The sequence below is a fragment of the Pseudomonas sp. B21-047 genome, assembly GCF_024748775.1.
In the GTDB taxonomy this organism is placed as follows: Bacteria; Pseudomonadota; Gammaproteobacteria; order Pseudomonadales; family Pseudomonadaceae; genus Aquipseudomonas; species Aquipseudomonas capeferrum.
The window spans coordinates 2,790,909-2,848,579 of record NZ_CP087169.1; the positions used below are offsets into that span (position 1 = coordinate 2,790,909).

The window sequence follows — 57,671 nt, forward strand, 5'->3', positions numbered from 1 at the left end:
GGCTGTGGTAGCCACTGCCCAGGGCTTGCGGGGTGAACACGAAGTCCTCTTCGGCGAAGTCGCGCAGGTCGACCAGGGGCTGCTGCGCTTTGGCGTGGCTGGCCGGCAGGGCCATGATGATCTGCTCGTTCAGCAACAGCCGCGATGCGATGATGTCGGGCGGCATCGGCAGTTTACGCATGAAGCCGATGTCGGCTTCGCCGGCCAACAAGGCCTTGGCCTGGGAGGCCGAGGGCATCTCCCGGATGGTCAGGCGCACATTCGGGTAGACCTCGCGGAACCTGCGCAAGGTGGTGAGCAGCGACTCGTAGTACGCGATGGAAATGGCCGTGATGGTCAGCTTGCCGCAGATGCCTTCGGAAACATTGCGCGCGTACTCGATGCCTTGCTCCAGTTCCTTGAGCGTGCGGTAGGCGGTTTCCAGGAAGGCCATGCCGGCGGCGGTCAGCTTGACCCCACGCTTGTTGCGCAGGAACAGGCTGAAGCCGAGCTTTTCTTCAAGGCGGTTGATTGCTTGGCTCAGGGGCGGCTGCGCCATGTGCAGGCGGATGGCAGCCTTGTGGAAGTGCAGTTCCTCGGCCACGGCAATGAACTGCCTGAGCAAACGTGTTTCGATCATTCTACGTTCCTTCATCGACATGCAGGGTGCCCGGAAGGCGGCCGGCCCGCCCCTGCAAGGCGGCCATGATAGTGCGTGGCACCCGAGTGACAAAGCCCGGTGATATCCCTGAGATATCAAAGTTGCATGCTTTTAATATTAAGTCATTGATTTTTTTATTGTTATCGTAAAAAAGGAGAATCTGAAGGTGCCCCGCAATGCCCATGACAGACCCTTTCAATAATAAAGTTGCCATCATCACCGGTGCCGCCCAAGGGCTGGGCCTGGCCTATGCCATGGCGCTGGCCGAGCGTGGCGCCCGGGTGGTGATCAGCGACCTGGGGACTGACCGCGCTGGCCAAGGGCAAGACCCGTCAGCACTGGACCAGGCGCTCGCGGCCCTGCAGGCCAAGGGCTGCAACGTGGTCGCCCATGCCGGGCAACTGGAAGACGAACGTGAATGCCAGCAGTTGATCGAGTTGGCCATCGAGCATTTCGGTGCGCTGGACATCCTCATTCACAATGCCGGCTGGGTCGATTACCAGGGGATCGAGGCGCAGGAAGAGGGCTTTCTTCAGCGTGCGCTGGGCATCAGCGTGCACGCCCCGGTGTGGCTGGCCAAGCATGCCTGGAAGTACCTCAAGCACTCGGCGGCGCCGCGTGTGGTGCTGACCACCTCGGACCGCGCCATGTACCAGCGCTATTCGCAGCCCGGCCTGGTGGCCTACTCGGCCGGCAAGATGGCCCAGGTCGGCATCATGAACGCGTTGAGCATGGAAGGGCAGGCGCACGGCATTCTGGTCAATGCCATCTCGCCCGTGGCCAAGACCCGCATGTGGGGCGTGACCGACGCACCGGAAGAGCTCAAGCCCGAATGGGTCACGCCGGGGGTGTTGTACCTGGCCAGTTCACTGTGCCGTGACACGGGGTACATCCTGCGTGCCAGCAACGGGCAGTTCACCGCCACCCGTTTCACCGAGAACAGCGGCGTCAGCTACCCGCGCGACCTGGCGCGGGTGCAGGCGGGCAACCTCAAGGAAGTGGCCGAACGCTGGAGCCGCATCAAGGAATGCCACTATGTGCCGGTCAAGGTCGCCAACACCCGTGCCGACCTGGGCGAAAGCCCGGTCTGGGACGCGCACAGCGGCGCGCTGTACTTCGTCGACATCTCCGGTGGGCGCATCAATCGGCTGAACCCGGATGGTGAGGTCGAGAGCCTGTATGAATCGGCGGCGCGCATTGGTGCCCTGGCGTTGACCGACAAGGGCAACCTGATCTTCACCGAAGACTCCAGCGTCGCCATTCTTGACGTGAACGCGCGCAAGGTGCGGCAGTGTTCCGTGCCGGTCCATCCGCGTTCAACCTACCGCTTCAACGATGGCGCCTGCGACCCCCAGGGGCGTTTTGTCAGCGGCCTGATGGACGAAGCGCCGAGCGGCAATACCGGTGCCTTGTTCCGTTTCGATGCACAGCTGAGCGACGAAGTGATCCACGACGGCATGGCACTGCCCAATGGCCTTGCCTGGTCGGAAGATGGGCACACCGTGTACTTCGTCGACTCGGTCGCCCGTTCCATCTACCGCGCCGAATACCTGCCGGAAGGCCGCCTGGCCGAAGTCGTGCTGTTCGCCGAAACCCCCGCCGAGCTGGGCCGCCCGGATGGCATTGCGCTGGACCGTGAGGGCGGGCTGTGGGTTTGCCAGTTCAATGGCAGTTGCCTGTTGCGTTACGACCGTAACGGCCACCTGACCGACCAGGTGGTGATGCCGGTGCCACGCCCGACCAGTTGCTGCTTTGGCGGCGAAGGCATGGCCACCTTGTACATCACCACGGCGCGTTTCGGCATGAACGCGGTTGAACTGCGGCACTATCCGGATGCCGGCGACCTCTACGCCATTCGCCCGGAAATCGCCGGTATTCACCGCCACGCCTTCAAGGAGTGAGCTGATGCACCCGGCTGGCCGGTAACACGGCCAGTTCGCCAAAGCGCTGCGCTGCATCGATGTAGCGCAGCGCCGACTTGGCGTCTTTCCAGCCTACGTAGCTCATCAACGCCTTCAGCTCCCAACCATTGGCCGTGGCCCAGGTGGCGAAACCGCGGCGCAGGGAGTGGCCGGTGTACAACGCTGCCGGCACCCCGGCACGCTCCAGCATGCGCCTGAGCAGGCCGACCAGGCTGTTGCTGTTGAGCGGCGCGTCGCCGAGATTGCCCCAGCGGTCGAGTTTGCGAAACACCGGGCCATGGGCGATGCCGGCCACTTCCAGCCATTGCAGGTAGGCGGTGACCGGGCACAGCGCCTTGAGTGCCGGGGTGCGGTGCTGCACGCCAAGCGCTTCCCGGTCGCCCTTGCTGCGCGGCAGGAACAGCGTGATGCCGACACCCGCCTCGGCCTGGATATGTTCGATGCGCAGCCGGGCCAGCTCATCACCGCGAAACCCTCGCCAGAACCCCAGCAACAGCAACGCGGCATCGCGACGTGCGCGGCGCAGCGCGGTCAGGTCATGGTTTTCGTGTGCCTGGCGAGCTTCGTCCTCGAAGCACTGCACCGCCGTTTGCAGGTGCTGCAGCAACAGCGGTGCGGCCTGCTTCGGAGGGGTCGGGTGCAGGGTGCGGATACCGCGTAGCACCTGGCGCACCAGCGGTGCCTTGGTCGGGTCGGGGAAGCCCTGGCTGATATGCCATTGGCTAAGGGCCGCAAGGCGTTGGCGCAGGGTGCTCACGGCGTGCTGTCCGGCGTGGTCGGCCAGGTAGCGGGCTACCGCCTCGGCAGTGGCCGGCAGAAAGCCGCCCCAATGGGTTTCGAAATGGTCGATGGCAGCCTGGTAGCTGCGCCGCGTGTTGTCGCGGGTGGCGGCGCGGACGTAGCGCTCGATGTCGGTCATGGTGCGGTAGCCGGTATTCAGTGGTGACACGATAAACCGAATCGGCGGGTATGTCCTGGCACACTTAGCCGCTGTGGCCCATGGCACTGGTTTCGAGTGTATACGCGGGTGAACCCGCTGCCACCAAGTCCTCGATGCCGTTGAAGGGCGGGTAGTCGAGCAGTTGCGCCGGCGACAGCGGGCGGCTGAAGTGATACCCCTGAGCGATGTCGCAACCGGCGAGCTTCAGGCAGACCACTTGCTCGCGGGTTTCCACGCCCTCGGCGACCACCTCCAGGCCCAGGCGCTTGGCCAGGATGATGGTGGAGGAGACGATCGGGCTGTCGTCGTGGCTGTTGGACAGCGGCGCAATCAGCGAGCGGTCGATCTTCAACTTGCTCAACGGCAGCGAATGCAGGTGGGCAAAGCCCGCATAACCGCGCCCGAAATCGTCCAGGCTGATGCCCAGGCCCGCGTCGCGCAGGCGGTGCAAGTGGCCGACTGCAGTGCCCTCGGGGTCGAGGATGGTGGTTTCGGTGATCTCCAGCTCCAGCCGTTGCGCGGCAATTCCGTACCCCTGCAACTGGCTTAACAGCCGCGTGCTGAAGTCTGCCTGGCGCAGTTGCAGCGCCGAGACGTTGACCGCCAGGCGTGCTTCACGGCCCTGGGCGTGCCAGCGCGCCAGTGCTTCGCAGGCCAGGCGCAGCACCTCCCAGCCGAGCTCGATGATGAAGCCGCTGCGTTCGGCCAGGTCGATGAAGCGGTCCGGGTAGAGCAGGCCGAATTCAGGGTGGTCCCAACGCACCAGAGCCTCGTAGCCCAGCACCTGGTGGGTATCGAGGCGGATCTGCGGCTGGTAGTGCAGGACGAACTCGTGCTCGGCCAGGGCTGCGCCAAAGGCCTGTTCGAGGGTGAAGGCATGGATATCGATCAGGTTCAGCGAGGGGTCGAAGAAGCGGTACTGGGCACGCCCGGCCTGCTTGGCCGAGTACATGGCGGCATCGGCGCAGCGGATCAGGCTGTCGATCTCCTGGCCATCGCGTGGGCAGATGCTGACACCGACACTGGGGCTGGTGTTGACCTCCTGGCCATCCAGGGCATAGGTGGCCGAGAGCTTCTGCACCAGTTCGCGTACCCAGGCGTTGATCTGCTCTTCGCTGCGCTGCCCGGCCAGCAGCACCACGAACTCGTCACCGCCAAAGCGCGAGGCCTCGTCGCCGGGCTCCAGCAGGCGCTGAATACGCCCGGCCACGGCTTGCAGCAGCAGGTCGCCGATCTTGTGACCGAGTGAATCGTTGATCGACTTGAAACGGTCCATGTCGATGAACAGGATCGCCATCAGCCGGCGCTGGCCCCGTTGTCGGGTCAGCGCAAACCCCGCCACCTCGACGAACTGGCGGCGGTTGTGCAGGCCGCTGAGGTGATCGGTGGCGGCGGCATGGCTGCTGCGCCGGTGGGCCTCCTCGAGCCGCTCGATCAGTTGCTGGTTGACCTGTTGCGCATGCTCCAGGGCACTGAACGCTTCCTGGCGTTTGCGCAGCAGGCGCAAGGTCCAGGCCAGGCTGGCGAGAATCATCAGGGTCATGCTGAGGTTCAGCCAGAACTGGCGGGCGTAGGCCTGCGTCGAGGGCGCAAGAATCGCTTCGTAGCGCTGGCTGACCACCACGCTGAAGCCGCGTTCGGCAACCCGCCGGTACAGGCTCTGGTAGGCGCCACCGGGTGAGTACTGGGTCAGCGCTCCGGCGTCTGGCCCCGCTTGTGGCAGCCCGGGCTCGAAGTTGTCTGCGGCCATCCGCACGCCACTGGCGTCGATGCGCAGGCGTTCCTGGCCATCGTCCTGCAGCAGGCGTATCAGGCCCGTGCTGCCCAGGTCGATGTGCTGGAACAGAACCGCCAGGTAGCCGATGTCCAGTTGCACCACGAGGATGCTGTCGATTTCACGGCCAGGCAGGTCGGTCAGCGGCATTATGAACGGCAGGCGCCAGCTAGGCATGGCGTTGATGCCGGGTGCTTCGGCGCTGGGCAGGAAGGGTTTGAAACCATAGCGGGCTACGTGCAACTGCAACTGGCGCAGCCAGTCTTCAGGCAGTGTCGCGGCCTCGTCGGCATGGCTGGCCGACACCAGCCGACCCTGCCGGTCATACAGGCTCATGCGTTTGAACACCGGGTCTTCGGCGAGCAGCCGCGCCAGGCTGGCGTTGCCCTGGCGCAGCGCCTTCATGTCGCCCTGGGTGACGCGGCCCACGGCCTGGGCCCGGTCGACCAGCTGGCGCAGGCTCTGCGCGACGATGCTGGCCAGGTTCAGGTGTTCGGCAGCCTTGGCCGACAGTGCATCCTGGCGTGCGGCGGCCTTCTGCGAAACGTGCAGCCCCCACAGAAAGGCCAGGGTGGCTGCACACAGCATCAGGACCAACAGGCGCAGAAGGCTTGCAGAAGAGAGCGAGCGGCGAATCACGGCGGAGGGTCCCGACCCAGGGTGATGCCGGCAAAATACGACAGCAAGATGACAGGCTAATGACTGATGGCCAATTGCCTCTAAGGTTTTGCCGTATCCGCCAAAGGCGTCTGCAGGCGCGTGGTTTCTTCTTCCATATAGGCCATCAACGCGCTGACCTCGGCATCGCCCAGGCGCAGGTTGGGCATCGCCAGGCGGTTGTACTGCTCATACAGCAGCATGGCCAGCGGGTCTTTCTGTGCAAGCATCTGGTCAGGCGCTTTCAGCCAACGGCTCAACCAGCTGGCATCGCGTTGGCGGGTTACCCCCAGCAAGTCGGGGCCGATGCCCTGTTGCATACCGGGCTCGGTGCTGCCCAAGGTGTGGCAGGAGGAGCAGCGGGTACGGAAGATCTGCTCGCCACTGCTGGGCGAGCGCACTTCCGGCGCCTGGGCATAGTCGTTGGCCATGGCGCTGGCTTGTTTCCAGTTGTGCAGGCTGTTGCCCAGGCGGTCGGCGAGGATATAGGGGCTTTCGAAGGGCGAGGCTTTCATCCAGCGGCCGGTGGCCTGGTTGCCGATGATCAGGCTCAGGTTGTGGTCTTTGGAGCGGCCGTTTTCCAGGCCCTCTATGTACAGGCCCAGGCTTCTGCGCAATTGCTCGATGTCGTCGGGCTCGCCGGTGAGCAAGGTCCAGCCGGGGCCGATGGCGAATTTTTCGGCGTAGCGTTTGAGGGTGGCGGGGGTGTCGTTGTAGGGGTCGATGCTGATGGAGTAGAGGAATATATCCTTGCCTACGCGGTCGCCGAGGATCTTCTGCACCTGGCGCAGGCGGGCGGTTTCAACCGGGCAGGAATCGGAGCAGCCGGTGAAGATGAAGTTGATGGCGACGACCCTGTCCTTGATCAGGTCGTCGAAGAAGCGGACCTTTTCGCCATCCTGAGTGAGCAGGGGGGTATTGGGGAAGTAGTCGGCGCCCCAGGGCGTAGCAGCTTCGTTGGTAGGGGCTTGCTGGGGCTGCACGGGCCAGAACGGGACACTGGCAGCGAACAGCGACAGCACGAGCAGAACACGCCATGAGCCGGTCATGATGCACGCCTCGAGAGGTGAGCCAGTGGGGCTGCGCAGCAGCCCCGTTTCGCCAAGCGATTACTTGTAACTGATCGGCACCGTCACGCTTTGCCCCAGTTTCGATTTCACGGTCGCCGTTGCGGGCGTTGCCGGGCCGTAGCCGGAGGTGGTGACCGACACCCGCCAACGGGCACCGGTGGTGGCTGCGGTCAGCGTGGCCGCGCCCAGGTTCAGCGGGCCGTTGGTGGTTGCCACCGACACGTTGATGCTGTTACCGGTGGCGATCGAGGTAGTCCCTATCAGATCCCAGGTGTAACGGTTGCCGCTGCGCAATTGCACCGAGGCACTGCTGACCTGGATAACGTCGACGGGTGCCGCGGGGCTCACTGCAACGCTGACCGTGGCCGGGACCACCGACTCGGCACCTTTGGTATCACGTGCCGAGTAGGTGAAGCTGGCAGTGAAAGGCGTGGCGACAGTGGCCGGCGGGGTGTAAGTCACCGTGGTGCCATTGGTACTGGTGGTACCCTGGCCAGAGTCCGGCTGGCTCAAGCCAATGATGGTCAAGGGCAGATTGCGCTCGGGGTCGGTGTCGTTGGCCAGCACACTCAGCGTAAGTGCCTTGCCTGCTGTGGTAGCTGCGCTGTCGCTGACCGCGACCGGTGGCTTGTTGACATCGTCATCATCGTCATGGGCAGCCGTGCGGAAGGTCGGCAGGCCAACGGAGGCGACGTATTCTACGCCGTCCCAGCCCGGTAACGGGGTTGGCATCACCTGGAATTGGCCAGGGTGTTCCAGGTCCCACCGCAGCAGCATGGACGAATCCTCATGCTGGGTGTTGTGGCAGTGCTCCATGTAGGTCCCGGCGAACTCACGGAAGCGGATGGCCACATCCAGTTCTTCCGAGGAGTCGGTTTCCGAGCCGATGCGGTAGACGTCCTTGCGTGCCCATTTCTCCCATTCTGGCGGTGCCTTGCCGTCGCGGCTGAGCACGATGCCTTCCTCGAAGTGAACGTGGACTGGGTGGCTCCAACCATTACCGCCATTCTTGATCTTCCAAACCTCAAGGGTGCCATCGCCGCTGAAACCGGCGGGTGTGGCTTGGTTGGCCAACTGAGGGGCGGCATTGATGCGCCGTGGGTCCATGCTGTAGCCGAAGCCACCATCGGTCTTGATGGTCCAGGGCTGAGTGTCAGTACCATCCGAACGGCCAAAAAGGAATTCGCGGTGGCGAGCATCCTTGAGTTTGGCCTGGTCGGCAACGGCGTTGCGGTCGAGGGTCAACGGAACCATTTTCAGGCCTGCAGCCTTGCCCGGCTTGGCCGGTTCATAGGCAACTGGGTCCATACTCAGGTCCTGGCCACTGTAGGGCTGTACCAGCAACTGCAGGAACTTGCCCACCACCGGGTCGCCATTGTCCCATTGCGGGCCCTTGCTGGTCTGCTTGATGACAGCCTTGTATTTCTCCGACAGCACGTCCGCCAGCGCGATGGCCATGTTCGGGCCCTTGCCGGACTGGTGCTCCATCAGGTTGATGAAGTACAGCTTGTCGCCGGCCTTGATGCCGTTCTTGGCGAAGTTGATGATGATGTCGTAACGCTCGGCGATGGCTTGCACCGGCAGGATGCCGTTGTTGTCCTTGAGGTCGCCGTCGCCATTGAGGTCCAGGGTGCCGTCGAACGGCACGGCGTGTTCCATGATGTTGCCGTCGTTGGCGATCATGTGGAACGGCACGCGGGCATACGACAGGTTGGAGCCGGTCGGCCCCTTGAACTCGCCGCTGGTGCCGGCGATTTCACGCACCACAGCGAACTTGAAGTAGCGCGATACCGAGCCGTTGAGCAGGCGGAAACGGTAGCTGCGCGCCCGCACTTTGAGCTTTGGCTGGTACTGCCAGTTGACCAGGATCTGGTCGCCGAGGAAGCCGTCGGTGTTGAACGGGTTGAACCACAACTGGCCGTTGGCATCCCAGGCCTTGTCGGCGATCACCAGGTTGACGTCGTAGTCGCGGTTGCCCCACGGCATGCCCGAACCACTGGGCAAGCGCAGGTTGACGCCGTCCTGCAGGGCCTCGTTGCCGCGGTCCAGGGCGCTGTAATAGTTCATCATCGCGGCGTTGCCTTTGTAGACGTTCTGCGCCGTGAAATCCATCATGTGGTCGTGGAACCAGTGGCTACTCATGGTTTCGCGCCAGTCGCCACGAATCTTGATGCTGCCGTTTTCGCAGGTCTTCAGGCCAGGCGACGCATCATTCACAAACAAGGTTTCGCCAGGTGAGCAAGGGAACGCTGCACGCGGGTCCTGGGCACGGGTATTGATCGTGTCGTAGCCAGCCAACTGGACCGGCCAACGGTAGTCGTAGTACTGGCCGGGGAAAAAGTAGGCATTGGCAAAGCCATCGCTCTCGGCCGGTGAGTGGCCGTTATGCTCGTGGGTCGAGAGGGTGTGCAGGCCAAAGCCACCGTTGGCCGAAGGGTCGATCGGCAGGGCGTTGTAGTGGCGCATCAGGATCGGCTGGCCATACCGCACCATCAGCAGCTTGGGCGGGAAGGTGCCATCGAACGACCACAGCGATTTGTGGTTTTGCAGGGGCATGCTTGGGTGAAAACGGGTGTCGATGCCCTTGGTGGTGCCCAGCGTGGTAGGGATGTCCGAGGTCTGGTAGTACAGCCCGCCCGGCGCGAACTCGCCGGCCGCATAGTTGTGCAATTGCTTGCGGTCTCGCAGCCCGAGGTTGATGCGTGCACCGGCTTGGGCGGTCTTGAATGCAGCCTGGGGGTAGAACTCGTTCCAGCGCTGATGGGACCAGCCTTTTCCTGGTGGCCGGCCCTCAGCCGGCGAACCGACCGGTTGGCGGTTGAGGAACATTTCGATCTGCGCCTTCCAGGGGTTGCGGTCGAGCACGTTGGCGTATTGGGTCGGGAAAGGGTACAGGCCAGGTTGTTTTAGAAACGCCTCCAGCGCCGTGCCACTGGGGCCGCTGCGGGCGACGATGTTGGGGTCTTGCGCAGGCGCGGCGCCGAGGGTCGGCACCGGGAACGTCAGGCTAGGTACCGGGATGCTTGGGTCGAGCTTCTCGGGGCCGAACTCTTCGAACAGCAGCAGTTGCTGGGTGAACGGCTGCGCACCGAACAGCGGGCTCGGTTTACCGTTGGTGGGGTATTTTTCGGAGGTTTGCAGGGCGGGCGGCAGCACGTTGTCCTTGCGAACGGTGGTGCGGTCGCCGTAGCCACCGTCGGTAAGTTCCAGTGAGCCTTCGTTGGCTTCCGGCAGGGTATACAAATTGAGTAACGCCGGGTTCGGGTCGGCCGGCTGATTGGAGTAAGCCGACGGGTCGGTCGGCGGGGGCTGGCTGACGTCATCGAGGGAGGAGGCCATGGCCGGGATCAGCCCGAGGCTGAACATCAATGCAGTGACGGAAGACAATTTGAATGCATGCCTTGTGGGTTGGGTCTTGGCCGATGTTTTCATTGCCTTGTGCCTCGCTCGCGGCTCTATGGCTTGGAGCCATCAATGGCGTTTTGCCTGGTTAATGGACCTGAGCAACGGCTGTGCCAACTGATAATTCAGTAATGCTTTGTTAAACAAAACCTTGCGAGGCCTGAATGAGGTGCGGTAGGGAGGCGTCAAAAAACGGGTGTAAGTACCCACAAACGGGTCATGCTTCACCCACTGTTTGGGTAGTGACAGCACCTTCGTACCTGCTGTATACCTGTGCGCCACCAAGGGGAGCCCCGGCAACGGGCTGAGAAACCGCTGAATGCTTTAGCGCGGTGACCCTTCGAACCTGATCCGGATCATGCCGGCGAAGGGATGGGACTTGCGACCTGCCTTTTTGCCGGCCTCACTGCGAGGCCAGTCCATGCCAGCTGCAACGGTCTCGCTGTCACCCCCTGCAGAGGACAGCATCATGACCGAACGCTTCACGCAAACCCTGCGCCGCCAAAGCGAGCCGACCTGGTCGGCGGCCGTGGGGCACCGTTTCGTTACCCAACTGTGCGACGGCAGCCTGCCGGACCCGATCATGGTCCGCTACCTGGTGCAGGATCACCGTTTTCTCGACAGCTTCCTGACCCTGCTCGGCGCTGCCATCGCGACCGCCGACACCTTCGAGGCGCGCCTGCGCTTCGGCCAGTTCGCCGGGATGATCTCGAGTGATGAAAACACCTATTTCCTGCGTGCTTTCGAGGCGCTGGACGTAAGCCCGGCACAGCGCGTAGACGCCGAGGACACTGCCCCAACTGCAGGTTTCAAGGCCATCATGCGCGAAGCAGCGGCCACCCGTTCGTATGCCGCCGCGCTGGCTGTGCTGAACGTTGCCGAAGGCTTGTACCTGGACTGGGCAATCAAAGCCCCCAAGCCCTTGCCCGAGCACTTCGTGCATGCCGAATGGATCACCCTGCACGACAACCCGGCGTTCCAGGCCTTCGTTGACTTTCTGCAAGCCGAGCTGGACCGCGTGGGGCCGCAGGAGGCTGAGCTGAGCACCGACTTCTACCTGCGTACCGTGGCCCTGGAACTGGCTTTCTTCGATGCTGTGTATGAGGGGGCGGCTTGAGCATGGATATTTTCGATCGCCTCAAAGCCGCCCGCGCCGGCCAGTGGAATCGCTATGTCGATCACGATTTCGTGCGGCAGATGGGCGAAGGCACGCTGAGCGAAGCTGCGTTTCGGACTTACCTGGTGCAGGACTACCTGTTCCTGATCCAGTTCGCCCGCGCCTGGGCGCTGGCCGCCTACAAAAGCCGCCTGCCCGCTGACATTCGTGCCGCCCAGGCAGGCCTGGCGGCGATTCTCGACGAAACCGAACTGCACCTGCGCCTGTGCGCCCGCTGGGGGCTGACCGAGGCCGATATCCAGGCTGCGCCGGAGCATCAGGCCACGGTGGCCTATACCCGCTATGTGCTCGATTGCGGCGCTGCTGGCGATCTGCTTGAGCTGCACGTGGCGTTGGCCCCCTGTGTGATCGGCTATGCCGAAATCGGGCGCACGTTGGCGCAGCGTATTGGCGACCTGAGCCAGCACCCTTACCGTGAGTGGATTGGTGAGTACGCCGGGGAGGGCTATCAGGCCGTGGCGGCCAATGCGCGCAAGCACCTGGATGAACTGGCGGCGCGCAGCATGACCGAGCAACGATTCGTCGAACTGGCAGGCATCTTCGGCCAGGCCTCGAGCCTTGAAGCCGACTTCTGGCAGATGGGGCTCGATGGCGCTGCCTAGCAGACTGCCCCCGTAAGCTGCGTATCCTGTGGGAGCGGGCTTGCCCCGCGAATGGGGCACACGGTGCGTGGCACCGGCTTCGCCGGTGTTCGCGGGGCAAGCCCGCTCCCACACGCCCCCCATTACCTCGATTGGATCAATGCCCCCCCTTCATGCGACGGGCCACCAGGTAAATCCCCAAACCGACCAATGCCGTAGCCGCACCGATGTAACCCGTACTGGTCCAGCCCAGCCCCGCGGTGATGGCCATGCCACCCAACCACGGCCCAAGCGCGTTGGCCAGGTTGAACGCCGCATGGTTCGAAGCCGCCGCCAGGCTTGGCGCTTCATGGGCAATATCCATCAGGCGAATCTGCAACGGCGCGGCCAGGGCAATCATGGTGCCGACCAGGCCGACGCCCAGCAGCAGCGTCCAAAGCGATTGTGCCGCAAAGGTGAAAAACAGCAGCACAGCAATCGACCAGACCAACACCAGGCCCACGGCGCGGAACTGCAGGCGATCGAACAGCTTGCCACCGGCGATGTTGCCAACGATGCCACCCACGCCAAAGGCGGCCAGGCCAAAGGGGATCCAGTGCGGCGACACCTGGGTCACGTGCAGCATGGTCGGTGCCAGGTAGCTGAACACACAGAACATGCCGGCAAACCCGATCGAGGCAATGGCCAGTGCCATCCACACCTGGGGCAGGGCGAACGCCTGCAGTTCCTTGCGCGGGTCGCTGCGCACCTCATCGTGCGGTTGCGGCACGAAGCGCCAGACCAGGGCGATGGTGCACAGGGCAATCAGCCCGACCAACACAAACGCAGAGCGCCAGCCAAAGTACTGCCCCAGGAAGGTCGCAACCGGGTTGCCCAGCAGCATGGCCAACGTCAGGCCCATCATCACCCGCGCGACGGCTCCCGCCCGCTGGTTGTTTGCCACCATGCTCGATGCCACCACCGCCGCAATGCCGAAGTACGCGCCATGGGGCAGGCCGCTGATGAAGCGAAAGGCCACCAGGCCGCCGAAGGAGGGGGCAAATGCCGTGGCCAGGTTGCCCAAGGCATACAGCGCCATCAACAGCAGCAGCATGTGCTTGCGCAGCAGCTTGGCGCCGAGGATCGCCAGCGTCGGGGCACCGACCATCACGCCCAGCGCATAGGCACTGATGGCATGGCCCACCTCAGGCTCGCTCAGTTGCAGGTTGCTGGCGATGTCCGGCATCAACCCCATGATGGCGAATTCGCCGGTGCCGATGGCAAAGCTGCCCAGCGCCATGGCGGCTTCCATCTTGGCGACAGTGCGTTTCGGGAGGGGGAGCGGTGGTGGTTCTTGGACAGACATTTGAATCCTTATTGAAACATGCTGAAACGTTCAAGGCGGAATCATAGTCAATCCGGGAGAGGCACGTCGAGGCTGCAGGGGGCTTGCGATGTGCTTGTCGCAAGTTCTTTGGCGCCTATGAGATCGAGCGCCGCGTGGGCGGCGCTCGATCTCATAGGCGCTGAACCTCCCAAGCCCTACACCAAGGCCTACTTGAACCCGGTAACCGCATGCGGCACATAAGGCGCTTCCAGCCGCATGACCTCTTCATCACTCAACTCAAGCCCCAACGCCGCAATGGCATCGTCAAGGTGCGCAGGCTTCGATGCACCAATAATCGGTGCAGACACGCCGCGTTGCCCGAGCACCCAGGCCAACGCCACCTGCGCCATGGGTACGCCACGTTCAGCGGCAATCTGCTCGACCACATCAATCACCCGCCCATCCTCGGCTTCGGTCCGCTCATAGAACGACTTGCCGGAAACATCGCTCAGCGTGCGCGCCGTTTCCTGCCCCTTGGGCCGGGTCAGCCGTCCGCGTGCCAGCGGGCTCCAGGGCATCAGCCCGACGCCTTGGTCCTGGCACAAGGGGATCATTTCCCGCTCTTCTTCCCGATACACCAGGTTGAGGTAGTTCTGCATCGAGACGAACCGGCTCCAGCCATTGGCCGCGGCAACGTGCTGGGCTTTGGCGAACTGCCAGGCGTACATCGACGAGGCACCGATGTAGCGGGCCTTGCCGGCCTTGACCACATCGTGCAGCGCTTCCATGGTTTCTTCGATGGGGGTGTGATAGTCCCAGCGATGCACTTGGTACAGGTCGACGTAATCCACCCCCAGGCGGCTCAGGCTCGCGTCGATACTGCTGAAGATGGCTTTGCGCGAAAGGCCTTGCTCATTGGGCTTGCTGGCGCCTTCCCACATGTTCGCGGGGTAGAAGACCTTGGTCGCGATCACCGTGTCCTCACGGCGCGTAAACGCCTTGAGCAGTTGGCCCAGGATGACCTCCGAGGTGCCGGCCGAATAGCTGTTGGCCGTGTCGAAGAAGTTGATGCCCTGTTCCACCGCGTGGCGGATGATCGGGCGGCTCTGGTCCACATCCAGGGTCCAGGGATGGGTACCGGCATCGGGGTCACCGAATGTCATGCACCCCAGGCACAGCCGGGAGACATCCAGGCCGGTGTTTCCGAGTTTGACGTACTGCATCTGCGTGCCCTCTCTGGCGGCATTGCCCGGCGCAGGTTGCCGAGCGATGGCACAAGGTTAACGGCGATGCGGCACTGCGCAAATTCCCGGAATGTGCAGGCGATGTTTGCAAAAATTCACAAGCGAAGCAGGGGCTTCACCTGTTCGATCAAAAAGTCGGTCACGGCTTTGATGCGGGGTGTATTGCGCACGTCTTCATGAACCGCCAGCCAGATTTCGATGCTCATCGAACTGTTGTCGTTGGCTGGCTTGAGCCCGTATTCCTCAGCCATGAAGGCGGGCAGGCAGGCAATGCCCACGCCCCCGGCTGCTGCCTGGGCCTGGATGCGCAAGTCGTTGCTTTGCAGGGCGAAAGGGCGGCCTGTGGCGTGCTTGAGCAGCCACAGTTGCTGTGGGGATTTGGCCTGGGATTCGTCGTAGCCGATATACACCTGCGGTTCGCGTTGGCGTAGGTAGGCCGCCGAGGCGTACAGCGTGTATTCCAGATGGCCGAGCAAGCTGGCCACCAAGGTGGGTTCGGTGGGCCTGGCCAAGGCAATGGCCACGTCTGCTTCGCGACGCGCCAACGAGGCGCGCGACTTGCTGCCGACCAGTTTTAACTGCAAATGGGGGTAGCGTTGATACAGTGCCCCCAGCCTGCGTGCCACCATGCTGCCCAGCAGCGCAGGGGGGGCAGCAATCACCACTTCGCCTTCAACGGTATGTTGGTCGGCACTGGCAAAGTGCTCCAGTGCAAACGAAGAGGCCAGCATCTGCTCGGCGAACTCGCCGACCCGCAAGCCTTGTTCGGTGAGGGCGTAGGCCCGTGGCCGGCGGTCCACCAGTTTGAGCTGCAAGGACGCTTCGAGCGAGCTGATGCGCCGGGCCACGGTGGCGTGGTCAACGCCCAGGCGCTTGGCGGCGGCCGAGAGCGAGCCGGCGCTGATGAAAGCAGAAAAGTGACGCAGGTCTTCCCAATCGAACATGACAGGCCTCGGCTGTGAGGCCTGATGATACGCGGATTCAAGCGGTGCCCGTCAGCCGGGTTGTACCGCCATATGCTCAGCCCGTGCCTGCAGGCGCGCCACGCCGGGCACGCACAGCATGGCCAGCAGGGCTACGCCCGCCGCCACATAACCGAGCGACGATACACCGAACGCGGGGATGACCAACCCACCCAGCAGCGCGCCCAGGCCGATCCCGGCATTGGCGGCGGATACGTTGGTAGTGCCGGCCAACGCCTGGGAATGCGACACCGCGTTCATCACCCGGACTTGGCAGATGGGGTACAGCGCCGTGTTGGCGATGCCCCACAGGGCCAGCGCCGCCCAGAGCGTAATCGGTGCCGAAGCCAGCGGGCTGAATGCCGCCATGCCCACCCCTAGCAAAGCCAGGAACAGCGCAGTGGCCTTGATCGGCGATTGCCTGACCGCGCGACCACCCAGCCAGTTGCCCAGCAAACCGATGGCACCGAAGCCCATCAGCCACCAGCCGACATCCGCTGTTGCCACACCTGCGGTGCGCTCAAGCATGTCTGCGAGGTAGGTGTAGGCAATGAACATGGCGGTGAACACCAAGACCGAGAGGGCCACGTTGGCCAGGAAGATAGGTTCACGGAAAATTCGCGCCTGCTGGCTGAAGTCGACTTTAGGCTGGCGGGCAACCGCTGGCATCCAGGCCAGCACGGCAAAGGCCATCAGCGCTGATGCGGCGGCCAATACCCAGAAGGCGCCGCGCCAGCCGATGGCATTGGCCGCCAAGGTACCCAGCGGGATACCGAGCAGCAGGGCCGCTGAGATGCCCAGGTACACCTGCGCGACGGCCTGCCCCTGGCGATCTGCGCTGACCATCCTGGCCGCCGTCTCGCTGGCCGTCCCCCAGAAAACCGGCAGTGCCAGGGCGGGCAAGAATCGCGCTACTGCTAGCACCCAGATGTTCGGCGCAATGGCAGCAAGCGCATTGGCCGCAGCGAACAAGGCCAGGATGGCTGCGAACAGCTTGCGCCTGTCCAGGTGGGCAAGTGCTGCTGTCAGCGGCGGGCCGGCGAGCATGACGGTGAAGGCGAACAGCGTGATCAGCTGCCCGGCACTGGAAATCGACACATCAAGGTCTCTTGCCAGCCCCGGCAGCAGGCCAACCATCAAAAACTCGGTGGTTACGATCAGAAAGGCCGAGGTGGCGAGGATCAACGTCCCCAAGGTGGCGCGTCGATTGGTCGCCAAGCCCAGGGGAGGGCGTTCAACAGCAGTCATGCAGGCAGTTCCTGAAATCAAAGGTGCTGCCATTGTATTGATTCAAAAAAAGCTTATCGCTGGCAAAAATTCACTGGCTTGGCGAATATTATTCACTAATCACCGGGCTGCAGAACGTGGCCGTCCATGCGCAGTGATTGCAACAATACGTCCAGTAACGCCCTGACGCGCGGCAGGGCCTCGCGCTTCCTGAGCCATACCACGTTCATCGGCAAGCCCTCTGTTGCCAGGTGCGGCAATACTTCAACCAACTCGCCACAGGCCAGTTGCTGGTTGACCAGCCAGGTAGGCACCTGGGTGATGCCCAAGCCTTGCAGCACGGCCTGTACCACACCTTCGCCATCGCCAATGGCAAGCCGCGCCGGCATGAAGCGCCGTTCCATTTCGCCAGGCTGGGTACCGGTCATGTGCCAAGGGCTGCCCAAACCGTCGGCTTGCCCGTAAACCACACAGTCATGGGCGTGCAGGTCACGCTCATCGACGGGCGTGCCGCGTGCTTGCAAGTAGGCCGGTGACGCGCAAAAGATGACCCGCTGAGCGCCGATGAACTGGTGGCCCAGCTCGTCCGGCCAAACGTCCGGGCCGCCAATACGTACCACGATATCGATGCCCTGTTCGGTCGGGTTGACGAAGCTGTCGGTAAAGGACACGTGTGGCTGCAGCTGATGATGGCGCTTGATGTAGTCGAGGATAACCGGCAATACGTGCAGCCGCCCGTAGGCCGCAGGCAGGTCGATACGCACTCTGCCTCGCGGCTCGAAGTAGTCCTCGTGCAGCGACAGCTCCGATTCTTCGAGGTCGGCCAGCACCCGTGAGCAGGTCTTGTAGAAGGTCTGCCCCGCGTCAGTCAGGGCAAGCCGGCGGGTGGTGCGTTCGAACAGGCGCAGCCCCAGGCGCGCTTCCAGCCGCGCGATACCTTTACTGACCGCCGAACTTGTCAGGTTCAGGCGCTGCGCTGCCGCCGCAAAACTGCCGAGGTCTGCAACGCAGACAAATACATCGATGCCTTTCAGGCGCTCTGATGAGTGCACATCAACCCTTATGTCATGAATAGCCGTCTTGCCACTCTAATTGAACCGAAGCGACAGTGCTTGGGTCGCAGTGTTTAACTCTGGCAAAAAGGATGTTGACGATGAAAGCGATGACACGACTGTTCACGGGTTTGGCACTGGTGGGGGCACTGGGGGCTAATGTTGCCTGGGCGGATCAGCCAGGCGCCGACTGGAAGGTCAACAAAGACCAGGCCGAAGCTGCGTTGAAGAGTGCCGGCTATACCCAGATCACCAAGATCGAGGCCGATGATGGCCATTGGGAGGGCGAGGGTATCAAGGCAGATGGCAAGCAGTACGAATTCCACGTCGATCCGCACACTGGCGCCATTACCAAGGATGAGTTGGACAAGTGACCGGGTGTTGAACGAATGCGACCCGCGCCTGTGCGCGGGTTTTTAATGCCAGCCCGGCTGGCTATTGTGCTTGGTCCGTAGCTTTCCGAATGTCGATCAGGCTTTCCAGGTTCGACAATATCGACAAGGCGTCATAGGGCTTGCGCACCACGGGAACGTGCTTCAAGTGCGCGGGAATGCTGACACTGTCGCCGTAACCCGTGGCAAACAGGAATGGGATGTGCTGGCGCGAGAGCGCTTCGGCAACGGCAATGGAGGTTCCCGTCCCCAGGTTGATGTCCAGCACGGCGACATCAGGCCTGTGGCTGGCCAGCAGTTTCATTGCCTCGGCTTCCGAGCTTGCGGTGATCACATCCTCGACCAGCGCATCGGCCAGAATCTGTTCAAGGCCCACGGCAATCACCAGTTGGTCTTCAAGAATCAGCACGCATGCATTGACCAGGGCCGTGTAGCTTACCGGCGGCGCAGCCGGCGCGACCTGCGGCGCTGGGGTGTCGGCTGTTTCAAGCTGAGTCAGGTGTTTGCCAGGAATTTTGAAATACCCATGCAGGCCTTCTGGTCTGAACTCGAGCGTGCTGCTGCCGCCCAGGTCGAAGGGGATGCTGCGTTCAATCAGTACCGAGCCAAAACCGCTTCGGCTTGGCGGGCGCACCGTCGGCCCACCGCTTTCGCACCAGGCGATGTCGCAAGCGCCACCCGAATCAATCGTCCAGCTGACCGCCAATTTGCCGCCTGCCCGAGACAACGCGCCATACTTCGCGGCGTTGGTCGCCAGCTCGTGAAGCATCAGCGCCATTACCGAGTAGGCGCGGGCATCGAGCAGCAGGTTCGGGCCGCTCAGGGTGATGGCATCGGCTGCAGTGCGGTACGGCGACAGTTCCGCTTCCAGCAGCGTTGCGAAACGGCCGCCGCCATCCCCCCTCACGACCTGATCGTGCGCCAGCGACAATGCCTGGATACGGCCCTTCAGCGTTGCCACGTAGCTGTTGAGGGTCTGGTTTTCAGTGGTGGGGTGGGCCACCAGTGCACCGATCAGTGAAAGAATGTTCTTCACCCGGTGGTTGAGCTCTTCGTTGAGCATCCGCTGGCGCACTTCGGCCTTGGAGCGCTCATCGGCCATCAGCTCACTGTTGTGCAGGGCAACTTCGACGATCGCGGCGCGGATGGCCTCACCGAACTGGCGGTCCTGTTCGGACCAGGGCTGCGAGTGCTGATGTACGGTCTGCTTCCAGACAGCAAAGCTTTTGCGTGGGGTCAGGCGCTCACCGAGCGGGCCGCTTTCGTAGGTCTTGTTGGGGTCACCGGCCCAATCCAGGGTTTCGATCACCTCCTTGCGAAACAGCATGAGGTAGTCCCTCGGTTGCTGCGACATCGGAATCACCAGTACGCCCGAAACGTCGACGGCATAATCCTGGGCGGCAGGGTGCGCCATCGACAGGCAGTTCGACGCCCATGTACGCCCCTCGGCGACCCCCTCGGCAAAGCGCAGCAGGTTCGGTACCGCCGCCTTGGGCGGTGTCAGCGCGTCTGCCGACCAGCGCCCTTGCAGCGACATGGCGATGCCGTCGCAAGGGATGAGCGCCTTGAAGTCTGTCATGCGGGCACGCAGCAGTTCTTCGATATCCGCCGTGCGGTGGGCATCGCGCAGCAGGTTGTCCAACACCTGGCGGGCGTATGCGGCGGCTTCCAGGGTTTGCTTGGCCCGAAGGGTCTGGATATGCAGCGAGAAGAACTCGCCGAACATCTCCGCTGCGACCCGCTGGCCCATGGTCAGCGTGCGGGGTGCGTAATGGTGGCAGGCAATCAGCCCCCACAGCGCGCCGTCGACGATGATCGAAATGGACATGGACGCGCCCACGCCCATGTTGCTCAGGTACTCGCAGTGAATGGGCGAGACGCTGCGCAGGTGCGCGTAGGACAGGTCCAGTGGCTCGCCGGAAAGGTCCAGTACTGGCTCGATCGGCACGGTTTTGAACTGGGCATCGGCAATGATCCGCACCGGGTTGCGCAGGTACAGGGCGCGTGCCTGCTGAGGAATGTCCGAGGCGGGGAAGTACTGCCCCAGAAAGCTTTCGAGGCCGCTGCGCTTGGCCTCGGCAATGACCTTGCCGGCGCCGTCGACGCCAAGTTGGTAGATCATCACCCGGTCATAACCCAGTAGTGCGCGAACACGCCGGGCAGTATCGGGGAACAGCTTGTCGGAGCGGTCGATCTCACGCAACTGGGCGATGACGGTACGCACCAGTTCGATTGGTTCGGCAATGCCCGCACCGGAGGGCTCGAACTCCAGGAGGGCAGTGCCTTTGAAAATATGCGCGGCCACATCGAACACCTGCCCGGACGGCAGACTCACGGCAAAGCTCAGCGCCGGTCGGGACGCCTCTCTGACGCGTGCCAGCGCGTTGCGCAGCGTATGGGCAGCCTCGCTGCCGATGATGGTTTCGAGCCGTTGCCCGTTGATTTCACCCGCCACGCCCAGCATGCCGGCGGTATTGGCGGAGTGCCGCAGCACGACGCTTGCCGACGCGTTGCAGGCCAGCAGGCAACCGTGCGGCTGGATGCTGCCGGGGATCTGGATAGGTTCGCGATCGCAGTTGGTCAAGTTGACGGGAGGTTGCAAAGTCATGGGCGGCCCCTGCCGGTTTACCAGAGGCCGGCTGCCTGCATGACCGCCGAACATTTTCAGGCAAACGAAGTGTTTACAGTCAAATTCAGCATGGGAGTCTAGCTTGCAGGGCACGCTTCGTCATCAAGGGCAACAGGTGGCAAACACAGGGGGTTAGCGTGCCGCCATGGGCGGGAGCGGGTAAACCCGCTCCTGCACGGGTCAGCTCCCTGCGTAACCAACCGACTTCGCCGCCATCCGATTACGTTTCACGAAGTAGGCCGCCACCACCACCAGTGAGGTCACCGTGGTAAACCAGAACTGAAAGCGCGACCCTGGGTCGAAGGCCTGGGTGACAATCACGGCCAGCAGCGCGAACAGCGCAACGATATTGGCGTAAGGGAAGAACCACGCCCGGAACGCCGTGGGGTCGACCGCTTCATGCCGGGTTTTCCAGCGCATGGCAAAGTGGGCGATGATGATGAAGATCCACACGATCATCACGAACGTGCCGCTGCTTTTGGCCAGGGTCATGAACAGGTCGCCGCCGCTGACAAAGTGCACCGTCAGGATCAACAGGCAGATGCTCAGGCTCAGCAGCAGGGCGTTGAGCGGCACCCCTTTGGAGGTGGTGCGGGAGAACAGCTTCGGCGCGTGGCCACGCTGGCTCAACGAGAACAGCATGCGCGAGTTGGAAAACATGAACGAGTTCATCACCGACATGAACGAGATGAACAACACGATCTTCATGGCCACCGCCGCGCCACTGAACCCGGCCAGGCTGAACAATGACACATACGGCGAAGCCAGGTTTTCAGTGTCTGTCCAGGGCAGGCACAGGATCAGAATCGACACCGAACCGACATAGAACAGCATCACCCGCAAAATCACGCTCTTGATTGCCCTGATGACGTTCTGCCGCGGGTTTTCCGATTCGCCGGCCGCAACGGCTGCAATTTCACTGCCGCCCAGCGAGAAGATCACCACCACCACGCCCGCCATCACCGGCGACAGGCCATTGGGCATGAAGCCATCGTGCGCCGTCAGGTTGACCCAGCCAGGGGAGGGGATGTTGCTGTGCAGGCCGAGCAGTATCGAGACACCCAGCACCATGAAGATGAGAATGGTGGCGACCTTCATCGCGGCCAGCCAGTACTCCACTTCAGCGAACGATTTGACCGAGTAGGCGTTGCTGGCCATCAACGTCACCAGCATGATGAAGGCGCCCGCCCAGATCGGTAGCCACGGCAGAAAGTCGTTGAGGATGGCGCCTAGCAGCACCGCCTCCAGGGTGATGGTCAGCATCGATTTGAGCCAGTACAGCCAGCCGACGGCAAAACCCGCCCATTCGCCGAGGTAGGTATTGGCATAGGTCGAGAACGAGCCGGCGTCCGGGTTGCGACAGGCCATCTCGCCGAGCATGAACATCACCAAGGTGACCACGATGCCGCCGATGAAATATGACAGGATCGCGGCCGGCCCCGCCGAGGCAATCAACTTGCCCGACCCCATGAACAGCCCCGCGCCTATCACCCCGCCTAGCGCAATCATGGTGATGTGCCGTTGTTTCAGGCTTTGCTTCAGACTGTTGGATTGCATTTCCTTGTCCTCTCTTATTATCGGGGAGGAATTGGCAACGTTCGTGCAGCGCAAGGCTTGCCACCGCAAAAATAGTCACCCCCCACACACAGGCGTCGTCGTGCGCCTGCGTCCACGCCCTGCAGCCTTTTATTCAGGCAATAGCTGTCAGGCTGGCCACCTTGGGCAATGCGGCCGTCTATCTCAAGCGAATTCTGCGCACAACATCCTGCGTTTTTTTCCTGAGGGCGTGCTTTTTGCTGTGCAATGTTGTCCCTTCAAGGGGACATGTCTGTTTCTCACACCGCTTACAGTCCGCTGCATATCCGAAATGGCTCAGGCCAAAAAAAGCATAACAATCCGGAGATGCAGTGCGATGCACACACCACTCGCAGAGCCTCGTCGCTCTATCTATTTCGATTACCAGGTTTTCCCTGCCCACACCGCCAGCGTGAATGCCCAGGTGCAGCATCACCCTGTGGTGATCGTCGGTGCTGGGCCGATTGGCCTGACCACGGCCCTGGACCTGGCCCGCTACGGCATCCCCTCGATCGTGCTGGAAGCCGAACGGCAGGTCAGCGAAGGCAGCCGGGCGATCGTGTTCACCCGTCGATCACTGGAGATCCTGCAGCAGGTCGGCATCTCCGAGCGTGTCACCTCAGCGGGCCTGCCCTGGCGCTTTGGCAATTCCTACTACCGCAATCAGCGGGTATTTCGCATGGAGGCCCCGCACGACCCCGATGACCGTTTTGCGCCCATGACCAACTTGCAACAGCCTTGCCTGGAGCAGTTTCTGGTCGATGCCTGCCACGCCAACCCGATGATCGAGCTGCGCTGGGGCAACCAGGTCAAGGCGCTGGCCCAGGCAGAAGACCGCGCGACACTGGAGGTGGATACCCCTGCGGGTGAGTACACCCTGCAAGCCAGCTGGGTGGTTGCCGCAGATGGGGCGCGTTCGGCCATTCGCACACTGCTTGGGCTGCAACTGGAAGGTGCTTCATACGAAGGCCGTTTTGTAATCGCCGACATCAAGATCGACCTAGACCTGCCCACTGAGCGCCTGGCGTATTTCGACCCGCACTGGAACCCGGGCAATACCGTGCTCATGCACCGCGAGCCAGGCAATATCTGGCGCATCGACTATCAACTGGCACGGGGTGAAACGCCCGAACAGGCCTTGTCGGCTGATTCCCTGCGCGAGCGTATCAATGCCCAGTTGGGCATCGTCGGGGTAGCGAACCCGCAGTGGGAGCTGGACTGGTGCTCGGTGTACTCGGCGCGCGCACTGACACTGTCCGATTACCTGCATACTCGGGTGATATTCACCGGCGATGCCGCGCATTTGCTGCCCATTTTTGGCGTGCGCGGTGCCAACACCGGTTTCCAGGACTGTCACGGCCTGGGCTGGAAGCTGGCGCTGACCCTCAAGGGCGTTGCTGGCCCGGGGCTGCTGGCCTCGTATAGCGCGGAGCGGGTAGGGGCCGCGCGCGAGATCATTGCCGAAGCGGGGAAGAGCACCCGTTTCATGACGCCGCCCAGTGCGGGTTATCGCCTGTTGCGCGATGCCGTACTGTCGTTGTCACTGACCCAGGCGTTCGTCCGCCCGCTGTACCACTGGCGCACTTCGCGGCCACATGACTATGTGGACTCTGCACTCAACTGCAAGCATGACGACAATGCACGCTTCAGCTGCGGGCCTCACCAGGGCGCGCCGCTGCTGAACGTGCGGCTCGGCGATGACCAGTTCCTGTTCGACAGGTTAGAGGCGTCGTTCTGCCTGCTGTATTTCACTGATGCCGTTGAAGTGCCGAGCGATATTCAAGCGCAGGCGCAAAGCCTGCGTGACCAAGGCGTGCCGTTGCAGTTGCTGGCTGTCGTGGGTCATCGGCAAGGCGAGGTCCGGGGCGCAGACGGGGTGATCGACGACCCTGGCGGCCACCTGCGCAACAAATATGGTGCGTCGGCGGGCGGTGCTTACCTGATGCGCCCGGACCAGCACGTTTGCGCCCGCTGGCATCACCTCAATGGGCAGGCTTTGCGTGATGCCGTCGAAACCGCTTTGGGCAATGAGTGAGAACCCTATGGAACACAAGCAACTGACCATCAGCGACATTGAGACCCTCTACGACCAGCTAGCGGATGCCCTTGACCACATCGAAGAGGGCAAACGCGAGCTGTTTCTGGTGAAACTGGCGCTGCTCAGCGCTCAGGCGCTTGGCGACGCAGAGCAGTTTCTGGCGCTGACGCGCACGGCGTTGCTGGACCTGTAATCAGCCTCTGGCTTTCGTGCATTTGCCGCCGGTTTATCTGTTCGAGCCGGCGAGCCTTCCTATAACAATAATCAGGAAGTTCCCCATGACGCGCAGTCCTATCGCCAGCGCGACCACCCCGACGGTGGCCGGTGTTGACGACCGCTATCAGCACGTGTGTAAAAAGATCTCGAAAAGGCTGATCGGCTTTTTGTTTGCCTGCTTCGTACTGTCGTTTCTGGACCGCATCAATATCGGTTTTGCCGGCCTGACCATGATGGGCGACCTGGGCCTCACGGGCACTCAGTTTGGCCTGGCCAGTACCTTCTTCTATGTCGCATACATCGCCTGTGGCATACCCAGCAACATGGCCCTGGCACGTATCGGGGCCCGTCGCTGGATCGGCAGCCTGATGATTGCCTGGGGGCTGGCGTCTACCTGCACGCTGTTTGCGACCGATGCCACCTCGCTTTACCTGTTGCGGATTCTGGTGGGTGTGACCGAAGCAGGGTTCTTGCCTGGCGTGTTGCTGTACCTGACCTTCTGGTTTCCTTCGGCTTACCGGGCCCGCGCCAACGCGCTGTTCATGATCGCCATGCCATTTACCGCCGGGTTCAGCGCTGCGCTGTCGGGGCTGATTCTGGGCCTGGATGGCATGTGGGGGCTGAAGGGCTGGCAATGGCTGTTCCTGCTCGAAGGCTTGCCCTCGGTGCTGATGGGCTGCGTGGTGTTCGGTTATCTGGATGACCGCCCGCAACAGGCGAAGTGGTTGGATGGCGAAGAACAGGCGCTGCTGCAGCGCGCACTGCAAGCGGAGCGCGCTGCCTGCCCGGCAACTGCCACACAGCCTGCCCGCAGCGTCGGGCGCGAACTGGCCTCGCCGCGCATCCTGCTGTTCTGCCTGGTCTACTTTTGCCTGGTCAACACCTTGGCAATGATTGCGGTATGGACACCGTTGATCGTCAAAAGCTTCAACAGCGCCAGCAGTAACCAGGCGATCGGCTTTCTGGCGGCCATCCCGCAGATCTGCACCATTGTCCTGATGATCGTCTGGGGCCTGCATTCGGACCGCACCCGCGAGCGCCGCTGGCACTTGGTGCTGCCCATGCTGATGGCTGCGGCTGGCTGGGTGCTCACTGCGCTGTCGAGCTATCCGGTGGTGCAATTGCTGGGGGTGTGCATGGCGGCCAGCGGCTCTTACAGCGCCATGTCGATTTTCTGGACAACGCCCGACCAGGTGCTGAGTTTCAGTGCCCGTGCGGTGGGTATCGCGGTGATCAACGCCATGGGCAATATCGGCTCGGCAGTCAACCCGCTGGTGGTCGGCTGGCTGAAGGACCTGACGTCCAGTTTCAGCGCAGGTTTCGCCTATGCTGCCCTGCTGCTGGTCCTCGGCGCACTGCTGGCCCTGCGCCTGCCCATTGCGCCGCCAGAGCCCGGGCGCTGAAGGGTGATAGAGTGCCGGGTAGCCGTAGTAGGCAATAACCACAGAACCTGCGCCCGACACGTCGAGAGAAACCGCTATGCAGTACTGGCCCTTGCGCCCCGGCAGTAGTGAACACCGCTTCAATATCGCTCACACCGCCAATCTGTTCGCCAGGGTGGGCCAGAACCGCAGCAAGTTCCTCGCAGCGGATTTGCTGCAGGTGATCGGCTCGGGCGTGCCGTTGGCCCAATGCACGATCTTCGCTTATCCGCAGCGGCGCAACGCCGAGGTGTTCTCGTTTGCGGACCGGGCGCGCGAAGTCTCGCTGCCGGCGATCTCCCACAAATATGTGCAACGCTTCTTCGGCCTGGATGGCAACCAGCAGGTGATGAGCCAAAGCCACTGCGTCACCAACACCATCGTGCAACGCCAGTCAGCTGACGACATCACGCACCCCGAGTACCGGCGCATCTGCTATGAGCAGCCACAGATTGCCGAGCGGGTAGCCTTGCTGACCCACTGTGAAAGCAACCGCTGGTTGTCGGTGAACTTCTACCGCGGCCGCGAGCACGGGCGCTTCTCGGCGCAGGAAATGAACTACCTGGAAGCCCTGGCGCCGTTGCTGATCCAGGCCGTGCGCCTGCATTACCATGCGCACCTGCAAGCCAATGAACTGCCCTTGCTGTTGGCCGAGCGGGTAATCAAGCAGCAGCATGTGGCGCTGACCTTGCGTGAACAAACGCTGTTGCGCCTGATGCTGAGCGGCCTTGCAGTGGAAGACATTGCCGAGCATCTGGGGGTTCGCCCCGTCAGCGCCGCGACGTATGTGAAACGGCTATACCGCAAACTGGGTGTCAACGGTTTGCGTGAGCTGTTTGGCTTGACCACGCAGGCCCAGTGGGCGCTATCCTGAATGCCTGAACCCTTGGGGCATCTATCATGCGCAGGTTGATGGTGTTGCTCGCGATCACGGCGATTGCGGGTTGTCAGGCGCCAATGCCGGCTGCCGATCCGCAGATGGCGTGGGTCGACTTCTCGGTCCCGTTTCCCAACGACAGGTTGTTGATGGCTGAACGCCTGGACCAGCAACGCCTACGCGACGGCCGGTTTTTTCAGGTCAGCCCCGGCAGCCATGAGCTGATCGTCAGGTTCGACTACGAAGCAAGCGGGGGTTCGGGCATGAGCATGATGGGGGGCTCCACCGTGCGCGAGTGCTACCTGACGCTCAACTACCCGCATTTCAAAGCCGGCCAGCGCTATGTGCTGGAGGCGCGTTCCATGGCTTTGACGCCTGAGGCGCGGCTGTACGATGCCAAGGGGGCGATCGTTGCCGAGGTCAGCGCGTATTATTGCCTTATGTGAGTGATGTTCAAACAATGAATCGTCCGCTGTTCGTTTCTCTGGATGGGCCCAAGGGCACTGGCAAGACCACACTGCTTGAGGCCATTACAAAAGTACTGAGGGCAGGCAACAACAAGGTGGTCCGGCTTTGCGAGCGCAATAATGACCCCAACAGAGGGGCAACAATGGCCCTGGTCAACCAACTCGTCAGAAACCCCAGCCGGGAGCTGGAAATGGGGGTTTGCGAGCGCCTGGCCGATAGCCGTAGCTGGATTTCACAGCATGTGCTGCCCAGACAGCCCCAGGGCAGCATCATCCTGATCGACCGCTGGTACCCGTCGGATGCTGCGTTTCGCCGGATAGTCCCGTTTGCAGACATTCTGCGCCTGAATATCGAGCGCAATGTGCGCGTGCCAGACCTGCATGTCGGGGTGGTCACCGACCCTGAAATCTCATGGGCCAGGGCAGCGGCGCGGTCGCGCGGGCTGGGCAGTACCGTGATGTTCAACCTGCAAGAGCAGGTTGCCAGTACCCAGGCGTTCGAGCGAGCGGTTGCGGAGCAGGGGTGGGTGTTGTGCCGCAATGAGGGCACGGTCGAGGAGGCGACGATGCAGGTGGTTGCCGAGATATACAGGGTGTTGCGAGGCCAATAGGGGCAGCGCAGGGTAAAGGTCATGCACGTCGAGCAAGTCGAACCAAATGCTGTCTGCCGAGTCAGGATATTTGTCATGCCAACTCTATGGAGCACAGCAAATGCAAACCTTCAACCTCAAGTATGTTTTCCAGGGCCAGCCGCGTACCCATCAGCTTCAGCTCAAGCAGCGTGAGCTTCCCCTTCACGAGGCAGCCATGCACTTGATCGTGTTGCATTATGGAGATGGTGAAAACAGTCTCGTCATGCCTGCTGCGAATGCCACCCCAACCGAGATCCTGCAACAGGCAGATTCGCTTGATATCTCGCAGGTTGAGGTAACCCCAGCCGGCTTGTGAGCAGGCGCATAACAAACGCCCACCTGCAGGGTTACTGCAGACATGATGAAAACCCGCCAACGCAGGCAAGGGAGCTTCTATCGCTATGATTGATCACTTGGATCATCTGGTACTGACCACCACTGATGTCGACGCTTGCAAAGATTTCTACGTCCGTGTTCTGGGGATGCGTTTGCAGACCTTTGGGGCAGGCCGCCTTGCGTTCTGTTTCGGCAATCAAAAGATCAACGTCCATGTTCGCGGGCATGAGTTCGAGCCAAAGGCCCACCTGCCGGTGCCGGGGGCATTGGACGTGTGCTTGATCGCCAGTATCGGGCTCGAGCAGGTGGTCGCACACCTCGAAGCTCAGAACTGGCCCATTGTCGAAGGGCCTGTTCAGCGGACCGGGGCGACCGGGCCTATCCTCTCGGTCTATGTGCGCGACCCTGATCTCAATCTGATCGAGATTTCCGAACAGCTGTGACTTGGCGCTTCAGGGCTTTCAGTACCGGTGGTGAAACTACCTACTCGAGGCAGGAGGAACGGCTGTTCTTTTAGTGCACCCATGTGAAGGCATCATGTCGTTGGGGTGGGCATCATGTATGTACTGAATAACAGGAGCCAGACATGGCTATTCTCTACATGGCCGAGCCCGGCAGTGCTGCTCAATGGCGTCAGGCTTTTCATGAAAGTGCCCCCGAACTTGAGTTTCGCGAATGGCCCGAGGTGGGCGATGCGCGCGACATCGAGTATCTGATTGCCTGGAAACCGATGCCCAGGCTGATGGCGCAGTTCCCAAACCTCAGCGTGCTGTACTCGGCAGGCGCCGGCGTCGATCAGTTCGACCTGTCTGAGCTACCCGAGCACGTTTCGCTGGTCAGGCTGGTGGATGGCGCCATGGCCGACATCATGGCCGAGTACGTGACCTTTGCCGTACTGGCCTTGCACCGTGACATCCTCACTTACAAGAACAGTCAGCGCGAGCGCCGCTGGGCGCCTTTGCCGATCACCCCTGCGTGCGAGCGGCGTGTGGGTGTGATGGGGCTGGGGAACCTCGGGCAGGTAGCCCTGCAGCGGTTGCAGCCACTGGGCTTCCAGCTGAATGCGTGGAGCCGCTCGCCGAAAGTGGTCGCGGGTGCGCGTTGCTACGTGGGTAATGAGCAATTGCATGCATTTCTAGGCCAATGCGACATCCTGATCAACCTGTTGCCTCTGACACCCGAAACGGCGGGCATATTGAACGCGACCACGCTCGGTGCGCTGCCCACAGGGGCAGGTGTGGTGAACGTGGGGCGGGGTGCTCATGTTGTCGAGCAGGATCTGTTGGCGGCGCTTGATACCGGCAAGGTCGCAGGCGCGGTGCTGGACGTGCTTGATCAGGAGCCTCCCTTGCCCGACCACGCGTTCTGGCGGCACCCGCGGGTATTGCTGACCCCGCATATCGCCAGCAATGTTCAGGTCAGGGGCGCTGTTGATGTCATCGTGCGAAACCTTCACCGCGCGCGCAGCGGCCTGCCCTTGCTGAACACGGTGCATCGCGGCAAGGGCTACTGAGGCGTCGCGATTTGATCCTACCTGAAGAAGCATGAAAAGCCTGTTTCTTCCTATTCCGAGTTGGTAGAGCCTCATCCGCGCTCGGCTTACAGTAGTTAACGCCCACTGCTCTACCCTGGGGAGTCCCCGTAGGGCCGTTGCGTTTCCGTGCTGATGATCGAGACCAGGCTTCTCCTAATGACAAAAAACAACCCTATCCCTTTCGACCTCAACCTCCTGATGACCCTGCGCGCCAAGCTTGAGGCGCAAACCTCGGCGGAGGTTCGATTCGACGCCTCCACCCGCGCTATCTACGCCTCCGAGGCCTCAAACTATCGTCAGCTGCCGATAGGCATTGTCATTCCCAAAACCGTCGACGATATCGTGACCACGGTACGCCTCTGCAAAGAGGCCGGCATGCCGATCTTGCCGCGTGGCGCGGGTACCTCCATGTGCGGCCAGGCGGTGAACGCGGCGGTTGTGATCGATGCCTCCAAATACCTTCATGCTGTTCATGAGATTGACCCTGCAAGGCGCCTGGCCAGGGTGCAGCCGGGTGTGATCTGCGATCAGCTCAAAAGCGAGGCGGCCAAGGTGGGGCTGACCTTCGGCCCGGACCCTGCAACTCATAGCCGCTGCACGCTGGGCGGCATGATCGGCAACAACTCCTGTGGCGCTCACTCGGTGATGGCGGGCAAGACAGTCGAAAACGTCGAGCGCCTGGAAATTCTGACCTATGACGGTGAGCGTTTCTGGGTAGGGCCTACCGACGAGGCCGCCTACCAGCAACACATCAGGGCCGGTGGGCGACGTGCCGAGATCGTGCAGGCATTGAAGGCGCTGGTCGATCGCAACGAGGCGCACATTCGCGAGGGGTTCCCCAAACTCAAACGTCGCGTGTCGGGCTACAACCTCGATCAGTTGTTGCCTGAAAACGGCTTCAACATTGCACGCGCGCTGGTGGGCGTCGAAGGCACCTGCGTCACCGTCCTGCAGGCTGAGACGATTCTGGTGAAGAACCCGACTCACCGCGTGCTGGTGGTGCTGGGCTATGACGAGATCTATTACGCAGCCGACTCCGTACCGCAGTTGCTGCCGCTCAACCCAATCGCAATGGAAGGGTTGGATGATGGCATCATCGATGGGCTCAAAGAACGCGGGATGAAGCTTGCCGATATCGCTGAGCTTCCGGCTGGCAACGCCTGGTTGATGATCGAGTTTGGTGCTCTGTCGACTGAGCAAGCGATTGCCTTCGCCCAGAAGGCCGTGGACATCGCGCCTGAATTGCCGGGTAGCCCAAGTGTGCGGCTGGTGATCGATGCAGGTTTGATGAATCGAATCTGGACGATCCGCGAGACGGGCGCCTCGGCGACCTCGCTGGGGCTGGACCCGAACGCGCCTGATCCTGTCGTAGGGTGGGAGGACGCAGCGGTCGAGCCCGCGCACCTTGGCCAGTACCTTCGCGAGTTCAAGCGCCTGGTCAGCAGCTACGGCTACAAGACCAACCTCTACGGGCACTTTGGTGATGGCTGTATCCACTCGCGCATTACCTTCGACCTGAAATCCCAGGACGGCCTGGATAACTGGCGAGAATTCTTGGAGGAGGCGGCTCACCTGGTCGTGCGCTACGGCGGTTCGTTGTCGGGCGAGCATGGTGATGGCCAGGCCAAGGGGGAATACCTGCGGATCATGTACTCCACCGAGATCATGAACGCCTTTGCCGAATTCAAAGCGATCTGGGACCCGCTGAACAAGATGAACCCAGGCAAGCTGATCCATGCCATGCCGGTCGATGCCAACCTGCGGTTGGGCCCGGACTATGAGCGCCGCGAAATCCCCAGCCAGTTCACCTACGATGCACGCCTCGGTGACAAGGGCCTGGCGCGTGAGGCCGAGCGCTGCATCGGGATGGGTAAATGCCGCTCGCTCGATGGCGGCACCATGTGCCCAAGCTTCAGGGCGACCCGCGAAGAGAAGTACTCCACCCGCGGCCGTGCACGTTTGTTTTTCGAGCTGTTGAAGGGCGAGGTGATCGAAGGTGCCTGGCAGAACGAGGAGGTCAAGGACTCTCTGGATCTGTGCCTGAGCTGCAAGGGCTGCAAGACGGACTGCCCGACCAATGTGAACATCGCCCGCTACAAGACCGAGTTCCTTAGCCGCTATTACAGCCACAAGCCGCGCCCGGTGATGGACGCCATGATCGGGCGCATCGGCGCATGGCTGCCTCATGCCACCAAGCTGTCACCCGTACTCAACTACGCCATGGGTAACCCGCTGGTGCGTAAGGCGGGTGCTTATTTCGGGCTGGCGCGTGAAGCCAAGTTCCCAAAGGTCGCCTCGCAGAGTTTCCGTAGCAGCGCTACGGCCAGGCGCATCCTGAAAAATGAGCGTGTGCGTGTCGGTACAGAGGTGCTGTTGTGGGTGGACAGCTTCAATAATGGCTTCACGCCCCACGTGCTCGAAGCGGGTGTAACCGTACTCGAGGCGCTTGGGTTTAGCGTAAAACTGATGAAGCGCCATGTGTGCTGCGGCCGGCCTTATTACGACGTGGGCATGATCGATCAGGCCAAGTCGAACCTTGAGCAGATCCTTGCCCAGTTGGCGCCAGTGCTCGAAGAGGGGCTTCCAGTCATCGTCCTTGAGCCCAGTTGCTTGTCGGTGTTCCGCGACGAAATGCCGGGCCTGTTCCCGACGGACCCGCGCGCCCAAAAGCTCGAGAAGTCGATCATGACCTTGAGTGAGTTCATCGAGCAGCGTGGTTTGCAGTTGCCTTCGATCAACGAAGACGTGCGCATACATGGGCATTGCCACCAGAAGTCCTGCGGCGGGATGGCTGGGGAGCAGGGCGTTCTTGAAAAGCTGGGCGGCCAGGGCCAGGTGATTGCTGCGGGGTGCTGCGGCGTGGCGGGTGCATACGCTTACCATAGCAAGACGGCTCCGATTGCGAAGATCATCGGTGAGAATGAGTTCAAACCTCACATCGACAAGATCCCGCAGCAGGCGGCGGTCGTTGCCGATGGCTTCAGTTGCCGCGGGCAGATCCGCAACGTGAGTGGCAGAGAAGCCATGCACCTGGCCGAGTACCTTGCGAAAATTCTGGGTTAGTTGCACGCAGCGCAGCATTCTCCAGTATCTGGCTGCTAAGGTCGTTGCAAACCTGGCAGCCATCGAGTGCTGTCGAGTGGTTATTTCTAAGTGGGATTGATAGGTCATGAAGCTCGACGCAGCGATAGGTAGCACTGTGCTTCGCGAGGCCACTGTGGTGGCCGGTGAAACAGCCATGGATCGCGAAATCACCTGGGTTCACATCGTCGATCACCCCGAGATCACCAATTGGTTGAAGCCTGGCGAGCTTCTGTTGACCACCGGCTACAACTGGCCAGTAGACGACGAAGAGTGCCGTGTGATGGTGCGCCGGTTGAGTGAAATCGGTTTGGCGGGGGTGGTACTGGCTGTTCCCCATTTTCGCGAGCATTTCACCCAGGCCGCGATTGACGAAGCGAACCGCTGCGACTTGCCACTGCTCGAGTTGCCGTGGGAGATCCAGTTCAGCGAGATCATGCACGATGTACTGGCCCGGATCATCAACATCCAGGCCGAGACCATTCGCCGCTCAGACCATATCCATCGCACGTTGACCGAGGCTGCCTTGGAGGGCAACAATCTGGAAGGCTTGGCCAAGGCGCTGAAATCCGCCCTGGACAAGCATGCAACCGTGGTCTCTGCGGATGGTACTGTTCTGGGGGCCTCCGACCCCGCGGTCGACGCGCTTGCCGAGCGCGCACTGATCAAGAAAATCACCGAACTGGACTCGCTCACGGGCTGTTTCGATGCCACCACGGCAAAAGTCGTGACGCAGGGCGTGCAGCGCCCCAGGCTGGGCGGTGCCATCAGGCTTCGTGGAGAAGTGGTGGGCATTGTCTGGCTGCACGGCGAAGAAGGGGCGTTTGAGGAACTGGAGTCTCGAGCGCTCGAACACGCCTCGGTGATTGCGGCGTTGCGCCTTGCCTACCAGCGTCAGTTGTCCGACCAGGAAACCCGCTTAGGTTATGCATTCGTCGCGGGGTTGCTGGAGGGCAAGTTCTCTGCCACACCAAGTGCCATAGAGCGGGCGCAAGTGTCGGGATGGGGCGAAAACAGGGACTACCGGGTTTGTCTGGTGTTGTTGAATGAACCGATCCCGTTGTCGGTGGAAGGCTTCAACCGACGCTCGCGAATTGCCGAGCGTATTGCCCAGTCGATGCAGGGCATGGGCATCGCGCCGCTCATGTCCGTCTCGCTGAACCAGGTCAGCTTCTTGCTCCCGGCAGAAAACGCCCCAGACGCCATCTGGAGGTCGGTACGCACAGAAGGTAGTGCGATGGCCGTCAGCCGCGTGCACAAGGGGGTGACGGGCATGGCTCAAGGGGCAGAGGACGTGCTGGCGCTGCTGCCTCTGCTCAAGCCCGGAAAGCTGCATGACTTCGACGAGGTGCTATTCCCTCGCGCCTTGATGGGGGACTCGGACGCCCGTCGCTTGCTGATGGAAAAGCTGATCGAGCCGCTCGGCAACCCCAAGCGCGGCAATGCCCTGATAGACACCGTACTGACCTTGGCCAGAGAAGGCTTTCAACTACTCAATACGGCCAAGGCACTGGATATTCATATCAGTACGCTGCGGTACCGGGTCGAGCGGATCGAGTCGATGCTGAATATCTCGCTCGACAATCCAGACGATAAGTTCAAATTGCAGGTAGCGGCTCAGATGTACGTGTTGGCAACGGATGATAAGTAAAAGCGTTGAATTGGCTTTTCCTGCTTTAAGCAGGATTAGTTTGCGCTCGCTTCCTACTTCCTGGTTGTAGTTGGAGGGAAGGGCAGTGGTTAGCATTAAAACACTGACACATAAAGGTGAATGCTATGTCCTCTCAACAAAAATTGTCTGTATCGGCGCGTGCCCAGCATGTTTCCAACGGTGTTGCAGTTGCTCACCCCATTACGGTGAGCCGCGCTGCGGGTGCCTACCTATGGGATGATCAAGGTAAGAAATACCTGGATTTCGTGGGTGGCATAGGCGTGTTGAACGTGGGGCACAATCACCCGCGTGTGGTCGAAGCGGTACGCAAGCAGTTGGACACCTTCTCGCATATCTGCTTCCAGGTTGCGGCTTACGACCAATACACCGATCTGGCTGCCAAGCTGAATAACCTGGTTGGCGGCCCAGAGCACTACAAGTCGGTGTTCCTGACCACCGGTGCCGAAGCGGTCGAGAACGCCATCAAGATCGCGCGGGGCTACACCAACCGCCCAGGTGTGATCGCATTCCGCGGCGGTTTCCACGGCCGTACCTTGATGGGCATGACCCTGACCGGCATGAGCCAGCCGTACCGCCAGAACTTCGGCCCTTACGCGCCGGACATCTACCACACCCCGTACCCGAACGAATACCGAGGCATCACCACCGAGAAAGCGCTGGTGGCCCTGCAGGAGGTGTTCGACACGCAGATCGCTGCTGATCGTGTTGCGGCAATCATCATCGAGCCAGTACAGGGTGACGGTGGCTTTATCGCAGCGCCCGTCGAGTTCATGCGTGCACTGCGCAAGAAAACCGAAGAACTGGGCATCGTGCTGATCTGCGATGAAATCCAGACCGGCTTTGGCCGTACCGGCAAAATGTTCGGCTTCGAGCACGCCGGCATCCAGCCTGACCTGGTAACCGTTGCCAAGAGCCTGGCCGGCGGCTTGCCGATCTCGGGCGTTGTCGGCCGTGCCCGAATCATGGATGCCCCGCAGCCAGGCGGCCTGGGCGGCACCTACGGTGGCAACCCACTGGGCTGCGCCGCTGCCCTGGAAGTGATCAAGATCTTCGAGTCCGAGAACCTGACCGAGCGTAGCCGCGCTATTGGTGCGCAACTGCTGGAAGGCTTCAAGCAACTTGAGGGCCGTTTCAACAGCATCGGCCACGTACGCGCCATTGGTGCCATGGCAGCGGTCGAGTTCGTTTCCAATCGCGACAGCAAAGAGCCGGATGCGGCGATGGCGCAGCGCGTGATTGACGCTGCCCGTGAAGAGGGCCTGCTGCTCATCAAATGTGGTGTGTACCGCAACGTGGTTCGCTTTATCTGCCCGTTGGTGATCACTGAGCAGGATGTTGCCAAGGCACTTGGCATGTTCGAGCGTGCATTGGTTGCCGCACAAGCCTGAGTCCGACTGCTTGCCGGTGCAGGGATTGAACGGATCATTTTGTTCACGTTCACCGACTTGAACTTGCCCCCTCCCTGCAGGGGGCTATCACACCGCAAGTTAATCAAACAGCGTGCCGGGAAGGGGGTTGGCGGTTTCTCGCGCGTCTATGTTTCCCGTCAATTAATAGAGGTGCCTCGATGATGAATACAAGTATAAGTATCGATAAACCGAACACCCATGACAGCCAACTCAAGGCGGGCTTGAAGTCTCGGCATCTGACAATGATGTCGATCGCAGGGGTCATTGGTGGCTCCTTGTTCGTAGGGTCGGGGAGTATCATTCACAGCGCGGGGCCAGCCGCCGTTCTGGCCTTTCTGGTTGGCGGCATTCTGATGATGCTGATCATGCGAATGCTGGGGGAAATGGCAACGTCATCGCCAGACACTGGGTCATTCTCGACCTACGCCGACCGCGCCATTGGTCGCTGGGCCGGTTTTACCATTGGGTGGCTGTACTGGGGTTACTGGGTCAGCCTGATGGCGTGGGAAGCATACGTTGCCGGAAAAATCCTCAACGGCTGGTTTCCATCGATCAGCATCAATGTCTTTGTGCTGGCAACGACCCTGGTTTTGCTCAGTATCAACTTCTTCAATGTGAAGAACTACGGTGAATTCGAGTTCTGGTTCGCCTTGATCAAAGTGGTGGCGATCTTCTGCTTCCTGATTGTGTGCGGCCTGGCCGTGACCAACCTCTGGACGCTGGGGGAGGTGAGCGGCATCAGTAATCTGACCGCGCATGGCTTTATGCCAAACGGCATAGACCCCGTCGTCGGCGCAATGCTCGGGGTGATGTTTGCATTCCTGGGGGCCGAGATTGCGACGATTGCAGCGTCAGAGTCTGCAAACCCCTCGCAGCAGATCATCAAGACGACGAAGTCGGTTGTCTGGCGCGTAGGGCTGTTTTACGTGGGGTCGATTTTCCTGATTGTGTGCCTGGTGCCGTGGAATGACCCCATGCTGGGCGTGTCAGGCTATGGCTCGTACCGCCGGACACTGGAGCTGCTTGGGGTGCCTGGCGCAGAAGTGCTGATGAACTTCGTGGTGCTGACCTCGGTGAGCAGTTGCCTGATTTCTGCGCACTACACTGCCTCGCGCATGCTCTTCTCCTTGGCCACCCGCGGTGACGCACCTGCGTTCTTCAAGTTCACCAAGGCCGGAACGGGCATCCCGGTCTACGCGATTATTGGCTCGTGCCTGGTGGCTGTGATTCTGGCACTGATCAACTTTAGTGAGGCGCTGCGGCCCAAGGATGTACTGGATACGCTGATGAACATGACCGGCACTATTGCACTGCTGGTTTACCTGGTCATCGCCTGCTCTCAACTGAAGATGCGACGCAAACTGGAACTCAAAGGCAGTGACATCCCGTTGAAGATGTGGCTGTTCCCTTGGCTGACCTGGGCGGTGATCGTGTTCATCGTGGTTTGCCTGGGGGTGATGTCGTTCATGCCTGACTACCAGGTGCTGGTGGTGTCTACGGGCAGTGCAGGACTCGCGTTGGTGCTAATCGGAATCGTGCATCAGATTCGATGCAATCGCTTAAAGCGATAGTTAAGGGCACGCGCGGTGTCGCGGCCTGTCGGCTTAGTTGCCAAGACTGCTACTCAAATTGGGGGTTTTATGAGCTTTAAACTGCAGCGCGACGCGTTGATGGTTACCAAGAATTACATTGCGGGTGAGTGGCAGGATGCAGTATCGGGCGCCACCCTGCCGGTCAATAACCCGGCGACTGGGGAGCCTGTTGCCTGGGTTGCAAATAGCGATGAAAAAGATGCGGAAGCTGCCATTGACGCGGCAGCCGCCGCTTTTGAAGCTTGGCGCGCCACGCCCGCCAAACAACGCGCTGTCATTTTGAAACGCTGGAATGACCTGATCATGGCGAACGCCGAGGATCTGGGCAAAATCATTTCCTCTGAGCAAGGCAAACCCCTTGCTGAAGCCATTGGTGAAATCGCTTACGCCGCCAGTTATGTCGAGTGGTTTGCAGAAGAGGCGACCCGCGCGAACGGCGACATCATCCCTCAGGCGGTGCGTGGCCGTAAAATGACAGCCCACTGGGAGCCTGTGGGTATCGTTGCTGCCATCACGCCCTGGAACTTCCCCGCCGCGATGATTGCCCGGAAAATCGCGCCTGCACTGGCTGCCGGTTGTACCGTTGTGTGCAAGCCCGCAGCAGAAACCCCACTCACTGCGTTGGCCTTGGTCAAGCTTGCGCAAGAGGCGGGCGTGCCGGCAGGTGTTCTGAATATCGTCAACACCCTCTCGTCAAAGACAGTTGCCGATGTGTGGCTGGACGATGCCCGTGTTCGTAAAATCACCTTCACCGGCTCGACCCCCGTGGGTAAGCACCTTGCCCACGAATCCTCCCGTACCCTGAAAAAGCTGGCGTTGGAGTTGGGTGGTAACGCTCCGTTCATCGTGTTCGAAGATGCCGATGTCGATGCTGCGGTAGAAGGCTTGATGGTTGCCAAGTTCCGTAACGGCGGCCAAACCTGCGTGTGCCCCAACCGTGTCTACGTTCAGTCGAAGATCTACGGCAGGTTCCTGGAAAAACTGGCAGCCCGCGTAGCAGCCTTGGTCGTCGGCCCGGCGAGCGATCCGGCGTCCCAGATCGGCCCAATGATCAACGCCAAAGCCATCGCCAAAATCGAAGAGCATGTTAACGATGCCGTTGCCCGGGGCGCCCGAGTGCTGACCGGCGGCAAGCGCCTGCTCACCGAACAGCGCGCCGAGTCCACATACTACGCGCCAACCGTTCTGGCCGACGTAGACCGCGCTGCCAAGTGCTTCCATGAGGAAACCTTCGGGCCCGTCGCGCCGATCACTCAATTCGACACCGAGGAGGAAGTCATCAAGATGGCCAACGACTCGCCATTCGGGCTGGCAGCCTACTTCTATACCAACGACATGCGCCGTGTGCACCGCGTTACCGATGCGCTGGAGTGCGGCATTGTCGGAGTGAACGAAGGTGCGCTGGCTGCCGAAGCTGCGCCATTCGGCGGGGTGAAGGATTCGGGTTATGGCCGCGAAGGCTCCGTCCACGGCCTGGCGGAATACATGCACATCAAGTATGTGTGCCAGGGTGGCCTGGATTAATACCTCAAACGTGGCGCGTTAGTGTGTTCTGCATTGGGCCTTCATTGCGAAGGCCTTAACCAGCTTGGTAAGTTGCAGAACTTTCGGTTTAGTGCTTTCGTCAAGTAATTGACCCATGCCGGTTTTCATAACGATCAAATTGAAACCGGCAGGCCTTGCCCCAGCGCACGGGGTTTTCGCCAAGAGATCCACTCCATGGACGCACAAGCAGCGGTCGACGGCATTCGTTCCCTCGGCGAGAAGCGAGTGGTGACCTTTCTGGGTTTTTCCGACGCGGGCTATGAGGATGAAGCTCGAGCCCGGGAGGTATTGCTGGCAGAGCTCGCGACCTTCGACCCTCGGGATACCATCGTGTGCTCGGGTGCCACTGCGCAAGGCATTGGCATAGTCTATCCACTGGCACTGCGTAAAGGGTTTCGCACCGTAGTCTGGGTGACTATTAACGGTAAAGCCGAGCAGCCGATTGGCGATGGAAGTGACGCGATCTTGCGTTGGTGAAGGGTGGGTTCTGCGGAGCCTTACCTTTGTCATCGAACGCCCCTTCAAGCCCTTCTTCGGCGCACAAGGCATCGCCCTGTGACCCTCTGCGGTCCCTTGTAGGAGCGGCCTTGCCGGGGCGCCGGACCGGTCGGAAAGGGGCGCGCAGCGGCCCCAGATTGGTGCGTCACCGCTGATAGTGCCGGGGCTGCTTTGCAGCCCTTTCGCGACGCAAGGCCGCTCCTACAACGGGCGTCGTTCGCCAAGGTGCAGAAGGCGCCCAGCTCGCCGGCTTCGAAACAGGACCTCCTGATTACAATGGCATCACTTACTGGGTGGCTTGTGCCGGGCGTACATCGCGGTACCCCCAGCAGATGCACCACGAGCCTGCAGTTCGAACGTTTGCGGGTATGCCTTGATCAGGTCGCTCAGCTTCTTGAAACCATGGGTACGCGGGTCAAACTCCGGGCGAAGCTTCGAGATGTTCGTACCCAGCACACTTAAATGTGCCCAGCCATCCTCATCAGCAATGTCGTCCAGAATCTTGGTAATGAACCCGATGGGCGCCTTGGGCTTCTTGGGCTTTTCTGCCGCCACCGGTTTTGCATCAGGTGTCACGGAGGATTCGACAGACGCCTCGGCATTGGGCGACTGAGCGGCTTCGTCACGCAGCAATTCGATGTAGATGAACTTGTCGCAAGCGGCCACAAAGGGCTTGGGCGTTTTTTCCTCACCAAACCCGTAAACCGTCAAGCCTTCCTCCCGCAGCCGTGACGCGAGGCGTGTGAAGTCGCTGTCGCTGGACACCAGGCAAAAGCCATTGAAGCGCCGGGTGTAGAGCAAATCCATGGCGTCGATGATGAGCGAGCTGTCGGTGGCGTTCTTGCCCTTGGTATAGGCAAATTGCTGGATGGGTTGGATCGAATGGTCGAGCAGCACTTTTTTCCAGCCACCGAGTTGCGGGCCAGTCCAGTCACCGTAGATCCGCTTGACGCTGGCGACACCGTACTTGGCGATCTCTTCGAAAAGCCCCTCGACGATCGCGGCTGGCGCATTGTCGGCGTCAATCAGTACTGCGAGGTGTTTTTGCGTGGTGGTAGAACTGTGTGTGGCCATGGTCATCCTTGGGGCATGAAAAGAAGCTGTTCTCAGTCATTCTTGCTGCATTTGTCTGTCCCAACCGAAGGCCATGAGGCTGTGCAGGCAAGGCCACTGGATGAGCTTGCGGTAGCGCAATTGCTGGGACTCGACGCGCAGGTCGTCGTTCGGGCGCCATTGCATATTGAAAAGCTTGTCATGGCGCGACAGGTCAACGCACCAACTGCCGCAGCTTAATCGCTTTTCGCGACTCGGTCATACAAAGGCGCGCCGGGCCGTACAGGATGGTTTTTCGGCATTGAGTACCAGCTCCAGTCCCCAGCCATTTTGAATGTGGTTCGCGATCTCAAATTCGCGCCAGTGAGTCATTGCCTGGCCATCGATCATGCGTGGTTCACACTCGATTAGCCAAACCACGGCATTGAGGAACTGACCATGGGAAAACACCAGAATGTCTTCTGCTGGGTGCAAGGCCAGGCGATCCAAGAACGACCGCGCGCGCTCAATAAATGCGAGGAACGACTCTGCGCCTTCTCCGTCGACGTGGGACGGATCAGCTTTAGCCCAATACCGGTCGACCCAAGCTTTTCGTTGAGCAACCGTAGTGTTCACGCAATTCGCAGGCGCGAGGTAGGTGAATTCTTCGATGGGCCAAGTCTCGCAGGTAACGTTGGGGAACATTGAGCTCGTCGCGTCCGCGGTTGCTTGTGCGCGTAAGAAGGGTGACGCAACGATCAATCCAGGCGCCTTGCTGATTGACCTGGCTACGCGCGCTGCTTGATCGCGGCCCTTATCAGTCAGTGGGATGGTCGCGTGATCCAGGGTGGCCGCGCCGGCATTCGCCGCGCTTTCTCCATGACGTATGAGGCGGACGATCTTCATTTTACCAGTGGAGTACAAATGTTCTCCTCCTTGTAGGTGAGTGCTCAAGGTTCAGGGCAGGCTTGGTGTGGTGGCGCCTGATCGTTCCGCACCTAGGCGCAACCCTGCGATGTCGCGCTTTGGCGGCGTGCCGAACTGCCGCCCATACTCGCGGCTGAACTGCGAGGGGCTTTCGTAGCCGACTTTGAAGGCAGCGGTGGCGGCATCCAGATGCTCGTTGAGCATCAACCGTTTCGCCTCGTTCAACCTCAACCATTTCTGGTACTGCAGCGGGCTCATCGCGGTGAGCTGGCGGAAGTGATGATGGAAGGTCGAGAGCCCCATCTGCACCTGGGAGGCCAGCTCGTCTACCCGCAGCGGGGCGGCGTAGTTCAGCTTCATCCAGTCGATGGCCTTGGCGATTCGGTGCCCCTTGCTGCCCACGGAGGCGATGTAGCGCAGGAGAGGGGCCTGGTCGCTGAGTAATAGCCGGTAGTGGATTTCTCGCTGAATGAGCGGCCAGAGCGTAGGGATCGCATCGGGCTCTTCCAGCAACTCGATCAGGCGGGTGAAGCTCTGCAGCAGCTTCGGGCTGAGTTCACCCACTCCCGCGCTGGTATGAAAGGCCTGACCGCTCAAGGGAAGACGACCGTCTTGCGCGATCAATTCCGCCAGCGTGCGCAGGTCGAGCCTGAACACCAGGCCCAGACAGGGGGCTGCCTCGCTGGCCATCGTCACCGCCGAGTTGGCGGGGATATTCAGTGAGGTGACGAGGAAGCGGCTCGTGTCGTAGGGGAACACGTCGCTGCCAATGACCATTTCTTTGGCGCCCTGGGCGACCAGCACGATGCTCGGCTCAACGATGCACGTGATCGGCAAGGCCGGTGCATGACGTCGGTAGACGCCGAGCGCTGCAATGCGCGTCGCGAAATCGCCAGCGGTAGGCGCATGGGCGCCGATGACCCTGCACAGCGTGGCCATTGGGTTAGAGGGAGAGGACGGTTGTGTGCTGGCGTGCATGGGAAGCATCCGATGATCTCGTGGGAAAACACTACGCGTGCGCTACCTGAGATGTCCATGCCCGGTCAGCACGGGTTGGAGATTTAGGCAAGAAAACTAGCCATTTGCTCTACTGGTAGGCCGGTTTACGCGAGGAAGATGGCAGTTCATTCACTGCGGGAGCCGCGGACATGCCCCATGGAGCGAACAATTTGTACAAGCGTGAGCCGGTTTCGCTCAAACGGGATTCACTACCCCTTCAGCATTCAAGCCGCCAGGTCTGGAGTGCTGTGCTGGCGATGTCACTCTGTGCCTTCGCCCTGGTAGCGTCTGAGTTTCTGCCAGTGAGCTTGCTCACCCCCATTGCATCCGATTTGTCGCTGACTGAAGGCCAGGCCGGGCAGGCCATTTCGATCTCGGGCTTCTTTGCCGTGATCACTAGCCTGTTGCTGGCCACCCTGACCCAGGGGATCGATCGCAAGCCTGTGCTACTGGCCACAACCGCGCTGATGCTGATTTCCGGAGGGATGGTGGCATACGCCCCGAACTACCTGACGTTGATGGTGGGGCGAGCCGTGCTCGGGATTGCCATCGGTGGTTACTGGTCGATGTCCACAGCGGTGATGATGCGCATCGCACCCGAGGCGCTCGTTCCCAAGGCCATTGCCGTGATGCAGGGCGGTACCGCATTGGCCACGGCAGTCGCGGCTCCGATCGGGAGTTATTTGGGCGGCATTATTGGCTGGAGAGGGGCATTTTTGTGTGTGGTGCCGTTGGCCGCGTTGGCGTTGATCTGGCAAGCCTTCACGCTGCCGGCAATGCCGAGTGAGCGGACCAAGTTATCGGCCACCGGCTCGCTGCGCTTGCTGGGAGACAGCAGGGTCGCGCTCGGCATGGCCGCCGTTGCCTTCCTCTTCATGGGGCAGTTCACACTGTTCACTTATCTGCGGCCCTTCCTGGAAACGGTCACGCAGGTGGATGTGCCTACGCTCTCGCTGCTCCTGCTGATCATTGGCGCCGCAGGATTGGTAGGCACTGTGTTGGTGGGCCCCCTCGTTGCACGTCATCTTAATCGGGTGCTAATGGGGATACCCTTGATCATGACCGCCATTGCATTCGCCGTGATTGCGGTGGGTAGCTGGGTCGTTCCAGTCGCCGTTCTGCTGGGTTTCTGGGGGCTGATCGCTACCTGTGCTCCCGTAGGATGGTTCACCTGGTTGGCCAGGGCACTGCCGCACGATGCAGAAGCCGGGGGTGGCCTGATGGTCGCGGTGATTCAGTTGGCTATTACTGCAGGTGCAACGGTAGGCGGCGTGCTTTACGACGGGATGGGCTATCAAGCTACGTTCGTAGCCAGCGGAGTATTTTTGCTTGTTGCAGCTGTGCTGAGCGCTATGACCCGTCGCAAGTAAGCCAGTACTGGCTAAATGCCGGTGAGTTTTTGCGGGCAAAAGAAAGCCCGCTGCTAGGCGGGCAAGGTCTATCACACGTAGGGATAGCTTCAGGTTCTCTCAAACCACGTGAAAATTGAGTGAAAGAAACGTTCTCATGATGTGATGGCCGCATCGTCGAGAGGCCCACTGTGTGGCTGATAGCGGCTCCCCAAGCGTAAAAGCCATCAGGATCCACGCACTCGGTTAAAACGCATAAACCAAAGTAGCCGTGGCGCTGCGCGGGGAGCCATACCAGCCACGTGAGCCAATCGCGGTGTAATAAGTCTTGTCGAACACGTTGTTCAGGTTCAGCGAGACGCTGGTTTGTGGCGTGAACGCGTATTGCGCCATCAGATCGACCACGCTGTAGGGGTCTTGGGTGAACGTTTCGTCGTTTGGACCTGCGCCTTTGTAGTATTCGGTACCTTGCCAACGTACTCCACCGCCGACCTTCAACTGCGGTACGGACTGAAGACGATAGCTGGTGAAGAGTTTCAGGGTGTCTCGCGGCACTTCAGTGTTCAGGCGGTCGCCGTCCGAGTCTTTGCTGACGGCGTAGGTGTAGCTCGCCGAGACCTGCCAATCCGGCAGAATCTCGCCTGCCATTTCCATCTCGAAGCCCCGCGTTTTGGTACCAGACTCGGCACGGTATGCCTGGTTGCCATCCGGGGCCAGGTTGCTACCGTCGGCTACCGCCAGGTTGTCCTGATGCACCTCGAATACGCTAAACGCCGTAGTCAGGCGCTTGTCCCAGAATTCGCTCTTGAGACCGAGCTCGTAGTTCTCGCCCTCCAGCGGATCCAGGTAGGTACCTCCGACATCTTTGTTGCTTTGCGGCTTGAAGATGGAGGTATAGCTGGCATAGGCCGACCAGTTCTCGTTGAGGTCATAAACCAGCCCGATGTAAGGGGTGACGACCCCAGTTTCGCTCCGCGAGGTGCGGCTGGTGTCGCCGGATGACAGGGAGGTGGAAACCTCGTCTCGTCTCCAGTCGATGACCCGGGCCCCGGTGATCAGTGACAGGTCATCCGCCAAGCTCCAACGCACCGAAGCCACCAGTCCATCCTGGGTTTCATCTAGAGCATCTTCGGAGGACTTGGTGTGGATGGCGTCAGGTATCGCCAGCGACCCGTCCCAGGTATGGATATTGTCAATGTCCTGGAACGACCACAGAGGATAACCGTCGTTACGGTAGTAGGCCTTGTAGTGACTGGCGCCTAGGTAAGCTTGGTGCTCGCGGGAGAAAAGCTCAAATGGGCCCGACGCCGAGAGATCGAACGAGGTTTGACGAGGCTCGCCGGCCCAACGGCCAGTCCAAGTATTGATGCCGCTGCCATCAGGGTTGACGGTGCCACTGGCCGCAGTGGCAAAGGCGTCATCGTAGCTGCGGCGGTTGTGCTCGGCATTGAGTTTCAGATGCCAGCCGTTGGCGAGGTCGTGATCCAAGGTGGTGAATACGGTTCTAGTTCGACGCTTGTGATAGCTCCAGTCAGCAGCAGAGTTGAATGAGCGGGAAGGGCTGAAGTGACTACCATCTGAATTGAACATCGGGAAACCATGGTTACCTGCCCCGTCGCTGTCCATCTCTTGATATTCAGCGCCCACTGTCAGCATCGTGCTGTCGGTGACGTCCCATTCCAATACGCCATATGCTGCCTGCTTTTCCAGGGATTGGCGATCAATGTGGCTCTGGCTGTTGGTGTTCGATGCGACGAAGCGACCTCGCACATTGCCACTTTCCGTCAACGTGCCGGACACATCAAACTCCTGACGGTAGTTGTCCCAAGAGCCCGCTTTAAGGGTCAACTTACGGTGTGTTTCTAGCGTCGGCTTCTTGCGAATCAGGTTCACGGTCGCGCCGGGATCACCGGTACCGGACATTAGCCCCGTGGCGCCGCGCACTACTTCGACCCGGTCATAACTCACCATGTCGGAAAGGTCGTCCCGGAAGCCATAGGTATTCGGTCGGTTGATGCCGTCGACCTGAATGCTGCCGACCTCGAACCCCCGCACGTAAACGTGGTTGGCATCGCTGCCAGCCGGCCCCATGCTGTCCACGACCACGCCAGGCGTCTGTTCAAGCACCTGGGCAACCTCGTTCAGGTTCTGATCTTCGATCTGCTGACGGGTCACTACGCTGATAGATTGCGGTGTCTCTCGTGCCGAGAGGCGCAGGCCTGTCGCGGTGCTGGCCGAGCCCGTGGTGTAGCTGCCAGTGCCTTCGGTGGTGGCGCCGAGCCCCACGCTGGAAACGGTGGTGGCTGCAAGCTCCATCGAACCGTCCTGGCGGGGACGAACCAGCGCGTAACGCTTTTCTCCAGCTTGCTGTAACTGCAGGCCTGTACCTTGCAGCAGTAGAGCCAAGCCCTGGTCTACCTCGTAGTTACCTCGCAGCCCTTCACTGTTAAGCCCCGCAACTGCTTCATTGCTGAAGTTGACACTACTCCGCTGGCCTTCGCGAATTTATCTATGGTGCTAGCGAGGGAGCCCGCCGGGATACTGTAAGCAAAAGGTTCGGCCCAGACAGTGGCGGTGGTTAGCAGCGTGCCAGACAGGCTGACCGCGAGTGCGGCTTGGCGAAGGCTGGTGGCTGAAGCAAAACGAGTGGACATCCATTGACTCCTGTTCGATAGAACGCAGGCTACCATTACGAAACGTATTGCTAATGATAATGCTTCGCATAAAGGCGGCGCGCATAATCCTTCGGTTCTCTCGTGGTTGTCAATTGGTGTTTTACGGTTCTGTGACGGCCGATTCGTCGTGATGTCGCTATGTAGGCAGTGTCTATTACATGTTGTGATGGCCAGCTTGTCTGCGGGCAGATCACAGACGCTTGTACTCAAGCTTTTCGACCAATCGCGCGGCGGAGGCTGCAGACTCCGCCTGAACCTGATCGGCCTTGTGCTCCAAGGACGAGGGGCTCAGTCCAGGACAATGTGATGGCCGTGAGGGCAGGCCGGTGTAGCCATCAGAAGGCTTCCAGGACAATCTTGCCGCGTGCCTTACCACTTTCGAGTACGGCGTGCGCGCGCTTGAGATTATCGGCGTTGATCGTGCCGAAGTGCTCACCCACGGTGGTTTTGAGTACACCGTCATCGATCAGCTTTGAAACACGTTCGAGCAATTGGTGCTGCTTGATCATGTCCTCGGTTTTGTACAACGAACGTGTGAACATCAGCTCCCAGTGCAGTGACAGCGATTTGCGTTTGAGTGGCACTACATCCAGCTGTGCGGGGTCGTCGATCAGCGCCAGTTTGCCTTGTGGACGAAGCACTTCCACCAACTGCGCAAGGTAGGTGTCGGTGTGCGTCAGGCTGATCACATAATCGACCGTATCGAGCCCGAGCGCTTGCAACTGAGGCGCGATCGGCTTGGAGTGGTCGATGACATGATGGGCACCCAGTTCCTTGACCCACGCCTGGGTCTCAGGCCTTGAGGCGGTGCCGATGACGGTCAGCTGCGTGAGCTTGCTGGCCAGCTGAACCAAAATCGAACCCACCCCGCCAGCCGCGCCGATAACCAGAAGGCTTTGGCCTTTACCTGCATTTTCGACAACGCCCAAGCGGTCAAACAGCAGCTCCCACGCGGTAATCGAGGTCAGGGGGAGGGCAGCGGCACTCGCATTATCCAAGCTGCGAGGCTTGTGCCCGACGATGCGTTCATCCACTACGTGAAGCTCACTGTAGGTGCCCGGGCGGTCGATAGCACCGGCGTAGAAAACCTCATCGCCCGGTTGGAACAACGTCACTTCAGCACCTACCTCACGGACGACGCCGACGGCATCCCAGCCCAGCACCTGTGGTTGCTCACCGCCACGGCTTGCACGGATCTTCGTATCAACCGGGTTGACGGCGATAGCCTTGACCTCGACAAGGAGGTCCCGGGCACCGGGTGTTGGGGTGGGCAGTTGCGTGTCGTACAGCGATTGAGGGTCTTGGATTGGCAAAGCGGGTTGGGTGTAGACGACGGCCTTCATTGGTTTGACTCTCTGATTGAATGTGGGTTAAGGCTAGACGTTTCGATTCAGTCAAGAAATAGCCTGAATGGAGTAAGACTTTGTCGCCTGCGGTGAAAATGGAAGGTAGCGCCGTGATGGCTTTTTACAGAGGTTGGGCGTAATTCGACGTGCATGTCGACAGCTCTCTGGCAGAATCTCGAGCAGTCTATTCTTAGTCAGTGGAGGAAGTTCGTGATGACAGTATCGGAACGAATGGTACTGGCGCGGGAAGCGCCTCGGGATCTGATGTGCTGGTCGAGCTTCGTGGCGCAGACCGCATTGTTGGCGCGAAGCGTACGAACAGGCTGCGCAGGCGTTAGTTTCGGAGCTGCTGCCACTGCTTGTTAGCCCTGAAGCAAAGGCGTGATCCGGCGCAATGATCTGCAGTTGCTCATGCTGACAACTTTGCTGGCCGATCTATGGCGTAGGCTGCCTAACCGTGAAATGCGACCCAAATCAATCCTGTAAACTCGCTGCAAGACTGCCGACTAGAGAGGTGCGATGAGTTTGTACGAGAAGCAAGCGCGTTATCGTCGTTTGCAGAGTGAACAGTCCGCCTGGCGCTTGCTGCGTGCAGATTCGGCACCGATCATCCTGGCGTTCATCGACAGCCTGTTTGTTGACGAACAGGAGGTGTTGTTCGCACGGGCTAAAGCCGCCCTTGAGGCGGAATTGCCGACCTGGCAGGAAGCGTATGGCATGCAAGACAACGCCAACTCGCACCTGCGCAACTGGATCCATGCCGGCTGGATGCGTGAGCATGATGACCACCTGACCCGCACTGACGCCTTTCAGCAGGCACTGCGATTTGTCGAGGGTCTTGAGAGCAGGGATACCACGACATCTGCCACCCACCTACGCCGAGTCCAAGACGCTGTAAGAGACCTGGCAGTCGCTCTCAACCCGAGTGCTGAAGAGCGTTTGCTCGTACTGCGTGAACGGTTGGCAGAACTGAATGAAGAAGTCTTGCGGCTGGAAGCAGGCATCGTGTGCGAGCTACCCAGTGCCGAACAGCGTGAGCGAGTACGCGGTGTCTACCAGATGGCCTCCGAGTTAACCGGTGATTTTCGCCGTGTTGAGGATGACATCCGTCAACTTGACCAGAGCATCCGTGTGCAGATGATCGAATCGGAAGGCGGTCGTGGCCTGGTCATCCAGAACCTTCTGGATAATGAAGAGGCACTTTTGCAGACAGACGCTGGTCAGGCGTTTGACGGCTTCTTCAGACTCCTCTGCGACGAGAACCGGAGCGTAGAATTCCGCGAGCAAATCCGATCGATTTTGAATCGTCCGATTGCCAGATCCCACCTGAATACACAAGAAATCCGTTTTCTCACACATCTGGTGCGTGAGCTGAGTCGCGAAAGTCAACGGGTAATTTCGGTACGTCGCCGCACCCAGGAAAGCCTCAGGTCGTTTGTCGAGGCTGGTGCTCAGAGTGAACGCAGGGCAGTCGAGCAGGTGTTACGCCAACTGGAAAAACTGGCCGTCACCTTTAAGGATCAAGACATTGGCCCACGCACCTCACTGAAGGTACATGTCGCCAGCGGGCCATTCTCGGTTAGCTCGCCATCGAGCATTCGACTGATGCAACCGCAAGCCAGCCTGGATACCAGCAAGGTGGTTCCGCAAAGTAACCAGACCACTGTGAGTGACACCATTCTTGAGTGTCTGGAGGCGGTGAAGATTCAGGAGGTGGCCGAAGCCATGCGCGAACTGCTCAAAAGCCAAGGGCCGATGAGTCTGGCTCAGATCGCCGAGTTGCGTCCTATTCAGGGCGGGCTTGAGGAGTTGGTCGCCCTTGTCCGCATCGCCAAAGCAATTGAAGCGGTTTCCCTTGAGGGCGTCGAGCATCTGGTGGTCGCTGACCGACAAGGCCAGACCATACGGGCCAAAATTCCGGTGCTACTCCTGAGCGCCGACCTGTTCCCGGAGAATTTAGAGAGCCTGCCCCTATGAACCGTGAAGCCCCAAACAACGATGCTTTGGCACCGTCGCTCTTCGACACTTACCGCCAGGTGGCAGTACCGACACTGGCCGCAACAGAACACCCGGAAGATGGACTGGCGGAGCAGGAGCAGCCCGGCGAACTTGACGAAGTGGCCGGCCAACCTGAATCAGAGGTTGTCCAAGGCATTATGCCGGCGGAGGCTCGCCGGGCCCTGAGGCTGCTGTTGAACACGGGTGTTGTGCGGGCGGAAAAGAAACGCCTGGCTTTTGAAGCGCTGTGCCAGCACCAAGCACTCATCGCCGCTCATCTGGCCAACATGTTGCTGCGTATGACGTTAGACCAGAAAGCAGGCATTGCTATCCTGCTCGAGCAGGACTTGAGTGAATCCGAGTTCGGGGATCTGACAGACGAGGATGGCTCAAGCCTGGTTGGAAAACGCACCATGCCGCTTTACGACACCTTGGTGTTGCTGGTGTTGCGCAAGTACTACCAAGAGCGGGAAGTCATTGGTGAGAACAAGGTGATGATCGATATCGACACCATCGCCGAACTCATGACCCCTTTCTTGAAGCTGACCAACAGCAGCGCTCTTGAGCGCAAGACCCTCAATGGCTCTATAGCCAAGCTGCGCGATAAGCGCCTGCTGGCGAATGTGCGCGGCGACGGTGACCGATTGGAAATTACCCCGGTCATTCGGTACGTGGTCAATGCCGACTTCCTGAATACCCTCCTAAGCGAGTACCAGCGGCTGGCCGACCAGGGGAGTGTGATGGATCAACAGGAGGTAGAAGACGATGCCTGACATGACCAGTACCAGCTTCGGCGATCTATTCTCTACAGGACAAATCCGCCTAGCGGAGATCTCGGTTTACAACTGGGGTTCCTTCCACGGGTTGCACACGGCAGTGATCGACCCTGAAGGCACCCTGATCACCGGTGATAACGGTGCGGGTAAGTCGACGCTCATCGATGCGCACATGGCGCTGCTCAATCGACCTGGGCAAACGTCATTCAACATCGCAGCCTCGCAAGGTGATCGTTCAGATCGCAACCTAATGTCCTATATTCGCGGTAATTACGGGACAGCACACGACGGTTCCCAGACCCTCAACCTGATGAAGCGCGATGGCGCCACCATGACCGCGTTGCGTGCCCTGTACCGGGCCGACGACGGCTCCTTGATCACGTTGGTGTCCATGTTCTGGATTCGCCAGGCCGGCGCCTCCATGACTGACCTCAAGCGTTTCTACCTGGTGGGTAAGCGGAATGTCAGTCTGGAAGTCCTCCTGCAGCAGTTTGGTTCCAACAACGTGCGCCAGCTCAAGCAGTATGTCGATGACGACCCAATGCTTAAGCACTTTGACAACAGTTTTTCTGCCTACCAAGAGTATTTCACCCGGCTGCTACGCATGGAAAACTCCAATGCGCCGGCGCTGCTGCAGCGTGCATTGGGTCTGAAGAAGATTGATGACCTCACAGCGCTGATCCGTGAACTGGTGCTGGAGCCCAGCAAAGTTCGCGATCTGGCTACTGGGGTTGTCAAGGAATTCGACGATCTGATCGCCGTCCACAATGAGCTGGATACAGCCAAGCAGCAAAAGGAGGTGCTGAGCATCCTGCCAGACCATAACCGGAACTATGAGCGTTCGTTGGAGGAGCAAGGGCAGGTCAATTCAGAGGCCGCTGGGTTGACTGCATTCTTCGGTGAGCAGGGCAACCGACTCTGGGAACTGCGCTGTGAAGATCTGGATCGCTCGCTGGATGACCTGACGTCGGACGGTAAGCGTTTGGCTGTGTCGGCGTCGCAGACTGAGGAGCGTGTAACCTCACTTTTACACGCCTACCAACAGCAGGGCGGTGATCGCCTTGATAGCCTGCGGCGTGAGGTTGCGGATGCGGAGAAGGGCTACCAGACCACGATCAATAAGGCCCATGATTATCAGAAGGACACTCGTGATCTTGCGCTTGCTGAAACGCTTACGGCGAGCGCCGTGCGGGACAACATCGCTTCGGCCAAAGCTGTCCTGGTTGATTTACCCGCTCAGATTGACGACGCGAAAAATGCTTTCGGTGAGTCGCGTGGCATTCTCTCGGGCATTACCCAACAGATAAAGAGCCTGCAGGCCCAGATCAGTGAAATTGAGAAGCGGCCCAACTCCAACATTGACGCCGCCTTTCAGCGCCTGCGGGACGAGATGGTTGAGAGCCTGCAACTCAACAAGGATGGCGTCGTATTCATCGGTGAGCTCCTTGATGTGCGCAGTACCGAAGCCCCGTGGCGCGGGGCAATTGAGCGGGCGCTTGGGGGCCACCGGACAACGTTGCTGGTGCCCGAAGACAAGTTCCGCATGGTGACGGGCTGGGTAAACAGCCGGCACACCGGCCTGCATGTTCGCGTCCAGGTTGTCAGCAAAACCGAGCGTAACCCGGAGTTCCTCGGCGACGGATTCCTGCGCAAACTGGAATGGAAAGAACACCCGTATCGTGAATGGCTAAAGCGCCATCTGGCGCGTGTCGACCTGCACTGTGTGGATTCAGCAGAAGTGCTCAATGATACTCCTTACTCAATGACCCGCGAGGGCCTGGTACAGATGGAGAAGGGGCGTTTTGAGAAGAAGGACGGGACACGCGTCGACGATAAAAAGAACTGGTACCTCGGATTCAACAACCTCAGCCGGCTGGCAGCATTGCAGGAAGAGGGGGAGCGCCTGCGGAATGGGCTCGATTCCGCCCGATCCGACGAAGCTGTGAGACGTCAGGAAATGGACAACTTGGTGGCCTCTGAGGCCATCTGGAAGCGTGTGGCTCAAACCCTGTGGGATCAAATCGACGTTACTTTGGCCGAGCAACACCTGGACACCCTCAAGAACGACCTTGCGGCCCTCAATGCTCCAGACAGCGATCTGAGCAAGGCCAAAGCGCTGCTTGAACAGGCTAAAAAAGAGCTCCAGGAAATCCGCACTGCGCAAAACCAAAATGCCAGAGAGGTAGGGGGGCTCGAGTTGGAAATTCAGCAGGCCAACAAAAGTCGGCAAGTTGCAGCCCAGGCTGCCAGTGCAGGTTTGGTAGATACGGTGCGCAGCTCACTGGCCCTGCGTGTTGGCATTCTTACCCTGGAACATCTGGATAAACTCCATCAACTGGAGAAAACCCAGCGAGAGTTCCTGAGTGATGCATTGAACTCGATTGGCAAACGAGCGACTCACTACAACGGTCGCATGATCGCGATTATCAACAGCTTCAAGACAAAGTGGCCGTTGGTTGCCAATGACTGGTTGACGACTATCGAGGGTCGCCAGGATTACATCGACTACCTCGACAAGCTTAATAACGAGGGCCTGCCGGATCTGGTTGAACGCTTCCAGCAGCGGTTAAACAACAATACCACCCAGTCCCTGGGCCGCATGCAACGGGCCATTGATGATGAGCGTGAGGACATTCAAGATCGTATCGCCACCATTAACGAAGTGCTGGAGCGTACTGAGTTCAACCACGGCACGTTTCTGCTGCTGAAACATGAGGATGAGCATTACGCGCATGTCAAAGAATTCACAGCCCTGTTGGGCTCGGTGCTTAAACATGCCTCAAGCGTTGATCACGAGGCTCGGTTCCTAGAGCTTTGCAGTCTGATCAGCAAGCTAGAAAAGGCGACCAATTCAGCCACCGCCATTAATCTGGAAAGTCAACGCCTCCTCGATTCGCGCTACCGCATGACGTTCTATGCCAACGAAATCGTGAAGGAAACCGGCGCCGTGCGTGATGTGCTTCGCTCATCGTCAGGCAAGTCCGGTGGGGAGAAGGAATCGTTTGCCGGCATCATCGTGGCGGCAAGCTTGGCCTATGTGTTGACCCCGGATGGTGCTCCGCACCCGATGTACTGTACCGTTTTCCTGGATGAAGCCTTCTCCAACACTGCCGATAAGGTGAGTCGCCGCGTGCTGCGGGTGTTCCGTGAGCTTAAAATTCACGTCAACTTGATTACACCCTACAAGAACCTGAACCTGGCTCGTGATTCAGCCCGATCTCTGATCATTGCCGAGCGTAAGATCGATGGCCATGAAAGTCGCCTGAGCCAGATCACTTGGGAGCAACTCGACCAGCAAAGCGCTGAACGCCGGGAAGCCAAGCAAACTCAATTGGCCGGGGTCGCTGAAGGCCTGGGCATTCAGATGGAGCAACGCTAATGCGCAGTTGGGGGCGTTTGCCAACCGAGGTCATGCGCGAGGTCGAGCGCCTTGAGTGGAATAACGCAACCAATCTACGGGGGCGCCTGCAGGGCATGCGGCGCTTTCCGATCAGCTTGCCGCTTAAGCCACCAGCGGCTGGCGATGCATTGATGGACATTGACCACTTCCACAACTGGGTCAATGCCTGGCGGCAATGGAGCAAGCCAAGTCAGGTTAAGTGGGTAACCCGCAGGTATCGAGTGGTGGGAGATGTCGAGGTACCGGAGCGGCTTGATCTTTCGAATGTTAAAGAGTTGATTGAAGCCATCGGGCCGGCAGCCGTCCAGCGTTCTCAAATCTGGGCGGCACTCATGGAGCCCCTTCTGGCAGTGGATCGAAATCTGTATGACACCCTCATTCGCCAGATTCTTGTAGTCGAGCAAATGAGCCATCGGGCTGCCCAGCAGATGGCGAATGTTCTGCCACAGTTGCGTCAGGGTATGGGGGATGGGTGTTACCTGCGGGGGGTGCCTGTACAAGGGGTTGATACCAAATTTCTGGAAACGCACACACCTCTGCTGACCACCTTGCTTGATGTCATACACAAAGGGGCACTGTGTGAAGCCGGTGGGCTGGAGGCCTGGCTCGGCTGCCTGCAAACCCCGAGCAACTGGCTCTATATTCGACCCTTGTGTCCAGAACTTAGGCAGCAAATGGGTGGCTTCTCAGTATTCCAGATTCCCCTCGAAGAGTTTTTGGCGCGACCATTACCTGGTCGCAGGGTGTTGGTCGTGGAGAACACCAAGCCCGGCTACGCCTTGCCCGAACTTCCAGACACTGTCGCCATCTTTGGCGGTGGCCGGAACACCCAATGGCGTATGGCTCCATGGCTCGCCGAGCGGGATGTAGCGTATTGGGGAGACATCGACAGCTGGGGGCTGACTATTCTTGCTCACGCCAGGCAGGCACTGCCAGGGATTACGGCCTTGATGATGGATCACGAGACCTTAATGGCGCACATGGATTTTTCCGTGGAGGAGCCGCGCTCAACGAACCTTCCTGCTGTGGGTTTACTGTCGGAGGAGCGCCTGCTGTTTGAGTCGCTTATCAAATCTGCGCAAAGCATTATCCGTTTGGAGCAAGAGTACCTTGCCCAGGATTATGTTTTGTCCAAGCTATACAGTTGGGTGAAATAGGTGAGGAGGGTGGTCAACTCCGTAAATTCGTCGAGACCATCGGGGTGGGTCTGGTAGAAATGTGTGCCAATCACCCCGGTAGCTATTTTGGACTTTGCCTTCACCAACATATACTCAATGACTGGACGTTCTTCATTATCGCCCTGTTGGGTGCGATTCAGAGATTGCCTTCAGATCCGGTATAACTTGCACCTTGGACTTTGCCACTGGCATCGGACAGGCACGACCAAGGAGCGTCCGCGTCAGGTACGTTGATTGTCACGCCAATTCCCGCTTCGGCGGTCATGACGTCGGTCACCGAAAGTTTGCTGACGGCCACGCCGGTCATCTTCGCCACCTCGGCCAGGCAGGCTTTCTCCGCCTTGCTGGTGGTAGATGTGCCATTGGCGCTACTGGCACTCGCCGCACCTGATGTCGCTGGCTTGCAAACCCCGTTGGCCCCGCCTTTACCGGTATAGGATAAGTCCCATGATTCATCTGGATTCCGCGTGAGGGAAATCACCACGCCAGAGCCCTTAGCTTCATAGGCGTTGTCATTAAATTTCTTCAGTTTGGCCTCCTTGCCATTGATGAACACCGGCCCGCCCTGATCCGCATGCACGGCGATATTAGTCGGGCAGTCGTAGTTGAGCTGCGGAATATCAGCACTGGCCACGGTGGCAAACAGTAACGTGGTAGCTCCCAGCAAAAACTTGTTCATATTCATGCGACATTCTCCTTCCGTTTGAGAGTGGTTGCACGTACTGCACAAGCGCCATGGTCATACGACAGCGGGCGCAGGCCTGAGGCGGGGCGAAACGACTTGTCGCCACCTCGCCGACAGTGCTTCGGCAGTATAGGTGGTAGTGGCCAGTTTGAACGGCCAAACGCCCACGGTCGGATCTGATTGTCGGGTAGTCAGACGGTTGCTCTCATCCGCCCGTACATGCGAGTTTCCCTGCACACGACTCAAGCCTCTGCTACGGCACCATTGGACACCCGGTTATACATCGCCAACATTGGCAAATTGCACATCCCGTGGCAACGCAGGTGGTGGATCTCAAGATTCCATTTGATCAGTCGCGCTCGAGCCCGGCGAAGCGGCAAGACAACCAGGCATGCAACTGCCTCACCGCAGGCGACAACTGCTTGCGGTGCGGGCACACCAGGCTCAGCGGCATGGTCGGCCCGGGGTGATCCTGCAACAGTACGACGAGTCGTCCCGCCAGCACGTCGTCGCTCACATCCAGCCAGGATTTGTAGGTGATACCTTCGCCGGCTACCGCCCAGCGCCTGGCGATATCAGCGTCATCGCAGAGCAGGGCGCCACGCACTTGGACGGTTTGCGCTCCCAGTTGCCATTTGTCGTAGACCCGGCCCTGCTGCATGTACAGCAAGCACTGGTGTTCGGGCAGGTCTTCGGGGGCTTGCACGGTGCCTTGCTGCGCCAGGTATTCGGGCGAGGCCACCAGCACCTTACGGTTCCAAGGCGCCAGTGGTAGGGCTATATAGTTGGCGTCGGCGTTCAGGCCGTAGCGGATCGCGACATCCACCGGATCGCGGAACAGATCGGCGATCTGGTCGGAGAGAAAGAAGCGCAGGTTCAATTGTGGATGCTCTCGGCGAAACGCCGTGAGCCAGGGCAACAGCACGTTGCGCCCCAGATCGGAGGGGGCGGCCACCTGCAACGTTCCGCTGAGCTGTGCGCTTTCCTGACGCAGGTTGTCGCGCCCGTGCCTGAGAGCTTCCAGGGCGACCAGGGCCGAGGGCAGGTACTGCTCGCCTTCGGCTGTCAGGCGCAAACTGCGCGTGGTACGTGCAAACAACCGCACATCCAGCTCACGCTCCAGGCGCTTGACTGCCTCGGCCGCCTGGCCGGGCAGCAGGTCGGCCTCGTGGGCCGCCGCGGTAAAGCTGCCCAGCGCGGCGCTGCGAACGAAGATGCTCAGGTCGTCGAGACGGATCATTATCACTCCTGCAATGAAAGTGTTCACGGGTAGGGCCCGTTTCTCCCAAGGGCCGGACACGCCAGACTGGGTTCACGAATCAAACCATATCCAGTAGCGAGTGCCTATGAAAGCGATCAGTTTCATCCACAACGGCTTGCCTATTGAGCACCCAGCGTCTCTTCAAGACATCTTCATGCCCAAACCCAGCCCTGGGCC

At 60.2% G+C, this 57,671-nt stretch carries 44 protein-coding genes, 2 pseudogenes and 1 riboswitch (2 of these 47 cut by a window edge); of the genes and pseudogenes, 26 read left to right on the plus strand and 20 right to left on the minus strand.

Features of this window, described 5'->3' with window-relative positions; all coding sequences use genetic code 11:
• Positions 1-619, minus strand: the 5' portion of a protein-coding gene (locus tag LOY26_RS12520; protein ID WP_033697770.1) for a LysR family transcriptional regulator. Its footprint begins 323 nt before the window's first position; only the first 619 of its 942 coding nucleotides appear in the window; its start codon is at positions 617-619; the stop codon falls past the left edge of the window.
• A gap of 203 nt (positions 620-822) precedes the next feature.
• On the opposite strand from LOY26_RS12520, the pseudogene LOY26_RS26875 reads away from it, so the two are divergent.
• A pseudogene (locus LOY26_RS26875) lies at positions 823-1,458 on the plus strand (SDR family NAD(P)-dependent oxidoreductase); the annotation flags it as partial.
• Positions 1,432-2,541 carry an SMP-30/gluconolactonase/LRE family protein gene (locus LOY26_RS26880; RefSeq protein ID WP_309475613.1) on the plus strand — a complete coding sequence of 370 codons (1,110 nt, stop codon included), beginning with the start codon at positions 1,432-1,434 and terminating at the stop codon, positions 2,539-2,541. The pseudogene LOY26_RS26875 and the gene LOY26_RS26880, both read left to right, overlap by 27 nt.
• Here LOY26_RS26880 and LOY26_RS12530 read toward each other — a convergent pair.
• From LOY26_RS12530 to LOY26_RS12545, 4 genes are all read right to left on the minus strand, one after another.
• Complete coding sequence (locus tag LOY26_RS12530) at positions 2,531-3,511, minus strand: site-specific integrase (RefSeq protein ID WP_258714837.1); 981 nt, start codon at positions 3,509-3,511, stop codon at positions 2,531-2,533. The genes LOY26_RS26880 and LOY26_RS12530 overlap by 11 nt on opposite strands.
• A 34-nt stretch (positions 3,512-3,545) precedes the next feature.
• A complete protein-coding gene (locus LOY26_RS12535; protein ID WP_258714838.1) occupies positions 3,546-5,915 on the minus strand; it encodes a bifunctional diguanylate cyclase/phosphodiesterase in 2,370 nt (789 codons plus the stop codon).
• Positions 5,916-5,995: 80 nt separating this feature from the next.
• Positions 5,996-6,982 (minus strand): SCO family protein, encoded by a 987-nt coding sequence (locus LOY26_RS12540; RefSeq protein WP_258714839.1) that lies wholly within the window; start codon positions 6,980-6,982, stop codon positions 5,996-5,998.
• 60 nt (positions 6,983-7,042) lie between these two features.
• Positions 7,043-10,369 (minus strand): Ig-like domain-containing protein, encoded by a 3,327-nt coding sequence (locus tag LOY26_RS12545; protein WP_408980772.1) that lies wholly within the window; start codon positions 10,367-10,369, stop codon positions 7,043-7,045.
• A 310-nt stretch (positions 10,370-10,679) separates the two neighbouring features.
• Positions 10,680-10,795, plus strand: a riboswitch (TPP riboswitch).
• 79 nt (positions 10,796-10,874) lie between these two features.
• Between LOY26_RS12545 and LOY26_RS12550 the strand changes: the two genes are divergently transcribed.
• Together LOY26_RS12550 and tenA are read left to right on the plus strand one after the other, a co-directional pair.
• Positions 10,875-11,522 (plus strand): TenA family protein, encoded by a 648-nt coding sequence (locus tag LOY26_RS12550; protein ID WP_258714840.1) that lies wholly within the window; start codon positions 10,875-10,877, stop codon positions 11,520-11,522.
• 2 nt (positions 11,523-11,524) lie between these two features.
• On the plus strand, positions 11,525-12,184 hold the full coding sequence (tenA, locus tag LOY26_RS12555) for a thiaminase II (protein ID WP_033697781.1): 660 nt from the start codon (positions 11,525-11,527) through the stop codon (positions 12,182-12,184).
• A gap of 136 nt (positions 12,185-12,320) precedes the next feature.
• On the opposite strand, the gene LOY26_RS12560 is transcribed toward tenA, so the two are convergent.
• The 5 genes from LOY26_RS12560 to LOY26_RS12580 all read right to left on the minus strand — a co-directional run bounded on the left by LOY26_RS12560 (position 12,321) and on the right by LOY26_RS12580 (position 17,954).
• On the minus strand, positions 12,321-13,508 hold the full coding sequence (locus LOY26_RS12560) for an MFS transporter (RefSeq protein ID WP_186653060.1): 1,188 nt from the start codon (positions 13,506-13,508) through the stop codon (positions 12,321-12,323).
• A gap of 188 nt (positions 13,509-13,696) precedes the next feature.
• A complete protein-coding gene (locus LOY26_RS12565) occupies positions 13,697-14,692 on the minus strand; it encodes an aldo/keto reductase (RefSeq protein WP_186653063.1) in 996 nt (331 codons plus the stop codon).
• A 116-nt stretch (positions 14,693-14,808) separates the two neighbouring features.
• Positions 14,809-15,657: a LysR family transcriptional regulator gene (locus LOY26_RS12570; RefSeq protein WP_258714841.1), complete on the minus strand. Its 849-nt coding sequence runs from the start codon at positions 15,655-15,657 to the stop codon at positions 14,809-14,811.
• Positions 15,658-15,708: 51 nt separating this feature from the next.
• The gene (locus LOY26_RS12575; protein WP_258714842.1) at positions 15,709-16,923 is read right to left on the minus strand and encodes an MFS transporter; all 1,215 of its coding nucleotides are present in this window, start codon (positions 16,921-16,923) and stop codon (positions 15,709-15,711) included.
• A gap of 95 nt (positions 16,924-17,018) precedes the next feature.
• Positions 17,019-17,954 (minus strand): LysR family transcriptional regulator, encoded by a 936-nt coding sequence (locus LOY26_RS12580; RefSeq protein WP_186664529.1) that lies wholly within the window; start codon positions 17,952-17,954, stop codon positions 17,019-17,021.
• 101 nt (positions 17,955-18,055) lie between these two features.
• Here LOY26_RS12580 and LOY26_RS12585 point away from each other — a divergent pair, with 101 nt between their 5' ends.
• Positions 18,056-18,328: a PepSY domain-containing protein gene (locus tag LOY26_RS12585; RefSeq protein WP_186653075.1), complete on the plus strand. Its 273-nt coding sequence runs from the start codon at positions 18,056-18,058 to the stop codon at positions 18,326-18,328.
• 61 nt (positions 18,329-18,389) lie between these two features.
• On the opposite strand, the gene LOY26_RS12590 is transcribed toward LOY26_RS12585, so the two are convergent.
• Both LOY26_RS12590 and LOY26_RS12595 read right to left on the minus strand, forming a co-directional pair.
• A complete protein-coding gene (locus LOY26_RS12590; protein ID WP_258714843.1) occupies positions 18,390-20,954 on the minus strand; it encodes an HWE histidine kinase domain-containing protein in 2,565 nt (854 codons plus the stop codon).
• A gap of 201 nt (positions 20,955-21,155) precedes the next feature.
• Positions 21,156-22,532: an amino acid permease gene (locus LOY26_RS12595; RefSeq protein ID WP_033697791.1), complete on the minus strand. Its 1,377-nt coding sequence runs from the start codon at positions 22,530-22,532 to the stop codon at positions 21,156-21,158.
• 355 nt (positions 22,533-22,887) lie between these two features.
• On the opposite strand from LOY26_RS12595, the gene LOY26_RS12600 reads away from it, so the two are divergent.
• The 15 genes from LOY26_RS12600 to LOY26_RS12670 all read left to right on the plus strand — a co-directional run bounded on the left by LOY26_RS12600 (position 22,888) and on the right by LOY26_RS12670 (position 39,847).
• Entirely contained in the window at positions 22,888-24,585 is a 1,698-nt protein-coding gene (locus tag LOY26_RS12600; RefSeq protein ID WP_258714844.1) for an FAD-dependent monooxygenase, read from the plus strand.
• A gap of 7 nt (positions 24,586-24,592) precedes the next feature.
• The gene (locus LOY26_RS12605) at positions 24,593-24,781 is read left to right on the plus strand and encodes a hypothetical protein (RefSeq protein WP_033697795.1); all 189 of its coding nucleotides are present in this window, start codon (positions 24,593-24,595) and stop codon (positions 24,779-24,781) included.
• Between the two features lie 85 nt (positions 24,782-24,866).
• Entirely contained in the window at positions 24,867-26,207 is a 1,341-nt protein-coding gene (locus LOY26_RS12610; protein WP_186664521.1) for an MFS transporter, read from the plus strand.
• 76 nt (positions 26,208-26,283) lie between these two features.
• Positions 26,284-27,099 (plus strand): helix-turn-helix transcriptional regulator, encoded by an 816-nt coding sequence (locus LOY26_RS12615; RefSeq protein WP_050506052.1) that lies wholly within the window; start codon positions 26,284-26,286, stop codon positions 27,097-27,099.
• Positions 27,100-27,125: 26 nt separating this feature from the next.
• Positions 27,126-27,548 (plus strand): hypothetical protein, encoded by a 423-nt coding sequence (locus LOY26_RS12620; protein WP_186653092.1) that lies wholly within the window; start codon positions 27,126-27,128, stop codon positions 27,546-27,548.
• 14 nt (positions 27,549-27,562) lie between these two features.
• Positions 27,563-28,180: a dTMP kinase gene (locus LOY26_RS12625; protein ID WP_258714845.1), complete on the plus strand. Its 618-nt coding sequence runs from the start codon at positions 27,563-27,565 to the stop codon at positions 28,178-28,180.
• Positions 28,181-28,280: 100 nt separating this feature from the next.
• Positions 28,281-28,517 carry a hypothetical protein gene (locus LOY26_RS12630; protein WP_186653095.1) on the plus strand — a complete coding sequence of 79 codons (237 nt, stop codon included), beginning with the start codon at positions 28,281-28,283 and terminating at the stop codon, positions 28,515-28,517.
• An 85-nt stretch (positions 28,518-28,602) separates the two neighbouring features.
• Entirely contained in the window at positions 28,603-28,980 is a 378-nt protein-coding gene (locus LOY26_RS12635; RefSeq protein ID WP_258714846.1) for a VOC family protein, read from the plus strand.
• Between the two features lie 143 nt (positions 28,981-29,123).
• Positions 29,124-30,050 carry a glyoxylate/hydroxypyruvate reductase A gene (locus tag LOY26_RS12640; protein ID WP_186664516.1) on the plus strand — a complete coding sequence of 309 codons (927 nt, stop codon included), beginning with the start codon at positions 29,124-29,126 and terminating at the stop codon, positions 30,048-30,050.
• Between the two features lie 177 nt (positions 30,051-30,227).
• Entirely contained in the window at positions 30,228-33,134 is a 2,907-nt protein-coding gene (locus tag LOY26_RS12645) for an FAD-binding and (Fe-S)-binding domain-containing protein (protein ID WP_258714847.1), read from the plus strand.
• Positions 33,135-33,240: 106 nt separating this feature from the next.
• Complete coding sequence (locus tag LOY26_RS12650) at positions 33,241-34,803, plus strand: PucR family transcriptional regulator (RefSeq protein ID WP_258714848.1); 1,563 nt, start codon at positions 33,241-33,243, stop codon at positions 34,801-34,803.
• A gap of 125 nt (positions 34,804-34,928) precedes the next feature.
• Positions 34,929-36,212, plus strand: a complete 1,284-nt coding sequence (gene gabT, locus LOY26_RS12655) for a 4-aminobutyrate--2-oxoglutarate transaminase (protein ID WP_033697808.1) — start codon at positions 34,929-34,931, stop codon at positions 36,210-36,212.
• 179 nt (positions 36,213-36,391) lie between these two features.
• On the plus strand, positions 36,392-37,804 hold the full coding sequence (locus LOY26_RS12660) for an amino acid permease (RefSeq protein WP_033697810.1): 1,413 nt from the start codon (positions 36,392-36,394) through the stop codon (positions 37,802-37,804).
• A gap of 69 nt (positions 37,805-37,873) precedes the next feature.
• Complete coding sequence (locus tag LOY26_RS12665; protein WP_186653110.1) at positions 37,874-39,349, plus strand: NAD-dependent succinate-semialdehyde dehydrogenase; 1,476 nt, start codon at positions 37,874-37,876, stop codon at positions 39,347-39,349.
• A 195-nt stretch (positions 39,350-39,544) separates the two neighbouring features.
• A complete protein-coding gene (locus LOY26_RS12670; RefSeq protein ID WP_186653113.1) occupies positions 39,545-39,847 on the plus strand; it encodes a hypothetical protein in 303 nt (100 codons plus the stop codon).
• Positions 39,848-40,150: 303 nt separating this feature from the next.
• On the opposite strand, the gene LOY26_RS12675 is transcribed toward LOY26_RS12670, so the two are convergent.
• From LOY26_RS12675 to LOY26_RS12690, 4 genes are all read right to left on the minus strand, one after another.
• Positions 40,151-40,942 carry an NYN domain-containing protein gene (locus LOY26_RS12675; protein ID WP_033697820.1) on the minus strand — a complete coding sequence of 264 codons (792 nt, stop codon included), beginning with the start codon at positions 40,940-40,942 and terminating at the stop codon, positions 40,151-40,153.
• Between the two features lie 36 nt (positions 40,943-40,978).
• Positions 40,979-41,107 carry a hypothetical protein gene (locus LOY26_RS12680; protein WP_258714849.1) on the minus strand — a complete coding sequence of 43 codons (129 nt, stop codon included), beginning with the start codon at positions 41,105-41,107 and terminating at the stop codon, positions 40,979-40,981.
• Between the two features lie 72 nt (positions 41,108-41,179).
• Positions 41,180-41,806, minus strand: coding sequence for a histidine phosphatase family protein (locus LOY26_RS12685; protein WP_258714902.1), 627 nt, complete (start codon positions 41,804-41,806; stop codon positions 41,180-41,182).
• A 51-nt stretch (positions 41,807-41,857) separates the two neighbouring features.
• Positions 41,858-42,805, minus strand: coding sequence for an AraC family transcriptional regulator (locus LOY26_RS12690; protein ID WP_258714850.1), 948 nt, complete (start codon positions 42,803-42,805; stop codon positions 41,858-41,860).
• Positions 42,806-43,083: 278 nt separating this feature from the next.
• On the opposite strand from LOY26_RS12690, the gene LOY26_RS12695 reads away from it, so the two are divergent.
• Positions 43,084-44,196 (plus strand): MFS transporter, encoded by a 1,113-nt coding sequence (locus tag LOY26_RS12695; RefSeq protein WP_258714903.1) that lies wholly within the window; start codon positions 43,084-43,086, stop codon positions 44,194-44,196.
• Between the two features lie 225 nt (positions 44,197-44,421).
• On the opposite strand, the pseudogene LOY26_RS12700 reads toward LOY26_RS12695, so the two are convergent.
• Positions 44,422-46,829, minus strand: a pseudogene (locus LOY26_RS12700) (TonB-dependent siderophore receptor).
• 356 nt (positions 46,830-47,185) lie between these two features.
• Positions 47,186-48,193, minus strand: a complete 1,008-nt coding sequence (locus LOY26_RS12705; RefSeq protein ID WP_258714851.1) for a zinc-binding alcohol dehydrogenase family protein — start codon at positions 48,191-48,193, stop codon at positions 47,186-47,188.
• Positions 48,194-48,715: 522 nt separating this feature from the next.
• Here LOY26_RS12705 and LOY26_RS12710 point away from each other — a divergent pair.
• From LOY26_RS12710 to LOY26_RS12725, 4 genes are read left to right on the plus strand one after another with little or no spacing between them, the layout of a single operon-like run.
• Positions 48,716-50,173, plus strand: a complete 1,458-nt coding sequence (locus LOY26_RS12710) for a DUF3375 domain-containing protein (RefSeq protein ID WP_186653138.1) — start codon at positions 48,716-48,718, stop codon at positions 50,171-50,173.
• Positions 50,170-50,967 (plus strand): DUF4194 domain-containing protein, encoded by a 798-nt coding sequence (locus LOY26_RS12715; RefSeq protein ID WP_186653140.1) that lies wholly within the window; start codon positions 50,170-50,172, stop codon positions 50,965-50,967. The genes LOY26_RS12710 and LOY26_RS12715 overlap by 4 nt, the downstream gene beginning before the upstream one ends.
• On the plus strand, positions 50,960-54,349 hold the full coding sequence (locus LOY26_RS12720) for an ATP-binding protein (protein ID WP_186653143.1): 3,390 nt from the start codon (positions 50,960-50,962) through the stop codon (positions 54,347-54,349). The genes LOY26_RS12715 and LOY26_RS12720 overlap by 8 nt, the downstream gene beginning before the upstream one ends.
• On the plus strand, positions 54,349-55,527 hold the full coding sequence (locus LOY26_RS12725; RefSeq protein ID WP_258714852.1) for a DUF3322 domain-containing protein: 1,179 nt from the start codon (positions 54,349-54,351) through the stop codon (positions 55,525-55,527). Before LOY26_RS12720 ends, LOY26_RS12725 begins: the two co-directional genes overlap by 1 nt.
• 157 nt (positions 55,528-55,684) lie before the next feature.
• Here the strand turns inward: LOY26_RS12725 and LOY26_RS26885 are convergent, their stop codons facing one another.
• Both LOY26_RS26885 and LOY26_RS12735 read right to left on the minus strand, forming a co-directional pair.
• Positions 55,685-56,233, minus strand: a complete 549-nt coding sequence (locus LOY26_RS26885; RefSeq protein ID WP_309475611.1) for a hypothetical protein — start codon at positions 56,231-56,233, stop codon at positions 55,685-55,687.
• A 349-nt stretch (positions 56,234-56,582) separates the two neighbouring features.
• Positions 56,583-57,473: a LysR family transcriptional regulator gene (locus LOY26_RS12735; protein WP_186653151.1), complete on the minus strand. Its 891-nt coding sequence runs from the start codon at positions 57,471-57,473 to the stop codon at positions 56,583-56,585.
• 106 nt (positions 57,474-57,579) lie between these two features.
• Between LOY26_RS12735 and LOY26_RS12740 the strand changes: the two genes are divergently transcribed.
• Positions 57,580-57,671 carry the 5' portion of a zinc-binding alcohol dehydrogenase family protein gene (locus LOY26_RS12740; RefSeq protein ID WP_186653154.1) on the plus strand. 916 nt of this gene lie beyond the right edge of the window, so only the first 92 of its 1,008 coding nucleotides appear in the window; the start codon lies at positions 57,580-57,582; the stop codon falls past the right edge of the window.

Bases quoted from the DNA above. Each gene is read 5' to 3' on its own strand.
- LOY26_RS26880 (WP_309475613.1), top strand. From the start codon at position 1,432: ATGTGGGGCGTGACCGACGCACCGGAAGAGCTCAAGCCCGAATGGGTC.
- LOY26_RS12540 (WP_258714839.1), bottom strand. From the start codon at position 6,982: ATGACCGGCTCATGGCGTGTTCTGCTCGTGCTGTCGCTGTTCGCTGCC.
- LOY26_RS12545 (WP_408980772.1), bottom strand. From the start codon at position 10,369: ATGTTCAGCCTCGGGCTGATCCCGGCCATGGCCTCCTCCCTCGATGAC.
- LOY26_RS12550 (WP_258714840.1), top strand. From the start codon at position 10,875: ATGACCGAACGCTTCACGCAAACCCTGCGCCGCCAAAGCGAGCCGACC.
- tenA (WP_033697781.1), top strand. From the start codon at position 11,525: ATGGATATTTTCGATCGCCTCAAAGCCGCCCGCGCCGGCCAGTGGAAT.
- LOY26_RS12560 (WP_186653060.1), bottom strand. From the start codon at position 13,508: ATGTCTGTCCAAGAACCACCACCGCTCCCCCTCCCGAAACGCACTGTC.
- LOY26_RS12565 (WP_186653063.1), bottom strand. From the start codon at position 14,692: ATGCAGTACGTCAAACTCGGAAACACCGGCCTGGATGTCTCCCGGCTG.
- LOY26_RS12570 (WP_258714841.1), bottom strand. From the start codon at position 15,657: ATGTTCGATTGGGAAGACCTGCGTCACTTTTCTGCTTTCATCAGCGCC.
- LOY26_RS12575 (WP_258714842.1), bottom strand. From the start codon at position 16,923: ATGACTGCTGTTGAACGCCCTCCCCTGGGCTTGGCGACCAATCGACGC.
- LOY26_RS12585 (WP_186653075.1), top strand. From the start codon at position 18,056: ATGAAAGCGATGACACGACTGTTCACGGGTTTGGCACTGGTGGGGGCA.
- LOY26_RS12590 (WP_258714843.1), bottom strand. From the start codon at position 20,954: ATGACTTTGCAACCTCCCGTCAACTTGACCAACTGCGATCGCGAACCT.
- LOY26_RS12595 (WP_033697791.1), bottom strand. From the start codon at position 22,532: ATGCAATCCAACAGTCTGAAGCAAAGCCTGAAACAACGGCACATCACC.
- LOY26_RS12600 (WP_258714844.1), top strand. From the start codon at position 22,888: ATGCACACACCACTCGCAGAGCCTCGTCGCTCTATCTATTTCGATTAC.
- LOY26_RS12605 (WP_033697795.1), top strand. From the start codon at position 24,593: ATGGAACACAAGCAACTGACCATCAGCGACATTGAGACCCTCTACGAC.
- LOY26_RS12610 (WP_186664521.1), top strand. From the start codon at position 24,867: ATGACGCGCAGTCCTATCGCCAGCGCGACCACCCCGACGGTGGCCGGT.
- LOY26_RS12615 (WP_050506052.1), top strand. From the start codon at position 26,284: ATGCAGTACTGGCCCTTGCGCCCCGGCAGTAGTGAACACCGCTTCAAT.
- LOY26_RS12620 (WP_186653092.1), top strand. From the start codon at position 27,126: ATGCGCAGGTTGATGGTGTTGCTCGCGATCACGGCGATTGCGGGTTGT.
- LOY26_RS12625 (WP_258714845.1), top strand. From the start codon at position 27,563: ATGAATCGTCCGCTGTTCGTTTCTCTGGATGGGCCCAAGGGCACTGGC.
- LOY26_RS12630 (WP_186653095.1), top strand. From the start codon at position 28,281: ATGCAAACCTTCAACCTCAAGTATGTTTTCCAGGGCCAGCCGCGTACC.
- LOY26_RS12635 (WP_258714846.1), top strand. From the start codon at position 28,603: ATGATTGATCACTTGGATCATCTGGTACTGACCACCACTGATGTCGAC.
- LOY26_RS12640 (WP_186664516.1), top strand. From the start codon at position 29,124: ATGGCTATTCTCTACATGGCCGAGCCCGGCAGTGCTGCTCAATGGCGT.
- LOY26_RS12645 (WP_258714847.1), top strand. From the start codon at position 30,228: ATGACAAAAAACAACCCTATCCCTTTCGACCTCAACCTCCTGATGACC.
- LOY26_RS12650 (WP_258714848.1), top strand. From the start codon at position 33,241: ATGAAGCTCGACGCAGCGATAGGTAGCACTGTGCTTCGCGAGGCCACT.
- gabT (WP_033697808.1), top strand. From the start codon at position 34,929: ATGTCCTCTCAACAAAAATTGTCTGTATCGGCGCGTGCCCAGCATGTT.
- LOY26_RS12660 (WP_033697810.1), top strand. From the start codon at position 36,392: ATGATGAATACAAGTATAAGTATCGATAAACCGAACACCCATGACAGC.
- LOY26_RS12665 (WP_186653110.1), top strand. From the start codon at position 37,874: ATGAGCTTTAAACTGCAGCGCGACGCGTTGATGGTTACCAAGAATTAC.
- LOY26_RS12670 (WP_186653113.1), top strand. From the start codon at position 39,545: ATGGACGCACAAGCAGCGGTCGACGGCATTCGTTCCCTCGGCGAGAAG.
- LOY26_RS12675 (WP_033697820.1), bottom strand. From the start codon at position 40,942: ATGGCCACACACAGTTCTACCACCACGCAAAAACACCTCGCAGTACTG.
- LOY26_RS12680 (WP_258714849.1), bottom strand. From the start codon at position 41,107: ATGCAATGGCGCCCGAACGACGACCTGCGCGTCGAGTCCCAGCAATTG.
- LOY26_RS12685 (WP_258714902.1), bottom strand. From the start codon at position 41,806: ATGAAGATCGTCCGCCTCATACGTCATGGAGAAAGCGCGGCGAATGCC.
- LOY26_RS12690 (WP_258714850.1), bottom strand. From the start codon at position 42,805: ATGCACGCCAGCACACAACCGTCCTCTCCCTCTAACCCAATGGCCACG.
- LOY26_RS12695 (WP_258714903.1), top strand. From the start codon at position 43,084: ATGTCACTCTGTGCCTTCGCCCTGGTAGCGTCTGAGTTTCTGCCAGTG.
- LOY26_RS12705 (WP_258714851.1), bottom strand. From the start codon at position 48,193: ATGAAGGCCGTCGTCTACACCCAACCCGCTTTGCCAATCCAAGACCCT.
- LOY26_RS12710 (WP_186653138.1), top strand. From the start codon at position 48,716: ATGAGTTTGTACGAGAAGCAAGCGCGTTATCGTCGTTTGCAGAGTGAA.
- LOY26_RS12715 (WP_186653140.1), top strand. From the start codon at position 50,170: ATGAACCGTGAAGCCCCAAACAACGATGCTTTGGCACCGTCGCTCTTC.
- LOY26_RS12720 (WP_186653143.1), top strand. From the start codon at position 50,960: ATGCCTGACATGACCAGTACCAGCTTCGGCGATCTATTCTCTACAGGA.
- LOY26_RS12725 (WP_258714852.1), top strand. From the start codon at position 54,349: ATGCGCAGTTGGGGGCGTTTGCCAACCGAGGTCATGCGCGAGGTCGAG.
- LOY26_RS26885 (WP_309475611.1), bottom strand. From the start codon at position 56,233: ATGAATATGAACAAGTTTTTGCTGGGAGCTACCACGTTACTGTTTGCC.
- LOY26_RS12735 (WP_186653151.1), bottom strand. From the start codon at position 57,473: ATGATCCGTCTCGACGACCTGAGCATCTTCGTTCGCAGCGCCGCGCTG.